Origin of the sequence: Pseudotabrizicola sp. (assembly GCF_030656345.1) — a bacterium.
GTDB lineage: Bacteria > Pseudomonadota > Alphaproteobacteria > Rhodobacterales > Rhodobacteraceae > Pseudotabrizicola.
The window spans coordinates 221,507-277,504 of record NZ_JAUSNR010000019.1; the positions used below are offsets into that span (position 1 = coordinate 221,507).

The 55,998-nt window shown below is 63.5% G+C and carries 52 protein-coding genes and 1 tRNA gene (2 of these 53 only partly in view); 26 read left to right on the forward strand and 27 right to left on the reverse strand.

What is annotated here, in order from left to right:
- Positions 1-582 carry the 3' portion of a D-cysteine desulfhydrase gene (locus tag Q7J44_RS11400; protein WP_304879934.1) on the forward strand. 420 nt of this gene lie to the left of the window's left edge, so 582 of the gene's 1,002 nt are visible here — the last part of the coding sequence; the start codon falls outside the window, past its left edge; it ends in the stop codon at positions 580-582.
- Entirely contained in the window at positions 579-1,241 is a 663-nt protein-coding gene (locus Q7J44_RS11405) for an aspartate/glutamate racemase family protein (RefSeq protein WP_304879936.1), read from the forward strand. Before Q7J44_RS11400 ends, Q7J44_RS11405 begins: the two co-directional genes overlap by 4 nt.
- 3 nt (positions 1,242-1,244) lie before the next feature.
- Here Q7J44_RS11405 and Q7J44_RS11410 read toward each other — a convergent pair whose 3' ends face one another.
- Together Q7J44_RS11410 and pip are read right to left on the reverse strand one after the other, a co-directional pair.
- Complete coding sequence (locus tag Q7J44_RS11410; RefSeq protein ID WP_304879938.1) at positions 1,245-2,222, reverse strand: LysR family transcriptional regulator; 978 nt, start codon at positions 2,220-2,222, stop codon at positions 1,245-1,247.
- Positions 2,222-3,190, reverse strand: a complete 969-nt coding sequence (gene pip / locus Q7J44_RS11415; protein ID WP_304879940.1) for a prolyl aminopeptidase — start codon at positions 3,188-3,190, stop codon at positions 2,222-2,224. Before pip ends, Q7J44_RS11410 begins: the two co-directional genes overlap by 1 nt.
- Positions 3,191-3,250: 60 nt before the next feature.
- Between pip and ubiG the strand changes: the two genes are divergently transcribed.
- The 3 genes from ubiG to Q7J44_RS11430 all read left to right on the forward strand — a co-directional run bounded on the left by ubiG (position 3,251) and on the right by Q7J44_RS11430 (position 7,140).
- Complete coding sequence (gene ubiG, locus Q7J44_RS11420) at positions 3,251-3,991, forward strand: bifunctional 2-polyprenyl-6-hydroxyphenol methylase/3-demethylubiquinol 3-O-methyltransferase UbiG (protein WP_304879943.1); 741 nt, start codon at positions 3,251-3,253, stop codon at positions 3,989-3,991.
- 99 nt (positions 3,992-4,090) lie between these two features.
- Complete coding sequence (locus Q7J44_RS11425) at positions 4,091-5,836, forward strand: type I secretion system permease/ATPase (protein ID WP_304879946.1); 1,746 nt, start codon at positions 4,091-4,093, stop codon at positions 5,834-5,836.
- Positions 5,833-7,140, forward strand: coding sequence for an HlyD family type I secretion periplasmic adaptor subunit (locus Q7J44_RS11430; RefSeq protein WP_304879948.1), 1,308 nt, complete (start codon positions 5,833-5,835; stop codon positions 7,138-7,140). Before Q7J44_RS11425 ends, Q7J44_RS11430 begins: the two co-directional genes overlap by 4 nt.
- Positions 7,141-7,143: 3 nt before the next feature.
- Here the strand turns inward: Q7J44_RS11430 and purU are convergent, their stop codons facing one another.
- The 5 genes from purU to Q7J44_RS11455 all read right to left on the reverse strand — a co-directional run bounded on the left by purU (position 7,144) and on the right by Q7J44_RS11455 (position 15,411).
- Positions 7,144-8,028, reverse strand: coding sequence for a formyltetrahydrofolate deformylase (gene purU, locus Q7J44_RS11435; protein WP_304879950.1), 885 nt, complete (start codon positions 8,026-8,028; stop codon positions 7,144-7,146).
- 143 nt (positions 8,029-8,171) lie between these two features.
- Positions 8,172-11,444 carry an efflux RND transporter permease subunit gene (locus Q7J44_RS11440; RefSeq protein ID WP_304879951.1) on the reverse strand — a complete coding sequence of 1,091 codons (3,273 nt, stop codon included), beginning with the start codon at positions 11,442-11,444 and terminating at the stop codon, positions 8,172-8,174.
- Between the two features lie 12 nt (positions 11,445-11,456).
- Positions 11,457-12,629, reverse strand: coding sequence for an efflux RND transporter periplasmic adaptor subunit (locus Q7J44_RS11445; protein ID WP_304879953.1), 1,173 nt, complete (start codon positions 12,627-12,629; stop codon positions 11,457-11,459).
- 4 nt (positions 12,630-12,633) lie between these two features.
- Positions 12,634-13,251, reverse strand: coding sequence for a TetR/AcrR family transcriptional regulator (locus Q7J44_RS11450; RefSeq protein WP_304879955.1), 618 nt, complete (start codon positions 13,249-13,251; stop codon positions 12,634-12,636).
- A gap of 126 nt (positions 13,252-13,377) precedes the next feature.
- Positions 13,378-15,411, reverse strand: a complete 2,034-nt coding sequence (locus Q7J44_RS11455; RefSeq protein WP_304879957.1) for an NADH:flavin oxidoreductase — start codon at positions 15,409-15,411, stop codon at positions 13,378-13,380.
- A 154-nt stretch (positions 15,412-15,565) separates the two neighbouring features.
- Between Q7J44_RS11455 and Q7J44_RS11460 the strand changes: the two genes are divergently transcribed.
- The 13 genes from Q7J44_RS11460 (at position 15,566) to Q7J44_RS11520 (ending at position 31,690) form a co-directional block, all read left to right on the forward strand.
- Entirely contained in the window at positions 15,566-16,393 is an 828-nt protein-coding gene (locus Q7J44_RS11460; protein ID WP_304879959.1) for a xanthine dehydrogenase family protein subunit M, read from the forward strand.
- Positions 16,390-19,059 carry a molybdopterin cofactor-binding domain-containing protein gene (locus tag Q7J44_RS11465; RefSeq protein WP_304879960.1) on the forward strand — a complete coding sequence of 890 codons (2,670 nt, stop codon included), beginning with the start codon at positions 16,390-16,392 and terminating at the stop codon, positions 19,057-19,059. Before Q7J44_RS11460 ends, Q7J44_RS11465 begins: the two co-directional genes overlap by 4 nt.
- A 99-nt stretch (positions 19,060-19,158) precedes the next feature.
- A complete protein-coding gene (locus tag Q7J44_RS11470; RefSeq protein ID WP_304879962.1) occupies positions 19,159-20,598 on the forward strand; it encodes a 6-hydroxynicotinate reductase in 1,440 nt (479 codons plus the stop codon).
- Complete coding sequence (locus Q7J44_RS11475; protein ID WP_304879964.1) at positions 20,595-21,431, forward strand: UPF0280 family protein; 837 nt, start codon at positions 20,595-20,597, stop codon at positions 21,429-21,431. Before Q7J44_RS11470 ends, Q7J44_RS11475 begins: the two co-directional genes overlap by 4 nt.
- Positions 21,424-22,005, forward strand: a complete 582-nt coding sequence (locus Q7J44_RS11480) for an amino acid synthesis family protein (protein WP_304879965.1) — start codon at positions 21,424-21,426, stop codon at positions 22,003-22,005. Before Q7J44_RS11475 ends, Q7J44_RS11480 begins: the two co-directional genes overlap by 8 nt.
- Positions 22,002-23,348, forward strand: a complete 1,347-nt coding sequence (locus Q7J44_RS11485) for a hypothetical protein (protein WP_304879967.1) — start codon at positions 22,002-22,004, stop codon at positions 23,346-23,348. Before Q7J44_RS11480 ends, Q7J44_RS11485 begins: the two co-directional genes overlap by 4 nt.
- An 88-nt stretch (positions 23,349-23,436) precedes the next feature.
- Positions 23,437-24,717 carry an ABC transporter substrate-binding protein gene (locus Q7J44_RS11490; RefSeq protein ID WP_304879969.1) on the forward strand — a complete coding sequence of 427 codons (1,281 nt, stop codon included), beginning with the start codon at positions 23,437-23,439 and terminating at the stop codon, positions 24,715-24,717.
- Between the two features lie 68 nt (positions 24,718-24,785).
- On the forward strand, positions 24,786-25,664 hold the full coding sequence (locus tag Q7J44_RS11495; protein ID WP_304879971.1) for a branched-chain amino acid ABC transporter permease: 879 nt from the start codon (positions 24,786-24,788) through the stop codon (positions 25,662-25,664).
- Positions 25,661-26,605: a branched-chain amino acid ABC transporter permease gene (locus tag Q7J44_RS11500; protein ID WP_304879973.1), complete on the forward strand. Its 945-nt coding sequence runs from the start codon at positions 25,661-25,663 to the stop codon at positions 26,603-26,605. The genes Q7J44_RS11495 and Q7J44_RS11500 overlap by 4 nt, the downstream gene beginning before the upstream one ends.
- The gene (locus Q7J44_RS11505) at positions 26,593-27,312 is read left to right on the forward strand and encodes an ABC transporter ATP-binding protein (protein ID WP_304879975.1); all 720 of its coding nucleotides are present in this window, start codon (positions 26,593-26,595) and stop codon (positions 27,310-27,312) included. The genes Q7J44_RS11500 and Q7J44_RS11505 overlap by 13 nt, the downstream gene beginning before the upstream one ends.
- On the forward strand, positions 27,299-27,994 hold the full coding sequence (locus Q7J44_RS11510) for an ABC transporter ATP-binding protein (RefSeq protein ID WP_304879977.1): 696 nt from the start codon (positions 27,299-27,301) through the stop codon (positions 27,992-27,994). Before Q7J44_RS11505 ends, Q7J44_RS11510 begins: the two co-directional genes overlap by 14 nt.
- The gene (locus Q7J44_RS11515) at positions 27,994-30,015 is read left to right on the forward strand and encodes a hydantoinase/oxoprolinase family protein (protein ID WP_370693000.1); all 2,022 of its coding nucleotides are present in this window, start codon (positions 27,994-27,996) and stop codon (positions 30,013-30,015) included. The genes Q7J44_RS11510 and Q7J44_RS11515 overlap by 1 nt, the downstream gene beginning before the upstream one ends.
- Positions 30,008-31,690 (forward strand): hydantoinase B/oxoprolinase family protein, encoded by a 1,683-nt coding sequence (locus tag Q7J44_RS11520; protein WP_304879981.1) that lies wholly within the window; start codon positions 30,008-30,010, stop codon positions 31,688-31,690. The genes Q7J44_RS11515 and Q7J44_RS11520 overlap by 8 nt, the downstream gene beginning before the upstream one ends.
- On the opposite strand, the gene nagA is transcribed toward Q7J44_RS11520, so the two are convergent.
- Positions 31,687-32,811, reverse strand: coding sequence for an N-acetylglucosamine-6-phosphate deacetylase (gene nagA / locus Q7J44_RS11525; RefSeq protein ID WP_304879982.1), 1,125 nt, complete (start codon positions 32,809-32,811; stop codon positions 31,687-31,689). The two genes, Q7J44_RS11520 and nagA, sit on opposite strands and share 4 nt — an antisense overlap.
- Complete coding sequence (locus Q7J44_RS11530; protein WP_304879984.1) at positions 32,811-33,836, reverse strand: SIS domain-containing protein; 1,026 nt, start codon at positions 33,834-33,836, stop codon at positions 32,811-32,813. Before Q7J44_RS11530 ends, nagA begins: the two co-directional genes overlap by 1 nt.
- Positions 33,837-34,019: 183 nt before the next feature.
- On the opposite strand from Q7J44_RS11530, the gene Q7J44_RS11535 reads away from it, so the two are divergent.
- Positions 34,020-34,095, forward strand: a tRNA-Thr gene (locus tag Q7J44_RS11535).
- 17 nt (positions 34,096-34,112) lie between these two features.
- Here Q7J44_RS11535 and Q7J44_RS11540 read toward each other — a convergent pair.
- The 6 genes from Q7J44_RS11540 to Q7J44_RS11565 all read right to left on the reverse strand — a co-directional run bounded on the left by Q7J44_RS11540 (position 34,113) and on the right by Q7J44_RS11565 (position 39,421).
- Positions 34,113-35,228, reverse strand: coding sequence for a tyrosine-type recombinase/integrase (locus Q7J44_RS11540; protein WP_304879986.1), 1,116 nt, complete (start codon positions 35,226-35,228; stop codon positions 34,113-34,115).
- Between the two features lie 157 nt (positions 35,229-35,385).
- Complete coding sequence (locus tag Q7J44_RS11545; protein WP_304879988.1) at positions 35,386-35,586, reverse strand: hypothetical protein; 201 nt, start codon at positions 35,584-35,586, stop codon at positions 35,386-35,388.
- Between the two features lie 225 nt (positions 35,587-35,811).
- Positions 35,812-37,950 carry a head maturation protease, ClpP-related gene (locus tag Q7J44_RS11550; protein ID WP_304879991.1) on the reverse strand — a complete coding sequence of 713 codons (2,139 nt, stop codon included), beginning with the start codon at positions 37,948-37,950 and terminating at the stop codon, positions 35,812-35,814.
- Positions 37,950-38,501, reverse strand: coding sequence for a hypothetical protein (locus Q7J44_RS11555; RefSeq protein ID WP_304879993.1), 552 nt, complete (start codon positions 38,499-38,501; stop codon positions 37,950-37,952). The genes Q7J44_RS11550 and Q7J44_RS11555 overlap by 1 nt, the downstream gene beginning before the upstream one ends.
- An 87-nt stretch (positions 38,502-38,588) precedes the next feature.
- A complete protein-coding gene (locus Q7J44_RS11560; protein ID WP_304879995.1) occupies positions 38,589-39,182 on the reverse strand; it encodes a hypothetical protein in 594 nt (197 codons plus the stop codon).
- A 77-nt stretch (positions 39,183-39,259) separates the two neighbouring features.
- The gene (locus Q7J44_RS11565) at positions 39,260-39,421 is read right to left on the reverse strand and encodes a DNA-binding protein (protein ID WP_304879996.1); all 162 of its coding nucleotides are present in this window, start codon (positions 39,419-39,421) and stop codon (positions 39,260-39,262) included.
- A gap of 101 nt (positions 39,422-39,522) precedes the next feature.
- On the opposite strand from Q7J44_RS11565, the gene Q7J44_RS11570 reads away from it, so the two are divergent.
- Positions 39,523-39,858: an Arc family DNA-binding protein gene (locus Q7J44_RS11570; RefSeq protein ID WP_304879999.1), complete on the forward strand. Its 336-nt coding sequence runs from the start codon at positions 39,523-39,525 to the stop codon at positions 39,856-39,858.
- On the opposite strand, the gene Q7J44_RS11575 is transcribed toward Q7J44_RS11570, so the two are convergent.
- The 6 genes from Q7J44_RS11575 to Q7J44_RS11605 all read right to left on the reverse strand — a co-directional run bounded on the left by Q7J44_RS11575 (position 39,855) and on the right by Q7J44_RS11605 (position 46,997).
- Complete coding sequence (locus Q7J44_RS11575) at positions 39,855-40,139, reverse strand: hypothetical protein (protein WP_304880001.1); 285 nt, start codon at positions 40,137-40,139, stop codon at positions 39,855-39,857. The genes Q7J44_RS11570 and Q7J44_RS11575 overlap by 4 nt on opposite strands.
- Before the next feature lie 76 nt (positions 40,140-40,215).
- Complete coding sequence (locus Q7J44_RS23310) at positions 40,216-41,904, reverse strand: phage tail tape measure protein (protein ID WP_370693001.1); 1,689 nt, start codon at positions 41,902-41,904, stop codon at positions 40,216-40,218.
- 691 nt (positions 41,905-42,595) lie between these two features.
- Positions 42,596-43,255 carry a helix-turn-helix domain-containing protein gene (locus tag Q7J44_RS11590; RefSeq protein ID WP_304880003.1) on the reverse strand — a complete coding sequence of 220 codons (660 nt, stop codon included), beginning with the start codon at positions 43,253-43,255 and terminating at the stop codon, positions 42,596-42,598.
- A gap of 189 nt (positions 43,256-43,444) precedes the next feature.
- Positions 43,445-44,914, reverse strand: a complete 1,470-nt coding sequence (locus Q7J44_RS11595; protein WP_304880005.1) for a heme biosynthesis protein HemY — start codon at positions 44,912-44,914, stop codon at positions 43,445-43,447.
- Positions 44,915-44,923: 9 nt separating this feature from the next.
- Entirely contained in the window at positions 44,924-46,180 is a 1,257-nt protein-coding gene (locus Q7J44_RS11600; RefSeq protein WP_304880007.1) for a hypothetical protein, read from the reverse strand.
- An 82-nt stretch (positions 46,181-46,262) separates the two neighbouring features.
- Complete coding sequence (locus Q7J44_RS11605; RefSeq protein ID WP_304880009.1) at positions 46,263-46,997, reverse strand: uroporphyrinogen-III synthase; 735 nt, start codon at positions 46,995-46,997, stop codon at positions 46,263-46,265.
- A gap of 45 nt (positions 46,998-47,042) precedes the next feature.
- On the opposite strand from Q7J44_RS11605, the gene tsaD reads away from it, so the two are divergent.
- From tsaD to Q7J44_RS11625, 4 genes are read left to right on the forward strand one after another with little or no spacing between them, the layout of a single operon-like run.
- The gene (tsaD, locus tag Q7J44_RS11610) at positions 47,043-48,134 is read left to right on the forward strand and encodes a tRNA (adenosine(37)-N6)-threonylcarbamoyltransferase complex transferase subunit TsaD (protein WP_304880010.1); all 1,092 of its coding nucleotides are present in this window, start codon (positions 47,043-47,045) and stop codon (positions 48,132-48,134) included.
- A complete protein-coding gene (locus Q7J44_RS11615) occupies positions 48,131-49,105 on the forward strand; it encodes an NAD(P)H-dependent glycerol-3-phosphate dehydrogenase (RefSeq protein ID WP_304880012.1) in 975 nt (324 codons plus the stop codon). Before tsaD ends, Q7J44_RS11615 begins: the two co-directional genes overlap by 4 nt.
- Before the next feature lie 3 nt (positions 49,106-49,108).
- Positions 49,109-49,381 carry a YciI family protein gene (locus tag Q7J44_RS11620; protein ID WP_304880015.1) on the forward strand — a complete coding sequence of 91 codons (273 nt, stop codon included), beginning with the start codon at positions 49,109-49,111 and terminating at the stop codon, positions 49,379-49,381.
- The gene (locus Q7J44_RS11625; RefSeq protein ID WP_304880017.1) at positions 49,378-49,800 is read left to right on the forward strand and encodes an EVE domain-containing protein; all 423 of its coding nucleotides are present in this window, start codon (positions 49,378-49,380) and stop codon (positions 49,798-49,800) included. The genes Q7J44_RS11620 and Q7J44_RS11625 overlap by 4 nt, the downstream gene beginning before the upstream one ends.
- A gap of 263 nt (positions 49,801-50,063) precedes the next feature.
- Here Q7J44_RS11625 and Q7J44_RS11630 read toward each other — a convergent pair whose 3' ends face one another.
- The 3 genes from Q7J44_RS11630 to Q7J44_RS11640 all read right to left on the reverse strand — a co-directional run bounded on the left by Q7J44_RS11630 (position 50,064) and on the right by Q7J44_RS11640 (position 52,495).
- Positions 50,064-50,405 (reverse strand): DUF2853 family protein, encoded by a 342-nt coding sequence (locus tag Q7J44_RS11630; RefSeq protein ID WP_304880019.1) that lies wholly within the window; start codon positions 50,403-50,405, stop codon positions 50,064-50,066.
- Positions 50,406-50,590: 185 nt separating this feature from the next.
- Complete coding sequence (gene ahcY, locus Q7J44_RS11635) at positions 50,591-51,976, reverse strand: adenosylhomocysteinase (protein ID WP_304880021.1); 1,386 nt, start codon at positions 51,974-51,976, stop codon at positions 50,591-50,593.
- 96 nt (positions 51,977-52,072) lie between these two features.
- Positions 52,073-52,495 (reverse strand): hypothetical protein, encoded by a 423-nt coding sequence (locus Q7J44_RS11640; protein ID WP_304880023.1) that lies wholly within the window; start codon positions 52,493-52,495, stop codon positions 52,073-52,075.
- A 141-nt stretch (positions 52,496-52,636) separates the two neighbouring features.
- On the opposite strand from Q7J44_RS11640, the gene Q7J44_RS11645 reads away from it, so the two are divergent.
- A complete protein-coding gene (locus Q7J44_RS11645; RefSeq protein WP_304880025.1) occupies positions 52,637-53,233 on the forward strand; it encodes an HD family hydrolase in 597 nt (198 codons plus the stop codon).
- A gap of 43 nt (positions 53,234-53,276) precedes the next feature.
- On the opposite strand, the gene Q7J44_RS11650 is transcribed toward Q7J44_RS11645, so the two are convergent.
- The 3 genes from Q7J44_RS11650 to Q7J44_RS11660 form a co-directional block, all read right to left on the reverse strand.
- Positions 53,277-53,591 carry an H-NS histone family protein gene (locus tag Q7J44_RS11650; RefSeq protein WP_304880027.1) on the reverse strand — a complete coding sequence of 105 codons (315 nt, stop codon included), beginning with the start codon at positions 53,589-53,591 and terminating at the stop codon, positions 53,277-53,279.
- 75 nt (positions 53,592-53,666) lie between these two features.
- On the reverse strand, positions 53,667-54,221 hold the full coding sequence (locus Q7J44_RS11655) for an ActR/PrrA/RegA family redox response regulator transcription factor (RefSeq protein ID WP_304880029.1): 555 nt from the start codon (positions 54,219-54,221) through the stop codon (positions 53,667-53,669).
- A gap of 65 nt (positions 54,222-54,286) precedes the next feature.
- Positions 54,287-54,925 carry an SCO family protein gene (locus Q7J44_RS11660; protein WP_304880030.1) on the reverse strand — a complete coding sequence of 213 codons (639 nt, stop codon included), beginning with the start codon at positions 54,923-54,925 and terminating at the stop codon, positions 54,287-54,289.
- 92 nt (positions 54,926-55,017) lie between these two features.
- Here Q7J44_RS11660 and regB point away from each other — a divergent pair, with 92 nt between their 5' ends.
- Positions 55,018-55,998, forward strand: partial view of a sensor histidine kinase RegB gene (regB, locus tag Q7J44_RS11665; RefSeq protein WP_304880032.1) — the 5' portion only. Its footprint extends 408 nt past the window's final position; 981 of the gene's 1,389 nt are visible here — the first part of the coding sequence; it begins with the start codon at positions 55,018-55,020; its stop codon lies beyond the right edge, outside the window.

Consider the following 55,998-nt stretch of genomic DNA (forward strand, 5'->3'; position numbering starts at 1 on the left):
ACAGAGACGTTTCGGGCGAAGGGGCGGCGGCCCTATGCCATTCTGGGCGGCGGGTCGAATGCGACCGGGGCGCTGGGCTATGTCAACTGCGCGCTGGAACTGCTGGGGCAGATGGTCGACCGTGGGATCAGCTTTGACCATATGGTCACCGCCACCGGATCGTCGGGCACCCATGCCGGGCTGATCGTGGGCCTCAAGGCGCTGAACGCGCAGCTGCCGCTGCTGGGCATCGGCGTGCGCGCAGCCAAGGATGTGCAAGAGGCGAACGTGTTCCGGCTGGCGCAGGCTGTCGAGGAAAAGCTGGGCACGCAAGGCGTGGTCAGCCGTGACGATGTGGTCGCCAATTGCGACTACATCGGGCAGGGCTACGGCATCCCCGCCGACAGCACGCTGGAGGCCATAGACATCTTTGCCCGGCAAGAGGCGATTTTGCTCGATCCGGTCTATTCCGGCAAGGGTGCTGCCGGGCTGATCGATCTGATCCGCAAAGGGCATTTCAAGAAGGGCGAGCGGGTGGTGTTTCTGCACACCGGCGGGGCGATCGGCCTGACCGGCTATACCCACGTATTGCCGCACGCATGAAGACGGTTGGCATTCTTGGCGGGATGGGGCCAGAGGCGACGATTCTGCTGATGCAGAGACTGTTGCGCGCGATGCCTGCGCGCGATGATGCCTGTCACATCCCCCTGATCGTGCATCAGAACCCCGCCGTGCCCAGCCGCATCGCGCGGCTGATCCACGGGGTGGGCGATGACCCCGGCCCGGTGCTGGCCGTCATGGCGCGGGATCTGCACGCAGCGGGCGCGCAGGCACTGGCGATGCCCTGCAACACCGCGCATGCCTATGCATCGCAGATCATTGCGGCAACGCCGCTGCCGTTTCTGGACATGCGGCAGGCCACGGTGTCTGCCCTGCCGCGCGGTCGGGTCGGCATATTGGCCTCTCCCGCCCTGCGGCTGACGGGGGTGTTTGACGAAGTGTTCGAAAGCGCCGGGATAGAGCCTGTCTGGCCGCAGGACGACGCCCCGGCTCTTGCGCTGATCCAGCGGGTCAAGTCGGGGAACAGCGGACCGCTGGCGGTGGCAGAGATGGCACGCCTGGCAAAAGAGATGGCGCGCAACTGTGACCACTTGCTCATCGCCTGCACTGAATTGTCCTTGCTGACGAACGCGATCAGGCAGCCCTTTACCGACAGCCTGGACTGTCTGGTGACAGAAATTCTGCGGTTTTCGCAGAATTAGAGCCTATTCTTCCTCCGCCACCTCTATCGCCCCCGCCAGCGCTGGCGCAATCGCGTCAAAGCGCGGCACCAGACGGCTGCGGATCAGCGCGCGGCAGTCGCGGGCCAGCTCTTCGGGCAAATGGCCCAGCTCATCCACCCGCGCGATCAGGTGCACCCGGCGCACATCCCCGGCAAAGGGCAGCGGCATCACCTCCAGATCCGGCAAAAACCGCTCCGCATCCATCAGGTTCAGCGGCGTGGTGATGGTCCAGCCGCCGGTCTGCACCACCATGGCCAGCACCGACCGCGTCGCCTCCAGCGCGAATCGACGGTCCGGGGTCATCCGCACCCGTGCCAGGTGGCGGGCGATGCGCTGGCCAATGGGCAGGCTTTCGGAATATTGCACAAAGGGCAGCCGGTCAAGCGCCGCGCGCACATCGCCGCGCACCGACCCTTTCCCCGCCACCAGCACAAACGGCTCGCGCAAAATCGGCAGCACGCGAAACGCGGATGTGTCTGGCGGCACCATGGCCGACACCCCGATATCCGCCTCGCGCGCAATCAGCCGGTCGATCACATGGTCGGACCGGCCCGAGAACGCATGCACAAAGCAACGCGACATCCGCGATTGCAGAGCAGACACCAGCACCGGCGTCAGCGAGGCATCCAGATCGTCGATGATCGCAAGGTTCAGCTGCGGCAGGCTGGCCAGACTGATCTCGGCCAGATCGGCCTGCGCCTCGGACAGTGCCGCCAGCAGCTTGTGGGCGTGGCGGCGCAGCACCTGCCCCGCCGGGGTCAGCGTCACCGGCTTGGCCTTGCGGTCAAACAGCCGCGCGCCCACCGCCGCCTCCAGCGCGGTGATGTGCTGGCTGACCCCGGAAGGCGAGCCGCCGATCCGCGTGGCGGCACCGATGACCGACCCCGCCTCCTCCAGTGCCACAAACACCCGCAAGCCCCGCAGGGTAAGTTCGGTAGAAGGCTTGGCATCGTCGCTCATCAGGGGCGCAGGCTGTCCATCACGCGGACCAGACCGGCAGAGATGCCGGGCTCAGACAGCGCATGACCGGCCAGCGGGATCATGTTCAGATGGCAATCATCCCAGCCTTCGGCCAGTTTCCAGGCCGAGGTCGGCGGGCAGATCATGTCATAGCGGCCTTGAATGATATGGGCGGGCAGATGCGTGATCCGGCGCTTTTCGCGCAAAATCCAGCCGTCTTCCTCCAGAAAGCCGCTGGCGTGGAAATAGTGGTTTTCCAGCCGCGAAAAGGCGCGCGCATATTCGCCCGGACTTTCGCCGACCGGGCCGTCATGATGGACTGAGGCCAAGGCATTTTCCCAGTTCGCCCAGACCCGGCCAAAGCGGGTTTCCTCCATCAGATTGCCCGAGAACAGGCGGCGGTGATAGGCGGCGATCAGGTTGTGCCGTTCATCCGGCGGGATCGGGGCGATGAAGCGCGCCCACAGCTCCGGAAAAAACGCCCCCGCGCCGCCGCCGTAAAACCAGTCCAGTTCGGCCTGCGTCATCAGAAACACCCCGCGCAGCACCAGATGCAGGGCGCGGTCCGGGTGGCTGATGGCATAGATCAGCGCAAGCGTGGCCCCCCAGCTGCCACCGAACAGGATAAAGGCGTTGATGCCCAACGCCTTGCGGATCGTTTCGATGTCGCGCACCAGATGCCATGTGGTGTTGTCCGACACGCTGGCATGTGGGCGCGACCGCCCGCAGCCGCGCTGATCGAACAGCACAACACGGTACACATTCGGGTCGAAATACCGCCGCATCGCAGGCGAACAGCCACCCCCGGGCCCGCCATGCAGCACCAGAACCGGAATGCCATCCGGCCGCCCGCATTGTTCGACATAGATCTTGTGGCCATCGCCCATGTCGATCATCCGCTGGTCGAACGGGTCAACCGGCGGGTAAAGATATTCAACTGCGCGCTTTTGGCCTGATCTCTGATCCATCATCGCTCTATATAACGCCTAAGCGTCCTGCATCCAAAGGGCATTCGGAAAGGAAAACTGATGGAAAGTCAAACAACCGTCGATCCGGCAGAGGTGGCGAAGTTTGAGGCGATGGCCGCCGAATGGTGGGACCCGAACGGCAAGTTCAAGCCGCTGCACATGCTCAACCCGTGCCGGCTGGATTACATCACCAGCCAGATCGCGGCGGAATTTGACCGGGATCTGACAAAGCCCTTGCCATTCAAGGGTTTGCGCCTGCTCGATATCGGCTGCGGCGGTGGCTTGCTCGCCGAACCGATGGCGCGGCTGGGGGCCGATGTGGTGGGTGCTGATGCCGCCCCGCGCAACATTCCGGTGGCGCAGGTTCATGCGGCGCAATCGGGGCTGACCATCGACTACCGCCATACCACCGCCGAGGCGATGGCCGCCGCGGGCGAGCAGTTTGACGTGGTGCTGAACATGGAGGTGGTCGAACATGTATCGGACCTGTTGGCCTATCTGACCGCCTGCCGGCAACTGCTGGTGCCCGGCGGGCTGATGGTCTGTTCGACCCTGAACCGCAATGCGAAGTCCTTTCTGATGGCGATCATCGGGGCCGAGCATGTGATGCGCTGGCTGCCCAAAGGCACGCATGACTGGAAAAAGTTCATCACCCCGGATGAGCTGTATGATCTGATCCGCAAGGCCGGGCTGGACCCGGTGGACCGCAAGGGCATGGTGTTCAACCCGGTCACATGGTCATGGAGCCTGTCCTCGCGCGATCTGGGCGTGAACTACGTGACGACCAGCGTAAAACGCTAAGCGCATGCCTGTCGGGCATTAGGGCGATCTTCACACCTGCCGTGACAGCATCGCGGCAGGGGCAAGGGCCCCGGCCGGTTCAGACAGGACGTGCAAGACATGAGACCCGCGCCCGTCAGCGCTGACCTGTCCGCCGGTCAGCATGAGATTTCGCGGGTCGGCAGCCAGTCGCGCCCGTTGCTGGCGGCGGCAGTGCTGTTCAGCGTGTTCGTCAATCTGCTGATGCTGACCGGCCCGCTGTATATGTTGCAGGTCTACGACCGTGTTCTGGCAAGCCGGTCAGAGGCGACGCTGGTCGCTCTTTCGCTTCTGGTGCTGGTTCTGTTTCTGGCAATGGGGCTGCTGGACCATGCGCGCGCGCGTCTGCTGGCGCGGATCGGACTGCGTCTGCAGGCGCGGCTGGATGGCAGGGTGTTCACCGCCGCGCTGGCGCGGGCCAGTGTGGCCCCGGATGATCCGCTGGCCGCATCAGCACAGCGCGATCTGGAGGCGATGCAACGGTTCTGGACCTCTCCGCTTGCACCCGCAGTGATGGATCTGCCGTGGACGCCGCTGTTTCTGCTGGTGATCTTCGTGTTTCACCCCTTGCTGGGCTGGCTTGCGCTGGCCGGGGGCGCGGTTCTTGTGCTGCTGGCGCTGGGGAACCAGATTTCCGGCAAAGCCCCGGTGCTGCGCGCAACGGCGGCCACCGTCGCGGCAGAGCGGATGGCCGACCGGCTGAAGGCGGATGCCGAGGTGCTGCGCGCGCTGGGCATGGCGCAGACGGCGCAGCACCGCTGGTCTGCGGCGCGTGGCCATGCGCTGACCAGCGGCCTGCACAGTGCCGATCTGTCTGGCAGGTTCAGCAGTGCGACACGCGCGCTGCGCATGATGCTGCAATCGGCGATCCTTGGCCTTGGCGCGTGGCTGGTGCTGCACGATCAGCTGAGCGCGGGGGCGATGATCGCGGCGTCGATCATCATGGGCCGCGCGCTGGCCCCGGTGGAACAGGCGATTGGCCAATGGGCGACTCTCGCCCATGCGCGTGATGGCCGGGCGCGGTTGTTGCGCCTGCTGTCCTCTCAACCGCCCGAAGCCGCCCGCACCCCCCTGCCCCGGCCCCGCGCCCTGCTGGAGGTGAAGGGAGTGTCGCTGATGCTGCCCGGCAATCCGGCACCTGTGCTGCGCGACATCAGCTTCCGGCTGGAACCGGGGCAGGCATTGGGTATCATCGGGCCATCGGGGGCGGGCAAGTCGACGCTGGGGCGCGCCATCGTCGGGGCGGTGCGACAGGTGGCGGGCCAGATCCGGCTGGATGGCGCGGAACTGGCACAGTACGGCCCGGATGTGCTGGGCCGCAACTTTGGCTATCTTCCGCAGGCCGTGTCACTGTTCGATGCAACCGTGGCCGAGAATATCGCCCGGCTGGACCCGCAGCCCGATGCGGCAAAGGTGGTGGCCGCTGCCAAAGCGGCGGCGGCGCATGAGATGATTCTGAAGCTGGCAAAGGGCTATGATACGCCGCTATCCTCCATCGGCGGGCCGCTGTCGGGTGGCCAGATCCAGCGCATCGGGCTGGCGCGGGCGCTCTATGGTGATCCGGTGCTGCTGGTGCTGGATGAACCGAATTCCAACCTCGACAACGACGGGTCGGTGGCGCTGAATGCAGCGATCCGCCAGATCAAGGGGCTGGGCGGTGCGGTGATCGTGATTGCCCATCGCCCGGCGGCGATTCAGGAATGCGATCTGCTGCTGATGCTGGAGGACGGCCAGCGCCGCGCCTTTGGCCCGCGCGATGACGTGCTGCGCGGCATGGTCAGGAACCATACGGAACTGGTCCGCGGAAGCGGTTCGGGTGTGTCATGACCGGGCAGGATCTGCCCCCCGGGCTTGGTGCGAAGGGGCCGTTTTGGCTTGGCGCGCTGACGCTGCTGGTCCTGATCGGCGGCGTCGGTCTGTGGTCGGTTACGGCACAGATCTCCGGTGCCATCGTCGCCTCTGGCCGGATAGAGGTGGAACTGAACCGCCAGATCGTGCAGCACCCTGACGGCGGTGTCGTGGCGCAGATTCTGGTCACCGAAGGGGCCAGCGTTGTGGCGGGCGATATTCTGCTGCGACTGGACGGGGCGCTGGTCAGGTCAGAGCTGACGATCATCGAAAGCCAGCTGTCTGACGTGCAGGCCCGCCGCGCACGGCTGGAGGCAGAGCGTGAGGATGCGCCGCAGATGGTCATCACCGGGGCGCACTTGCTGCGCGCATCCGAAAACCCCGACGCGGCAGACCAGATTGACGGCCAGCGGCGGCTGTTTGCGGCGCGTGGCGAAACGCTTGCCGGCACGGTTGAACAGCTGAACAGGCGCATCGCACAAACCCTGTCGCAGATTGCGGGCATTGATGCGCAGGTGCGCGCATTGTCAGATCAGCGTGACCTAATCGCGCAGGAACTGGCGGATCAGCAGGCCCTGCTGGCCAAGGGTCTGGCGCAGGCCCCGCGTGTGCTGGCCCTGCAACGCGAGGCGGCGCGGCTGGCCGGTCAGGTCGGCGAACTGGCCGCATCGCGCGCGCAGGCCGAAGGCCGGATCACCGAGATAGAGCTGCAAATTCTGGGCCTGTCGTCGCAACGGCGCGAAGATGCGGAAACGCAGCTGCGCGACATCGGCACGGTTGAACTGGAGCTGATTCAGCGCCAGCGCGCCCTGTCGGAACAGGTGGCGCGGCTGGAGATCCGCGCGCCGGTGTCCGGCACGGTGCTGGGCCTGCAGGTCACAACCCCGCGCGCGGTGCTGCGCCCGGCGGACCCGGTGGCTTATCTCATCCCGCAGGACCGCCCGCTGCTGATCGCAGCGCGGATCGCGCCGATCCATATTGATGAGGTCTATGCCGGCCAGCCAGCAAAGCTGATGTTCCCGGCGTTTTCCGCCCGCACCACGCCGGAGCTGCACGGCTTTGTCACATTGCTGTCAGCCGATGCCCTGACCGACCCGGCAACCAGCCTGCCCTATTACCGCGCCGAAATCTCGATCCCGCCCGCAGAGGTGGAGCGGCTGGGCCAGACCCTGCTACCGGGCATGCCGGTGGAGGCGTTTCTTCAGACCGGGGCGCGCACGCCCTTTGCCTATCTGGTCAAACCCTTCACCGACTATTTCAGCCATGCCTTTCGCGAAAGCTGACGGTCAGCCCATCCGTTCCGACGCATAGGAACCGGGCGAGGCGGGGAAGACAACGGTCTTGCTGCCATTGATGAACACCCGGCCATGCACATGGGCATGGATCGCGCGCGACAGCACCTGGCTTTCCACGTCGCGGCCCAAAGACACATAATCCTCATTCGATTGCGCATGGGTCACGCGGATGATGTCTTGTTCGATGATCGGGCCTTCGTCCAGGTCGCCGGTCACGTAATGCGAGGTGGCGCCGATCAGCTTCACACCCTTTTCAAACGCCTGCTTGTAAGGGTTGGCCCCTTTGAAGCTGGGCAGGAAAGAATGGTGGATGTTGATGATCCGGCCCGACATCTTGCGGCACATCTCATCCGACAGCACCTGCATGTAGCGCGCCAGCACGATCAGTTCCGCCCCGGTGTCTTCGACAATGCGCATCTGTTCGGCCTCGGCCTGCGCCTTGTTCTGCGGCGTGACCTTGATGCAGTAATAGGGAATATCCTGATTCACCACGACCTTCTGGTAATCCATGTGGTTCGAGATCACGGCGGCAATCTCGACCGGCAAGGCGCCGATGCGCGAGCGATACAGCAGGTCATTCAGACAGTGGCCAAAGCGGCTGACCATGATGATGACGCGCCGTTTCACCAGCTCGTCAAAGAACTCGGCCTGCATCCCGAACCGTTCGGCAATCGGGCCAAACCCGGCGCGCAGATCCTCCAGCCCGCGGCCCCCCTCGGACCGGAAGCTGACCCGCATGAAGAAATTGCCGGTGCCGGTATCGTCGAATTGCGAGCTGTCGGTGATGTTGCAGGACTGGTCGGCCAGAAAGGTCGAAATGGCCGCGACGATCCCACGGGTCGAGGGGCATTGGACGCGAAGCGCAAAGCTGGTCATCGGGTGGTCTTTCACAGGAGGTGTGGCCAAGGGGCATGCGGCGGATGATAGTCAGCCGCCCTTACACCCGAATGACCGGCTGCGAACAAGCATGATCCATTCGCGTCTTCCCACCGCACCATGGGCCGCCCCCGGACGCCGGATTACTCCGCCGCCGCCAGCGGCGGGGCCGGTCGCACCCCGGCAAGCGCATCCAGCCGGTCGCGCAGCACGCGCTGTTCGGCATCCAGCAGCGCGATGCGTTCGGCCAGCACTTCGGCGGGCGGTGCTTCGGCATCGACTTCCTTGGGCCCGACAAAGCGGCTGAACAACCGGGCCAGCACGCGGCTCAGGTCATCCATGATCAGGTAGAATGCAGGCACCACCACCAGCGACAGCACGGTGGATACGATGATGCCGCCGATCACCGCCGTCGCCATCGGCGCGCGGAACGACCCGCCCTCCCCCACGCCCAGCGCCGAAGGCAGCATGCCCGCCGACATGGCGATGGATGTCATGACAATCGGCCGCGCCCGTTTGTGCCCGGCTTCCATCACAGCGGCGAAACGTTCCATCCCCTGCGCGCGCATCTCGATGGCGAAATCGATCAGCAGGATGGCGTTCTTGGTCACGATCCCCATCAGCATCAGAATGCCGATCAGCACCGGCATCGACACGGCAGAGCTGGTCAGAATCAGCGCACCCGCCACGCCACCAATCGCCAGCGGCAGGGAAAACAGGATGGTGAACGGCTGGATCACCGATTTGAACAGCAGGATCAGCACGGTCAGCACCAGCATCAGACCCAGCAGCATGGCATTGCCAAAGCTGGCCACCATTTCATTCTGCACCTCGGCATCGCCCGCCTCTTGCACCCGCACGCCGGGGGGCAGTTCGACCGAGTCGACCACATCCTTGAACCGTGTGGTTGCGGTGCCCAGCGCAACACCAACAGGAAGGTTCGCACCAATGGTGGCGCGGCGTTCGCGGTTGAAGCGGTTGACGGTTGACGGGCCTTCGGCAATCTCCACATCGGCCACCGCCGCCAGCGGTACGGTCGCGCCTGTGGCTGTGGTCAGCTTCAGCGCCGAAATGCGGGCCAGATCTTCGCGCGCGGCATTGTTCAGCCGCACCCGGACGGGGACCAGCCGGTTGTCGATCGACAGTTTGGCCAGCGCCGCATCGACATCGCCGATGGTGGCGACCCGCACCACTTCGGCAATCTGCGCCGTGGTGATGCCCAGACGGGCGGCTTCGTCCATGCGCGGGGTGATCTGAATCTCGGGCCGGGGCAGCGCGCCTTCTGTCGCGACATTGGCCAGCAGCGGATCGCCCGACAGCGCGGTTTCAAGGCGGCTGACGGCAAGGGTCAGATCGGCCTCGTTCGACGACAGGACAGAGAAAGAGATGTCGCGCTGACCCCGGTCATTCAGCTTGAAGGCGCGCATGTCGGGCACAGATGCCAGTTGCCTGAACACCTCTTCCTCGATCACGTTCTGCGGAATGGTGCGGCCCTTGTTTTCAACCTCGGGCACCAGTCCGCCGATCACCGGAATGCTCCGCCCGATCTGCGACAGTTTCAGCAGCAGCGAATGATCCAGCCGGGTCAACAGAATGGTGACAGAGGCGCGGCGGATATCACGGTCGCCGGTGGGCGATGCCCCGCCAAGGATGAACACGTTGTCGATCCAGTCCACATCCTCAATGGCCGCATAGATCGCCTTGGTCGTGCGTTCTGTCTCATCCAGCGTGGTGCCGGGGGGCAGTTCGACCGACACCGCGATGCGGCTGACATCTTCGGGCGGCAGGAAAGATCCGGGGATCTGGATCATGAAATAGACCGATACCGCCAGCACCCCGATGGCCGACATCAAGGTGACATAGCGAAACCGCAACGAAGTGCGGATCAGCCGCAGATAGCCGGTCATGATCCAGCCGTCATTGTGGCTGTCGTCATGCCCGTCCTTGTCGCGCATGAGGTAAGCCGCCATCATCGGGGTGATCAGCCGCGCCACGATCAGCGAGAAGATCACCGCGATGGCCACCGTCATCCCGAATTGCCGGAAATACTGGCCGGGAATGCCGGGCATGAACGACACCGGCACAAAGACCGCCACGATGGTGAAGGTGGTGGCAATCACCGCCAGACCAATCTCATCCGCAGCCTCGATCGCGGCGCGGAACGGGGTTTTGCCCATGCGTATGTGGCGGGCGATGTTTTCTATCTCGACGATGGCATCATCGACAAGAATGCCGGTGGCGAGGGTCAGGGCAAGGAAAGACACCAGGTTCAGCGAGAACCCCAGCAGGTCCATGATGAAAAACGTCGGAATGGCGGAAAGCGGCAAGGCGACGGCGGCAATCAGCGTGGCGCGCCAGTTCTTCAGGAAGGCCAGCACCACAAGAATCGCCAGAATCGCGCCCTCGATCAGGGTGTGCAGCGCGGCTTCGTAGTTGCCGTAAGTGTAGAACACGGTTTCATCGACCAGTCCGATCCCGACTTCGGGGTTTGCCGCGCGGATCACATCAAGCTGCGCATTGACGGTTTCGGCCACCGACACCTCGGACGCGCCGCTGGCGCGGTAAACGGCAAAGCTGACCACGCGGTTTCCGTTCAGGCTGGAAAAGCTGCGCAGCTCTTCATAGCTGTCGATCACCTCGCCCAGATCGGCCAGCCGCACCTTGCGGCCCGATGGCAGCCCGATGGTGGTCTCGGCCAGACGCTCTACCGTTGCCGCATCGCCCAGCGTGCGGATTGCCTGCTCACCCGAGCCAAGTTCTGACCGGCCAGAGCCGAGGTTGGCATTGGTGGCGCGCAGCTGCTGGTTCACCGCCGCCGCGCTGATGCCAAAACTGTCCAGCCGCACCGGATCAAGCTCGACCCTGATTTCGCGGTCAGCCCCGCCAAAGCGCGACACGCGGCCAATGCCGGGGCGGCCCTGCAACCCGCGCGTCACGGTGTCGTCGACGAACCATGACAGCTCTTCCAGCGTCAGGTTGGGGGCTGTGACGGCAAAGGTCATGATCGCCTGACCTTCAACGTCGATCCGGCTGACAATCGGGGCCTCGATTGACGCGGGCAGATCGCCACGGATCTGGTCAATCGCGTCTTTGGTATCCTGCACCGCCTTTTCGGTCGGCACTTCCATGCGGAATTCAACCACGGTGGTTGATATGCCGTCATTCACGGTAGAGGTGACGTTCTTCACCCCGTTGATGCCCGCAACGGCATCTTCAAGTTCCTTGGTGACCTGACTTTCCATCTCTGCCGGGGCGGCACCGGGCTGCACCACGGTGATGCCGACCAGCGGCACGTCGATGTTGGGAAAGCGGGTGATCGGCAGGGTGTTGAAGCTGTTCCAGCCCAGCACCATCAGCAGGAAAAACGCAAGGATCGGGGCGATGGGGTTCTTGATGGACCAGGCGGAAAAGTTCATGGCGCGTCCCCGTCAGTTCGTCGCCGGGACCGGATTGATCCGGTCACCGTCACGCACAAAAGCCCCGGCCTTGGTTACCACCACATCGCCGTCGGCAAGCCCGGACAGGATTTCGACCCAGCCGCCATCGCGGATGCCAGTCTGCACCGCCACACGCTGCACTGACTCACCCGTCACCTTCATGACGGTCGCACCGTCGGGGCCAGACCCGACTGCGGTAACCGGCACCGCGATCACGTCATGTTCAGCCACCAGAATTTCCGCCTCGACATACATCCCGGCGCGCACGCCGCTTTCGTCATCGACCGCGATCCGGGCCCGGCCAAGGCGCGACTGGGCACCGATCACCGGCTCGACCAGACGCAGCGTGCCTTGCAGCGGCGTCTTTGGCCCCACCAGCCGCAGGTTTGCGGTCTGACCGGGGGCAAGCCGCATCACATCGGCCTCGGCTACATCGGCCAGCACTTCCAGCGCATTGTCGCGGATAAGGGTGAACATCGGTTCCCCCGCAGCCGAGGCGATGGACCCCACGCGGGCATTGCGGGCGGTGATTTCACCCGACACCGGGGCTGTCACCTCGGTCCGGCTGAGCTGCAGATCAATATTGGCCATCTGTGCCTCGACCAGCGCAATCTGGGCGCGGGCGGCTTCGAGTGACTGCACCGCCACGGTCACGCGGGCGGTGGCGGAGATGGCGTTCGACTGCGCGGTATCTGCCGCCGCCTGCGACGCGGTGCCTTGCTGCCGCAGGGCCGAGGTGCGTTCGGTCACCCGCTGCGCCTCTTCCGCTGTGCTGCGCGCCTCCAGCAACTGGGCTTCGGCCTGCGCAACCGTAGCGCGGGCCGAAGCGAGCGAGGCGTTGAACTGGCTTTTCTGCAATTCCAGCGTGGATTTGGACAGCACGGCCAGCACCTGCCCGGCCTGCACCACATCGCCGACATCAACCAGAAGCGCCTCTATCGGCTGGCCTTCGATCAAGGGCGCGACCTGCACGTTTTCAATCGCCGCAATCAGGCCCGAGGCGATGACACGGTCGCGCAACACGCGCTTGCCAACCGCCGACACGGTGATGGCAGGCGCAACCTGCGCCGTGGCGGGCTCGGACGCGGCGGCGGTTTCCGCCAGCACCGGAGAAAAGGGGAAAGCCGCCAGAAAAACGGGAAGAACATAAAGAAACGGGCGCATCAGGTCAGCCTTTCGCGGCAGCAGATGTGGCAATGTCATCAAGAGTGCGGTTGATGTTACGCAGCACCAGCCGCGTCAGATCAGCCGTCGTGGGATTGTCGACCGGCTGCATCCCGCAGGCCTTGACCATCATCACCAGCAGATGGGCATGTGCGGTCCAGCGGCTTTCAGCTTCGGCAACGGTCACTTTGGCGGCCTGGGCAAAGATCGTGATCAGATGTGTGACGATGCCCCGCTCCATCCGATAGGCGATCTCGCCAATCTCGGGCTTTCGCAGGGCGGCTGCCGTGATTTCGGCCCAGATCTTGCCGTCGCCCCCACACTCCGCCTCGGTTATCTTGCGTTCGATGGTTTCGCGCAAAGCCTGCATCGGGTCGGGGTTGATCAGGATGGCGGCAAAATCCTGCTCCATCTCGTCCATATCAAGGGCGATCAACGCTTCGACGATCGCTGCCTTGGAAGAAAAATAGCGGTAGAAATTGCCGACGCTCATTCCCGTCTTGCGCGCGATATCCTGCATGGATGCGCCGTCAAAGCCCTTTTCCGCAAAAGCGCGGCGGGCGCTTTCCAGAATTTCCGCCGTGCGCTGATCGGCGAGCGGTGTGTCGGTTAAAATTTCCATAAAATGCCCGAGAATGAACGTTCATTCATCAGGTGGCCAGAATTCCGGAAACGTCAAGTGGTACGGCACTGTTTTACGAAAAACAGGCCGCGCCAAGCATGTTCTGACGCGAAATGATGCGTCTGGTCAGATATCCTTGACCAGACGCAGCGCATCATAGATCGCGGCATGGGTGTTGCGCGACGCCACCGCATCCCCGATTCGGTACAGTACAAACCCTGCCGGGCCAGTGCCTGCGGGTTGCGGCTGGCCTGCGATCATGGCGTCGTAATCGACAAAACCAAGGTTGTGCGACTGTGGTTTCAGATCGAAATACAGATCATCAAGCGGCTGGGTGCCATGGTTCACTACGATCTGGTCAAACACCCGCTCCTTGGTCACATCCATGTAATCCGACCCGATCACCGCACGCAGCTGGTTGCCGTCGCGCTGCACCCCGCGCAGGCGATAGGTGACGGTGAATGTCACCGGCTTGTCCTGCAATGCCCGCATATAGGGCACCAGGTTCATGGCCATCACCTCGGGCGCAAAGCTGCGGTCGGGGGTCATCACCTCGACCGTGGCACCGGACTCGGCCAGCCGTTGCGCCGCCTGCAGGGCGGTATGGTCGCCCGCATCATCATACAGCAGCACATTCGCCCCGGGTTTCACATCGCCCGACAGAATATCCCAGGCGCTTACCGTCAGGTCGTTGCCAAAGCCAAGCACCGCCGTTTCCGGCATGCCCCCTGTCGCGATGATCACCACATCAGGCGACAGCGCCAACACATCCGACGCCTCGGCATAGGTGTTGAAGTGGAACGCGACCCCGCGCGCCGCGCATTGCGCCATGCGCCAGTCGATGATGCCGATCATCTCGGCCCGCCGTTTGGTCTGCGCCGTCAGCCGCACCTGACCGCCGGGCTGATCCGCCGCCTCCAGCACCGTGACCCGGTGGCCGCGTTCCGATGCCACCCGCGCCGCCTCCAGCCCTGCCGGACCTGCGCCGACGATGACCACATGTCTGGTGGCAGGGGCGGGCGACACCTCATGCGGCATGGTCTCTTCCCGCCCGGTTGCGGGGTTGTGGATGCACAGCGCCATGCCGCCCTGATAGATCCTGTCAAGGCAATAGGTGGCCCCGACGCAGGGACGGATATCCTCCTCCCGCCCCTCAACAATCTTGCGCACGATATGCGGGTCGGCCATATGCGCCCGGGTCATGCCGACCATATCCAGCTGGCCCGACTGCACGGCATAGCGCGCGGTCGCCACATCAGGGATGCGCGCGGCGTGAAAGGTGGGCAACCCCACCTCGGCCCGCACCCGGCCTGCGAAATCCAGATGCGGGGCTGATTTCATACCTTGGATCGGGATCACATCGGTCATCGCCGGGTCAGTGTGGATGCGCCCCTTGATGATGTTCAGGAAATCCACCAACCCAGAATCGCGGAACATCTTGCCGATGGCGATGCCATCATCGGCATCAATCCCGCCCGCCTCGGCCTCATCCGCCGTGTAGCGCACGCCCAGCAAAAACCGCTCTCCCACCCGTTTGCGGCAGGCGGCCAGCACCTCCATCGCAAACCGTGCCCGGTTTTCCAGAGAGCCGCCATAGGGTGCGGCAAGCGTATTGGTAAGGGGCGACATGAACTGGTCCATCAGATGGCCGTAGCATTCAAATTCCACGCCATCGAGGCCAGCGGCCTGCATCCGCTCGGCCGCATCGGCGTAATCGGTGATGATGCGGTCAATGTCCCAATCCTCGACCACCTTGGGAAAGGCGCGGTGCGACGGTTCGCGCGCAGGGCCTGCCGCCACCACCGGCAGCCAGTCGCCCTTGTCCCACCTTGTGCGGCGGCCAAGGTGGGTCAGCTGGATCATCACCGCCGCCCCGGCCTCATGGCAATCATCCGCCAGACGCTTCATCCACGGCACCACCTCATCCTTGTAGGCCAGGATGTTGTTGAACACCGGCGGGCTGTCCTTTGACACCGCCGCCGACCCGGCGGTCATGGTCAGCGCCACACCGGCACGCGCGCGTTCCAGATGATACAGCCGGTAGCGGTCTTTCGGCATCCCGTCTTCGGGATAGGCCGGTTCATGGCTGGTGGTCATGATCCGGTTGCGCAGGGTCAGGTGTTTCAGCTGATAGGGTTGCAGCAGCGGATCGTTGGTCATCGGGCACCTTCGTTGTTTTCCGACAGCCTAGGTTTGCGGCGCATTGCGTGCTGACAGAAAAGCGACCGCTGAATGTCTGTTCCTACCGCCCAAGCGGCGTTGACAGTGCGGGCCGGGCAATCGCACTCTGCCAAAGACCGACACGGGGGAAGACATGCGCAGCTATGCGCGGCCACAGACACTGGACGAGGCAATTGGCATGCTGGCGCAAGGCCAGCGCCGGATTTTGGCTGGCGGCACCGATCTTTACCCGGCAGCCGGGGTGCAGCTGGATGGGGACGTGCTGGACCTGACCGCGATTGCCGCGCTTGACGGCATCACGCCGGGGGCCGGGCTGCGCATCGGGGCCTGCACCACATGGACGGCGATTGCCGAGGCCGCGCTGCCCCCCGCCCTGCGCTGCCTGCAACAGGCGGCGCGGCAGGTCGGCGGGCGTCAGGTTCAGAACGCGGGCACCATCGGCGGCAACCTGTGCAACGCCTCTCCCGCCGCCGACGGGGTGCCGCCGCTGCTGGCGCTGAATGCGCTGGTGGAACTGGCGGGGCCGCAGGGCCTGCGGCAGCTGCCCTTGGCGCAGTTCCTGACCGGGCCACGCCAGACGTTGCGCGCGAAGGATGAAGTGCTGACGGCGGTGATCGTGCCCGAAGCGGCCCTGCATGGACATTCCAGCTTTGTAAAGCTGGGCGCGCGGGCCTATCTGGTGATCTCTATCGCCATGGTGGCGGCGCGGGTTCAGGTGGCAGATGGCCGCATCACCAGTGCTGCGATTGCGGTGGGGGCCTGCTCTGGCGTGGCGCAACGGTTGCCAGCGGTAGAGGCTGCGTTGATCGGTGCGCTCTTGGCCGACGCTGCCGCCAGAGTGCGCGCGGCAGATCTGGCCGCCGCCTTGTCGCCGATAGATGACGTGCGCGCCACCGCCACCTACCGTATGGTCGCCGCAACAGAACTGGTGCGCCGCGCCGTGACCGGGGCGCATGCATGATCGGCTTTACCCTGAACGGCCAGCCCGTCACCACACAGGCCGCGCCCACCGCAAGGCTGACCGAAGTGTTGCGCGATCATCTGGGCAGGGTGGGCACCAAGGTCGGCTGCGATGCCGGTGATTGCGGGGCCTGTACGGTTTTGCTGAACGGCGCGCAAGTCTGTGCCTGCATGGTGCCAGCGGCGCGCCTGTCCGGTGCGGACGTTGAGACGATTGAGTCGGATGCCAAAGATCTGGACCAGTTGCGCGACGCCTTTCTGCGCCATGGGGCCGCGCAATGCGGCATCTGCACGCCCGGAATGCTGATGGCAGCGGTCGATCTGCGCCGCCGCATAGCCGCGCCGACCGAGGCGCAGGTGCAGGATGCTTTGGGCGGCGTGCTGTGCCGCTGCACCGGCTATCGCAAGATCATCGCGGCGATCTGCGATACCGGCGTGGCAGAGCCTGCTATGGCCGATGGCGTGGGGGCCTCTGTCACCCGCCTTGACGGGCAGGCCAAGGTGCGCGGCGACCGTTTCGGCGCGGATGACTGGCCCGAAGGCGCGCTGACTGTGGTGGCGTTGCGCTCTCCCCACCCACATGCACGGTTCCGCTTCGGTGATCTGGCGGGCTTTGCCCGGCGGCCCGGTGTGGCCGCCATCTTCACCGCCGCCGATATCCCGGGCCGCAATGCCTTTGGCGTCATCCCCGCCTTCGCCGATCAGCCCGCCATCGCCCAAAGCCCGGCTCGGTTTCGCGGCGAATGCGTGGCGCTGGTGGCGTTTGAGGCCGGAACAGAGCCTGATCTGACAGGCTTTCCGGTCGACTGGGACCCGATGCCACCCCTGACCACCCCGGCAGAGGCCGAAGCGCCGGGTGCGGCACTGGTTCACCCGGACCGCGCCGCCAATCAACTGATCGAAGGCCGGGTGATCCGGGGCGATGCCGCCTCTGCCCTGTCGCAATCGGCCCATGTCGTGACCGGCACCATGCAGACCGGCTATATCGAACACGCCTATATCGAACCCGAGGCTGGCGCGGCATGGATGGACGGCGACACGCTGGTTATCCGCGCCTGCACGCAGGCCCCGGTGATGGACCGTGACGATACCGCGCTGGTGCTGGGCCTGCCGCCCAACCGGGTGCGGATCATCCCGTCGGCGGTCGGGGGCGGGTTTGGATCGAAGCTGGATGTCAGCCTGCAACCGCTGATCGGTCTGGTCACGCTGAAAACCGGGCGGCCCTGCCGCATGGTGTATTCGCGGCGCGACAGCATGACCTCGACCACAAAACGCCACCCGGCAGAGATGCAGGGCAGCATCGGTTGCGACGCGACGGGGCGGCTGACCGGACTGCAGTTTGAGGGGCGGTTCAACACCGGGGCCTATGCCAGCTGGGGGCCGACGGTGGCGAACCGGGTGCCGGTACATGTCACCGGGCCTTATCTGACGCCAAACGTCCATGTCCGGGCCCGCGCGATCCATACCCACGGCCCGGTCTCGGGTGCCTTTCGCGGCTTTGGCGTGCCGCAGGCGGCGCTGTGGCAGGAAACCCTGTTTGACCAGCTGGCCGAACAGGCAGGGCTGGACCGGCTGGAGTTCCGCATTCTGAACGCCCTGCGCGATGGCGACGCCACCGCGACGGGTCAGGTGCTGCAGGCCACCGGGATCAGGGCTTGCCTGACCGCGCTGCGCCCGCATTGGCAAAGGGCCATGTCAGAGACGCTTCCGGGCCGGGGCGTCGGGGTGGCATCGTGCTGGTACGGCTGCGGCAACACCTCGCTGCCCAACCCGTCCACCATCCGCATCGGCCTGTCACCTCAGGGCCGGGTGTTGCTGCATCAGGGCGCGACCGATATCGGTCAGGGGTCGAACACCGTGATCGCACAGATTGCGGCGCAGGCGCTTGGCCTGCCGCTGACGCAGTTCACCCTGATCGGCCCCGATACCGCGCTGACCCCCGATGCCGGCAAAACCTCGGCCAGCCGGCAGACCTTTGTCTCTGGCCGCGCCGCGAAAGCGGCGGCAGAGGCGCTGCGCCAGCAGATCCTGCGGCTGGCGAATGCCGGGGATGGCGCGCAACTGGTGCTGAACGGCGCCGGGCTGACCGTTACCGAAGGCAGCACCCGCCGACAGATAGACCTTGCCACTCTGCCCATCGACCGGCATGGCTATGTGCTGACAGCCGAAGAAACCTACGACCCGCCCACCTCTTCCCTCGACGAAAACGGTCAGGGCACGCCCTATGCGCTCTACGGCTACGGCGCGCAGATGGTGGAACTGCAGGTGGACCCCGCGCTTGGCACCCTGCGCCTGCTGAAAATCACCGCCGCGCATGACGTGGGCCGCGCGATCAACCCGCAGCTTGCCACCGGCCAGATCGAAGGCGGCATCGCCCAGGGCATTGGCCTTGCGCTGATGGAGGAATACCTGCCCGGCCGCACTGAAAACCTGCACGACTACCTGATCCCCACCATCGGCGATGTGCCCCCGATCGAGAGCCTGCTGATCGAAGTGCCAGACCCCGAAGGCCCCTACGGTGCCAAGGGCCTCGGCGAACATGTGCTGATCCCGACCGCCCCCGCCATCCTGAACGCCATCCGCCACGCCACGGGTGCGGCATTGACGCAAGTGCCTGCACTTCCGCACCGGCTTCTGGCTGCGCTGAAGGGAGCATCAGACCTATGATGCCCCTTGCCCTTCATCTTGGCCAAAATACTCCACGGGGGTACGGGGGTGTGAAACCCCCGGTGCGCCATCTCCCCCCGGCGCAGCGGATGCCATGACATGATACCGACTCCCACACCCGCCGAAAAAATCCGCTGCGATGCCTGCCCGGTGATGTGCTTCATCGCCCCGGGCCAGACCGGGGCCTGCGACCGCTATGCCAATGTCGAGGGCCGCATCCTGCGCACCGATCCGGTGGTGCTGCTGTCGCGCACCGTCGAGTCGGGCGGTCGCATCGTGCCATTCGCCACGCGCGACTGGGACGGCGAGCCGTTTCCGGTGGATACCTTCGTCACCGGCATCGGGTCGGGCACCACCTATCCTGACTACAAGCCCGCGCCCTTCATCGTATCCTCCACCGTCGCAGGGGCCGATATGGTCACTGTGGTGACAGAGGCGATCTTTTCCTATTGCGGCGTCAAGGTGAAGATCGACACCGACCGCCATCTGGGTGCCGAAGGCGCCATCGTCCGCGCGCAAGGCGAGCCGGTGGGGCATGTCACCACAACCGAATACGGCAGCCAGATGCTCAGCCTTGGCGGCGTGCATCATCTGACCGGGGGCAGCAAGGCCGAAGGTCGTGTGACCTGCGCCGCGCTGCTGGCGCTGTGCAACGGCGCTGCGGTGGATCTGACCATCGATGGCGGTTCTGCCGTAACGGTGCAGGCGGGCAAGCCGCCCATCGTCGATGGCACACCGGAACGGCGGATGCGGGTTGGCTGCGGGTCGGCGACCATCGGGATGTTTGCCAGCCAATGGGCCGGGCTGGTGGATGAGGTGGTGGTGGTCGATGACCACATCACCGGCGTGGTCAGCGAACATCAGGCGGGCAAGGTGCTGGGCTGGCAGCCCACGGGCATCCGGATCAAAGGGCACCGGTCGACCCCGGGCCGCTATTTCCGGGTGTCAGAACCGGGTCTGGGTTGGGGTGGCACGCAACTGACCGACCCGCTGGAGATTCTTGCCCCGTGGGAGGCGCGGCGCGGGGCAAGGCCGGGGCTGACGCTGCTGATGGTCTCCACCACCGGCGAAGAGTTCGGGTATTACGTGCTGGATCAGGCTCTGATCCCGCATAAACAGCCCCTGCCAGAGGCTCTGCGCGCGACGGTGGGCCTGATTGACGAAAACTGTGAGCCTTCGCTTTGCACCGTGCTGTTCATGGGCGGTGCCGGTGGCTCCCTGCGCGCCGGGGTCACGCAAAACCCGGTGCGGCTGACCCGGTCGGTGCAGGCGGGTCAGACCCGGCTGACCAGTGGCGGGGCGGAGTGCTATGTCTGGCCGGGGGGCGGCATCACCTTCATGGTGGATGTCACACGCCTCCCCGCCGGGGCCTTTGGCTATGTGCCCACCCCGGCGCTGGTTGCCCCCCTGGAATTCACTCTGCCCCGTGGTGCCTATCTGGCGATGGGCGGACATGAAAGCGCGATCCGAAATCTTGATGAGGCCCGGGCAGCAGGCGGCGAGTACCAGACGCAGGCGCATCTGCAGGCCCGGCCATGACCGGCGCAATGGTTGCCCGCCTGCCGGACGGACGGCTGCACCTGCAGCACGGGCCGATCGACATCATCGCGCAGGCTTGGGGAGACCGGGAGGCGGTGGCCGAAGGGGAGAGGCGCGCAACGGCAAAATTCGGCTCTGTATTGGCGGAATTGGCCCCGGAACTGCCAATTTTGCGGCAAGAGGGCGGGCAGCCTTCCGGCAGCATCGGTCAGGCGATGGCGCAGGCCACAGCCCCCTATGCCCCCCGCTTCATCACGCCGATGGCGGCAGTGGCCGGGGCGGTGGCCGACGCGATACTTGCCGCACTGGCGATGCCCGGCGTGACGCGCGCCTATGTCAACAACGGCGGCGACATTGCGCTGCATCTGATGCCGGGGCACAGCCTGAGCTGTGCGATTGCCGCGCGGCCCGGTTTTGCTGATCGCGTCACCGTTCGGGCCGAAGATGCGGTGCGCGGCATTGCCACCTCGGGCTGGCGCGGGCGCAGCTGGTCTTTGGGGATTGCCGATTCCGTGACCGTGCTGGGCCGGACGGCGGCCATGGCCGATGCGGCAGCCACAATGATCGCCAATGCGGTCGACCTGCCCGGCCATCCGGGTATCAGCCGCCGCCCGGCAGAGGCGTTGCACGCCGACAGCGATCTGGGGTTGCGGCAGGTGACGGTCGGGGTCGCAGGGCTGACCGCAACTGACATCACCCGCGCGCTTGCTGCCGGGATCACTGCGGCGCGGATGTTCCGCACGCGCGGGCTTATTGAAGCTGCCGCGCTTTTCCTGCACCCTGAGATGCGCACACTTGGCCCGATTGCCCTGAAGGAGCCTGCACTTGTCTGACTTTGCCATCCGCAAGATTACTGTCCAGATTGAAGACATCCTGCACGAGGGCGGCCCCATCGCCGAAACACCCGCCCAGCGCGGGGCAATCTATGCCATCTGCGCCAACCCCTTTGCCGGGCGCTATCAGGAAGACCTGATCCCGGCGATGGAGGCGCTGAAACCGCTGGCGCTGCTGCTGACCGACCGGCTGGTCGCGGCCATGGGCGGGCGCGATGGCATTGACGCCTATGGCAAGGGTGCCATTGTGGGGGAGAACGGCGAGAGTGAACATGGCGCAATCTGGCATGTGGCGGGTGGCTACGGGATGCGCGAACGCCTTGGCGAATGCCGGGCGATTGTGCCTTCGACGATGAAGGTAGGCCACATGGGCAGCACGCTGGATATTCCGCTGGGCCATCTGAACGCCGCCTATGTGCGGTCGCGTTTCGATGTGATCACCGTGGCCTGCGAAGACGGCCCGCGTGCGGGTGAGGTACTGTTTGCACTGGCCATGGCGCGCGGCGGGCGGGTGCATTCGCGCATGGGCGGGCTGGAACTGCATCAGGTCAAGGGCGAGGATGGGTTGAGATGAGGGCGCTTGCGGGGGCCCTCACGCTCCTGCCCGGCGCGGCGTTTGCCTGCGCCTTGCCGCCCTCGGTCATCCTGACGCTGCCGACCGGGCATTACATTGCCGGGGCGGCGGTGACCGTGGCCGTGACAGCCATCATGGGTGCGATGGCGCAGCGCCTGCCAAGGCTGGAGGCGGTGCCGGTGCTGGAACGGCGCGTGCTTGTGCCGGTTTCGGTGTCGTCCTACCTGTCATTCCTGTGCTTTGTTGGCCTCATCCTCATCGGCATCTTCGGTGCCCGCGACCCGATGCACAACCTGATGACGCTGGTGTTCTGGACCGGGGTCTGGATCGCGGTGCCGCTGGGGTCGATGCTGCTGGGCAATCTGTGGCGCCCCATCAATCCGTGGAGCGCGCCTGTGCGCATTGCCCGCACATTGCTGGGCCGGACCGGATCTGTCGGGCTGTCGCGGCTGGGGCACTGGCCTGCGGTGGTGTTTTATGCCGGGTTCGTCTGGTTTCAGCTGGTGTCGATGTCGCCCGATGATCCGCTGGTGCTGGCCAAGACGGCGCTGACCTATTGGCTGGTGATCTTTGCGCTTGCCGTCGCCGAGGGGGAGGACTGGTTGCAGCAGGGTGAGTTTCTGACCGTGCTGATGGGCTATCTGGCCAAAGTCGCCCCTTTCTGGCTGGACATTGAGGGCACCCGAGCCCGGCTGATGCGCGGCTGGCCGGGGGCGCAGGTGGTGCGGATGGCCCCGCTGTCCACCTCTGCCATGGCGTTCATCACGCTGGCGCTGTCGGCGCTGACCTTTGACGGGCTGATGGAGACCTTCTGGTGGCATTCCGTCATTGGCGAGAACCCGCTGGAACCGACGGGGCGTTCGGCGGTGATGGGGGTCAACACGCTGGGGCTGCTCTCGGTCTGGGCGGTCACCATTGCCGCGCTTTGGGCGGTGATCCGGCTGGGCCGGGCAATTGGCGGCGCGCGTTTTGCCACCGGGCCGGTGATGCTGTCGTTTCTGGCCATCGCAGCGGGCTATCACGCGGCGCATTATCTGGTGACCCTGCTGACCGCCGGGCAATACACGCTGGCCGCGCTGAACGACCCGTGGTTTCGCGGTGATGCTTATCTGGGCCTGCCGCCGTTTTATGTCTCATTCGGCTTTCTGACCGATCAGACGATCATGCCCATGATTTACGCCGCGCAGTTTGCCGCCATCCTGGGCGCGCATCTGCTGGCGGTGCTGCTGTCGCTGCGGCTGGTGGGCAATATGCGGGCGATGGCGCATTTTCCGATGACGGTGCTGATGGTCGGATATACCGTGCTGGGGCTGTGGTTGCTGTCCACCGCGCGGACAGGCTGAGAAAATCGTGGACAAATGCGGCGTCCCGGCAAAAGGTTGAACCCAGAGGCCCCCGCAGAGGTGCCCCGCAACAGTGGAGATGTTTGACATGACACAAAAACTTATCGGGGTGGCACCATCGCGGCGCTCTGTGCTGAAGGGCGCGGGGGCCGGGCTGCTGGCAGCTGGCTTTGCCGCACCCGTCTGGGCACAGGCAGCACCCGTCAAGCTGGGGTTCCAGCTGCACCGCACCGGCATCGGCGCCGCCTATGGCCGCTGGTATGAACGCACGGCGCAGGCCGCGCTGAAGGTGGTGAATGACGCTGGCGGCATCAACGGCCGCCCGGTCGAGATTGTGTTTGAAGATGATGGCACCGACCCGAAACGCGGGGCCGAGGTGGTGGAAAAGCTGACCCGTCAGCACAATTGCGACCTGATCTTCGGGCCACTGTTTTCCCATGTCGTCATCGGATCGGCCCCCCGCGCAGGCGAGCTGAAGGTGCCTTACCTCGTTTGTTCCGAAGGCTTCCATGTGGCGGGCGGCATGCTGAACCGCTGGACCATGCAGCCCGGGATCACCGACGTGCGGGCGCAGGTCAGCTCTATGGCACCGTGGGTTCTGGCGAACCTTGGCAAAAAGGTCACCATGGTGTTCCCCGACTATGCCTTCGGTCACGACCACCGCGATTTCTTTACCGCTGCGGTAGAGGCCGGGGGTGGCGAAGTGATCGCCAAAATCGCCGTGCCGCCAACCGAGACCAGCTTTACCCGCTATCTGCCGCAGATCCCGCGCGAGACCGAGGTGCTGTATCACGTCATGGTCGGCCCGGCGGTTCTGACCTTTGTGAAAGAGCTGGGCGAGTTCTATGGCACCGGGGCCAAGCCGCAGATCTTTGGCTTCATCGACTCGCTGGAGGCGGTCGACATCGCCTCACCGGGGCTGGAGTTTCTGGAGGGTACCCATTTCTGGGAAGGTCATTGCCGGACGCAGCAGGCCGATGCATCAGAACATGAGGTGGCATATCGCGCCGCCGTGGGCGTCGATACCAATGGTGCCTCGGTCTCAGACGCCAAGGACGTGTCGACCTATGCGCATATGTTTTCCGTCTGGGAGACGCTGCACATCATCAAGGCCGGGATGGAGGCATCGGGCTATCAAAGCACCGCCGACCGGCAGAAGTTTGTCGAGGCGGTCGAGGCGATGACCGATATGCCGGAAAGCCTGGCGCATGTGCAGGGCGACAAGGTGTTCAACGGCAAGACCCATCAGGTGTTCGGCCATCAGTTCATCAGCAAGGTCGAAGGCGGCAAGCTGGTGAAGGTGCACACCACCAGCATCGAAGACAGCATGTACCCAGACGCGGTTGACTACACCACGCAGAGCTTCTGAGTGCGACCATTGCCTGACATGCCAGGACTGAATGCGCAGCCCGCCCCCTCCAAAGGGGGCGCGCCGGTTTGAGCTTCGGTCCGTTCCTTCTACTGGCCGTGCTGGAGGGCACCGTGATGGCGGCGGTGCTGGCGCTGACCGCCGTGGGTCTGTCGCTGGTGTTCGGCGTGATGCGCGTGGTCAATGTGGCGCATGGCGAGTTTTACATGCTGGGCGCGGTTCTGGCGTGGTTTGTAACCTATTACCTGCCGTTTCCGCCCGCGATTGCCTGGCTGGCGGCGCTGATCATTGCGCCCTTGATCGTGGCGGTGATTGCGGCGCTGACCGATACGCTGGTGCTGAAACGGCTGAACTACGACCCCGAGGCCACGATCGTGGCCACGATCGGGCTGCTGTACATGCTGCAGCAGACAGCGCTGACGTTCTACGGCCCCGATGCCCGCCCGGTGGTCGCGCCGTTCCAGTGGCGAATCCAGCTGCCGTGGTTCGGCTATTCCGGCTACAAGATGTTTGTGGTGCTGGCGGCGGTGGTCATTCTGGTGGCGGTCTGGCTGTTCATGACCCGCACCCGGGCCGGGCTGGTGATGCGCGCCACGCAGGTGGACCGGGAAACTGCGCAGGCCTTTGGCATCAACGTGGACAGGGTCTATGCCGGCACTTTCGCGCTCGGCGGGGCGCTTGCGGCGGCGGCGGCTGTGCTGATCGTGCCGATCCAGCAAGCGCATTACCTGATGGGGCATGATCCGCTGCTGCTGTCGTTCATCGTGGTGATCATCGGCGGGCTAGGGTCCATCCGGGGGACGCTGGTGGCGGCGCTGGTGATCGGGTTGTCAGACGGGATCATCAGCATGTTCTTTTCGCCCACACTTGCCAAGATCATCGCCACACTATTGGTCGCACTGGTGCTTGTATTCCGCCCGCAGGGCCTGTTCGGAGCGAAGGAATGACCGGGGGGGCAAAGGCATGGACCTTGCATCTGCTGGTACTGCTGGCAGTCTTCGCAGCGCAATTCGTGCTGCCCTCCTATCACGAAACCAATCTGGCGCGGATCATGGTGCTGGCGGTGTTCGCCATGGGTTACAACATTGCCTTTGGCTACACCGGGCTTTTGTCCCTCGGCCATGCGCTGTTCTTTGCTGCCGGGATGTATGGCATGGGGCTGCCGGTCTGGCATCTGGAATGGCTGTCGATGCCTGCGCTGATTGCGGGGCTGCTGGCAGGCGGGGCGTTGGCCGGTGCGGTCGGGCTGCTGGCGCTGCGCACGGCAGGGGTCAGTTTCATGATCGTCACGTTGATGTTTGCGCAGGCCGGGTATCTGGCCCTGCTGTATCTGAACACATGGACCGGCGGGGACGAAGGCTTTGTGGTGGCGCGCACAGGCCGGGTGCTGTTCGGCTTTGATCTGAGCACCGACACGCCCCGGTTTACGGCGGCCTTTGTGCTGTTCGCGGCGGCGTTGCTGGCCTGCCTGTGGCTGGTGCGGTCACCCTTTGGCCGGGTGATGGTGGCGATGCGCGAAAATGAGGAACGCAGCCGGATGCTGGGCTTTGATCCGTTCCGGGTCAAACTGATCGCGCTGGTGCTGTCGGGGCTTTACGCCGGGGCGGCAGGGGCGGCTTACGGGATGCTGTTCGGCTATGTCGGGGCCACATTTGCCACCATTCAGTATTCCATCCTGCCGATGCTTTATGTGCTTCTGGGCGGCGCGGGCACGGTTCTGGGGCCGTTTCTGGGGGCGCTGCTGATGTTCTATCTGATCGACATCACCAGCAATTACACCGACGCCTATCTGTTTGTTGTCGGCGCAGCTTTGGTTGGGCTGGTTCTGTTCGCACCCAAGGGCATTCTGGGCACCTTGCGCGAAAGGGTGTGGCGATGGTTGCCGTGATCAAGGCCACGGGGCTGACCCGGCACTTCGGCGGATTGCGCGCGGTGGATGGCGTGGATTTCACGCTGGAACAAGGCGAGATTCACGGGCTGATCGGGCCGAACGGCGCAGGCAAGACCACCTTTGTCAGCCTGCTGTCGGGACGGATTCCGGTGCAATCCGGCGCGATCACCCTGAACGGCGAAGACATCACACGCCTGCCGGCGCATCTGCGGGTGCGCAAGGGCGTGGCCTATACGTTCCAGATCACCTCGGTCTATCCGCGCCTGTCGGTGTTCGACAATGTGGCACTGGCAGCCCAAAGCCAGGGGACGGCGGATGTGGCGGCAGAGGTGGCGCAGGCGCTTTCACGGGTCGGGATGACCGGGCTGGACCAGTCCTTGGCGGGCACGCTGTCTTATGGCCATCAGCGGCTGCTGGAGGTGGCGATGGGGCTGGCCCTGCGCCCGCTGGTGCTGATCTTGGATGAACCGACCCAAGGCTTGGCATCGGGTGAGATTGACGGGTTCAAGGCGCTGATCCGGTCCCTTGTGCCGCAGACCACCATTCTGCTGATCGAGCATAACATGGATGTGGTGATGGATCTTGCCGACCGGATCACAGTGCTGAACTTCGGTCAGGTGCTGGCCGTGGGCACGCCGAACGCTATCCGTGCCAACACGGCGGTGCAGGATGCCTATCTGGGGGGCGATCATGCTGCGGGTTGAAGGCATCACCGCTGGCTATGGCCCGGTCACCATTCTGCGTGAGTTGTCTTTTCACGCACAGGCCGGGCAGGTGACCTGCATCATGGGGCGCAACGGCGCGGGAAAATCGACCCTGCTAAAGGCGATCATGGGTCTGGTTCCGGTGCAATCGGGGCAGATCACGCTGAATGGTGTGCCGGTCCACCGCCTGCCCGCGCATAAGGTGCCCGGCCACGGCATCGCCTATGTGCCGCAGGGGCGGCGGTTGTTCGGGCCGCTGACCGTGGCCGAGAATATCGAGGTTGGCCTGCTGACCCGCAACAAGGGGCCAAAAACGCGCGACTTCGTGCTGGGCCTGTTTCCGCGCCTGCGCGAACGGCTGGATCAGGTGGCCAGCACGCTTTCGGGGGGCGAACAGCAGATGCTGGCCATCGCGCGGGCGCTGTGTCTGGAACCGTCGGTCCTGCTGCTGGACGAACCCAGCGAAGGCTTGCAGCCTTCGATGATCGCGCTGATCCGTGATACCGTGTTGCGCTTGCGCGATACGGGGCTGGCGACTGTGCTGGTGGAACAACGGGTGGATACCGTGCTGCGCATGGCGGACCGGGTGGCCTTTATGGCGCATGGCAGGGTGGAAGCCGATGTCGCGCGTGAGGGCCTGACAGCGGAATCGACCCTGTTCCGGCAGTTTGTGGGGGTATGATGGCGGGTCTGGTCGCGGGCATTGACGTTGGCGGCACCTTCACCGATCTGGTGATCGTTGATCCTGCAACCGGGGCGGTCCGGCTGGCCAAGGTGCCCACAACGCTGCCCAATCAGGCCCCCGGTGTTCTGAGCGCGCTGGAGGAGGCGGGGGCGGATCTGGCCGATATCGACCTGATCGTGCATGGCACCACCACCACCACAAATGCCGTGCTGGAACGCACCTTGGCCAAGACCGGGTTGATCACCACGATGGGGTTCCGCGATGTGCTGGAACTGGGGCGGCGCACCCGGCCGCATGCCTATGGCATGCACGGGCAGTTCGTGCCGATCATCGCGCGCGATCTGCGGTTCGAAGTGCCGGAGCGGATGGATGCGCGGGGGGACATCCTGACGCCGCTGGACGAAGCCGCCGTGCGCAGAGCGGCTCTGCGCCTGCGGGATGTGGGCTGTGAAAGCGTGGTGATCCATTTCCTGCACGCCTATGCCAACCCGGCGCATGAACGCCGCGCGGCGCAGATCGTGGCCGAGATCTGGCCGAACGATCACATCACCATGGGCCATGCCCTGCTGTCGGAAAGCCGCGAGTATGAGCGGGGGGTGACGGCGGCGGTCAACGCCAGCGTGCAGCCGCTGCTGGAGCGCTATGTCAGCCGTCTGGCCGATCAGCTGGCGGCGCGGGGGTATGCGCATGATCTGCTGGTGATGAACGGCAATGGCGGCATGGTTTCGGCGCGGTCGGTGTCGAAAGAGGCGGTGAAAACCGTGATGTCCGGCCCGGCATCGGGCGTGATGGCGGCGGTGGCCACCGGGCGGCGGGCGGGGATGACCAACCTTTTGACCTATGATATGGGCGGCACTTCTACCGATGTGGCAATGATCCGCGACGGCCGCGCCCCGGTCTCGAACGAGATCGAGGTGGAATATGCCATGCCGATCCATGTGCCGATGGTCGATGTGCGCACGGTGGGCGCCGGTGGCGGGTCTATCGCGCGACTGGATGCCGCCGGAATGCTGCGGGTGGGGCCGGAAAGCGCCGGGTCCAGTCCCGGTCCGGTGTGCTATGGCCGGGGCGGCACACGGGTGACGATTTCCGACGCCAACCTGCTGCTGGGCCGCCTGCCCGCCGCGCGCTTCGGGCAAGCGGCAGAGGCGGCACGGGCGGCGATGGCGGATCAGATCGCCACGCCTTTGGGTCTGTCGGTTGAGGAAGCTGCCGAGGCGGTGGTGCGGATTGCCAACATCCATATGGCCGGGGCGATCCGGATGGTGTCCATCTCGATGGGGGCCGATCCGCGGGATTTCGCGCTGTTCGCCTTTGGTGGGGCCGGGCCGCTGCATGCGGTGGCGCTGGCGCGCGAACTGGCGGTGCCGCAGGTGCTGATCCCGGCGCGGCCGGGGATTACAAATGCGCTGGGCTGCGTGGTGGCCGATCTGCGGCAAGATTTTGTGCGCACGCTGAACCGGCCACTCGACAGCGTTGAAATCGACACTGTGCAAAGGATTCTGGCCGAGCAAGACGCCGAAGGGCGGCGTCTGATCGGGGCAGAGAAAATCCGCCTTGCCTCGGTGCGCACCGAGTTTTCGGCGGATATGCAATTTGTCGGCCAGACACATCTGCTGCGTGTGGCCTTGCCCGACGGCACACCGTCGCGTGACGATCTGCAACGGCTGTTTGAAGCCGCCTATCACCAACGCTTCCGCGTCACCTTGCCGACGATCCGGGCCAATCTGGTCAACCTGAACGTCTCTGTCATCGGTGAGCGGCCAGAAATGGATCTGTCGGCCCTGATCGACCGGGCGGGTCGCAAGGCCGAAGCTGCACCCAAAGAGTCGCGCAAAGTATGGTTCGGCAGCTGGGTGGACACCCCGGTGTACTGGCGCGACCACCTGCCGCTGGATCTGCACCTGACCGGCCCGGCGATCATTGAACAGATGGATACGACAATCGTGATAGACCCGGGCTGCCACGTCACCTCGGACCCTGATGGCAACCTTATCGTGCAGGTGCCCCATGCCTGATCCCGTCACCCTCGCCGTTATTCAGGCCGGTCTGCAGCAGGTCTGCGACGAGATGGACCTGACCTTCAGCCGCGCCGCCTTTTCGCCGGTGATTGCGGAAGCCGACGACAGGTCAGACGGGATTTACAGCGCGACAGATGGCAGCCTGATCGCCCAGGGCTCCAAAGGGCTGCCGGTGTTTGTGGGCGTGATGCAGTTTTCCACCCGGACGATTGTGGAACGCATCCGCAGCGGCCTGACCGCAGCACCGGAACCGGGCGACATCTACATGGTGAACGACCCCTATCTGGGCGGCACCCATCTGATGGATGTGCGCTTTGCCATGCCGGTCTGGCGCGATGGCGCAATTTATTGCTGGCTGTCCAATACCGGGCACTGGCCCGATACCGGCGGTATGGTCCCCGGCGGGTTCAGCGCCAGCGCAATCAGCGCCGAGCAGGAGGGGCTGCGCATTCCCCCGGTGAAACTGTTCAAAAAGGGCGCGTTAGACACGGAAATCTGGCAGATCATCTGCTCCAACATCCGGGTGTCGGATCAACGCATCGGCGATGTGCAGGCGCAGGCCAGTGCCCTGCTGATCGGGGCGGAACGGTTGGCAGTGCTGCTCGACCGTTACGGTGATGCCGCGGTAACGGAGGCAATCGCCGAAATGCGGGTCCGCGCGGCACAGCAGATGCGGGCGATGATCGGGCTGATTGCCGATGGCAGCTACAGCGCGACGGCAATCGTCGATTCCGATGGGGTGGTGAATGAACCGCTGAAAATCGCCGTTACAGTGTCTAAAAACGCCGACGGGCTGACCTTTGATTTCTCGCAAAGCTCGCCCCCCTGCATGGGGCCGATGAATTCCGTCCGGGCGACCACGCTGTCTTCGGTCTATCTGGCGATGCGCCATATTTTCCCCGATGTGCCGATCAGTGCGGGCGCGTTCGAGCCGCTGACCGTTACCGGCATCGAAGGCACCTTCCTTGATGCCCAATACCCGCGCCCGGTGTCGGGCTGCGCAGCAGAGGTCAGCCAGCGCATTGCCGAGGCTGTCTTTGCAGCACTTGTTCAGGCGATTCCGGACCGGGTGACGGCAGCCCCTGCCGGAACCAGCGGGAATTTTGGGCTGGGCGGCCATGATCCTGACTCTGGGCAGGACTATGTGATGTACCAGATTTCCGGCGGCGGTTATGGCGGCAACGCGGGTCACGACGGGCTGTCGAACGGCTGTTCGACCATCGGCATCTCGAAAGCCCCGCCGGTGGAGATCATGGAGCAGAAGTTCCCGGTGCTGTACCGCCACTACGCCCTGCACGAAGGCAGCGGCGGGGCGGGCACCCATCGCGGCGGCTTCGGTCTGGATTACGAGATTGAGCTGTTGCGCGGTCAGGCCCGGGCGAGCTTTGTGATGGACCATGGCCGCACCGGGCCTTTGGGCGCGCAAGGCGGGCAGGATGGCGGGGTGAACCGGGTTGAGGTGATGCGCGGGGGTGAGACATTTGTGCCGCCACACCTGTCGAAAGCGCAGGATATTGTGCTGGCCCCCGGCGACAGGGTGCGCGTGCGCACCCCCGGCGGCGGCGGCTTTGGCGACCCGCTGCTGCGTGACCCGGCCTTGATCGCGGAAGATATCCAGCTGGGCCGCTATACAGCGGCGCAGGCCCACGCACTGTGGAACTGGCCGGGTTAGAGCCGCTTTTGCCCGCCCTGCCAGACGGCGCTGACCTGATAGGCATCGGTCAGATGCACCAGATCGGCCCGCGCGCCCGCCTTCAGATGGCCCAGATCATCGCGCCCGATCAGTTGCGCCGGAATGCTGCTGGCCATCGCAAGCGCCCGCTCAACCGGCACGCCGACCGTGTTGACCATCACCGCAATGGCCTGCGGCAGGGTCAGATCCGCCCCGGCCAGCGTGCCATCTTCCAGCGTCAGCCGCCCGTCACGGCGGATGATCGTCCGGCCCCCCAGAGTGAACGTCTGCTGCTCGCTGCCCGCAGCGGCCATGCAGTCTGACACCAGAAAAAGCCCCTTCGGCCGCGCTGCAACAGCGATGCGCAGCGCCGCCGGTGCCACGTGAATTGCATCAGCAATCACGCCTGCCGCGATATCATGCGTCAGCACCGCGCCCACCAGCCCCGGTTCACGGTGGCCAAGCGGGCCCATCGCGTTGAACAAATGCGTGGCGCAGCGCGCACCCGCCGCGATGGCGGCCTCGGCTTGCGCAAACGTACACTCTGTGTGGCCCAGACTGACGATCACCCCGGCAGCGGCCAGTGCCGTGATCTGATCCGCGCGCACCGCGGACGGGGCCAGCGTGACCATCAGCGCCGGCAGGCGCCGGGCCGCGTCGATCAGCACCGCCAGATCCTCCTCCCCCATGGGCCGGATCAGCGCCGGATCATGCGCGCCTTTGCGGCGCACATCCAGATGCGGCCCTTCCAGATGCAGGCCCAGAAAGCCGGGCGTACTGATGCTGGCAACCGCGGCCGCAATCACCCGGGCGGTGGCCTGCGGCGTGGAGGTGATCAGGGTCGGCAACAGCCCGGTGGTGCCCAGCTTCGCATGGGTTTCGCAGATCACGCGCAGCGTGCCGGCATCGGTCTGGTCATCGACCATCAGCCCGTTGCCGCCATTGACCTGCAGATCGATCAGCCCGGGGGCCAGTATCCCGCCCGTCAGCCTGATCACCGCCGCACCCTGTGGCACGGTGGCGGACAGGCCGGTCACCATCTGCCCGTCGGTCAGCAGCACGGCATCGCGGTGCAGCGCCGTGCCATCAAACACCGTTGCGCCGATGAATGCTGTGGTCATCAGACGGTTTCCGTCACCTTGCGCAGATGCGGCGGCGTGTCGGGGTCAAAGCCACGTCGCCGCGCCAGACCTTCGACAAAACTGTAAAAGGCGGTTGCCAGCACAAGGGGCGCGACCAGCGGGTGCAGGTCCGGCACCGATGGCAGCAGCGTGGCACCCTGCGACGGCTGCCCGGTCAAAAACACATCGGCCCCCTGACGCGCCAGACGTTCCGCCGTGGTCACCACATGGGGCAAGGCTGCATCCTGCACGCCAAGCGCCAGAACCGGAAACTGGGCCTGCACAATCGCGGCGGGGCCATGCAGCACTTCGGCCGCGGAATAGGATTCCGCGTGCAGGCCGCAGGTTTCCTTGAGCTTCAGGGCGCATTCATTCGCGATGGCAAAGGCAGGCCCGCGCCCCAGCACATAGACCGAATTCGCCCGCGCAAGCCGGGCCGCCAAGGGCGACCAGTCAAGCGCAAGCGCTTTTTCCAGCGCGTGGGGCAGCGTGTCCAGCGCCCGCAGCAAAGCCGCATCCTGCTGCCATTCGGCCAGCAGCGACAGGCCCGCCAGAACCGAGGTGACAAAGGTCTTGGTCGCCGCAACGCTGTGTTCGACCCCGGCCTGCAGATCAAGGCAATGGTTCGCCGCAAGACCCATCGGGCTGTTCGCCGAATTGGTGATCGCAACCGACAAGGCCCCGCCGGTCCGGGCGGCCTGCATCATCTCAACGATATCCGGGCTTTGGCCGGATTGCGAAATGCCGATGCAGACCGCGCCTTTCAGCCGCAACGGGCGACCGTAGACCGATGCGACGGATGGCCCGACCGAGGCCACCGGCACCCCCGCCAGCAGCTCGACCGCGTATTTCAGATAGGTCGCCGCATGGTCGGACGACCCCCGCGCAACCGTGATCAGCAGGCCCGGATCAAGGCTGCGCATCGCCGCCGCCGCATCGCGGACGGCTGGCCCGGTCTGGTCAAGAAACCGTGCGGCAGCCGCAGGAATTTCGGCAACTTCGCGGGCCATCTTGCTCTGCGTCATGGTCTGTTCCTTTCGTCATTCCGCCGTCCGGCACCGCCATGTTGGCATCCGCTGGCCTGCTCGTTGCACAAGATCCCCGAGAGCTTGCCAAAGCGCAATCCACCATCGTCCCGCACCCCAGACAGCCCCGCGCGTTTAAGTCTTGCAGGAACAGCAGCGACCGTTTAAGGGACGTGTCGCGTAGCCCCAATAGCTCAGCTGGTAGAGCACATCATTCGTAATGATGGGGTCGGCGGTTCGAGTCCGTCTTGGGGCACCACCCGGCTATAAAGATCGTTATTTGTCAAGTTCTTGTCGCCTTCTGTTTCCCTTTTCGGGGCTACCTGTATCCAAATTTGCACCCGGTTCGTTCTCGGCCACGCCCATGACAGCGCCCTTGCGGTCAAATTCGCGCTGATAGTGCTGCGCCAATTTCAGCGATTGATGGCCAGTCCAGGCGGCGCTTTGACTGGAGGTGCCGCCTCCCTCGATGATCGACGCCGCACGGGTTTTTCGCAGCCCATGGGCAGTGGCGTCGATTCCTGCCTCGGTGCAGGCCTTCAACATCATCGTGACGGCACCCTTGGCAGACCGTGGCCTGCCGCCCTGCGCCGGCACAAAGCACAGGTGGCCTGCAAAGCCCGCTATTGCGGCCAGCATGGCCTGTCGATCAGCTTCCCGCGCATACGATGGCAGGGCGCAGCTCCACGGCACATAGGCGCGGTCGCTGGTCTTTTGTTGGCTGAAGATAAGGACCCCGTCGCCATCGACCATTTGCGGGCCCAGCAGCACAGCGTCGCTGATTCGTGCGCCGGTCCAGTGCAGCAGCTCCATCATCGCGCGCGGACTTGACCCGATAGGCCAGCGGGTGCGGAATTTGGCAATGTCTTCGTCTGTCCAGCGCCGGTGCCCGATCTTACCCTTGGCCTTCACCGCCTTGGGCATGCGCACTTTCAGCGCCGGGTTCTCGAGAATCAGCCCGCGCTCCTTGCACCAGGTGCCCCATGCGCGCCACGCCTTCAGGCGGTCGCCCGGGCTGGGGGCCTCGGCCACATCCTTGGTGATATGCGGGTCACGGATGGCGCGGGCGCTGACGTGGCCCTTTGCGGCGCAGATCGCGTCGAACTGACGGGCCACCTTAGCGCGGTAGACGGGCGTCCAGCTGGCAAACATGGCACTTCCGCGCATGGCGCTCCAGGTGCTGGCCAATGTGCCTTGCTTTGGCTTTTCAGCAGGCTTGCCGTCGCGCGCCGCCTCGGCCCACGCGGCGATGAAGTCAGGGTGATCGTGGGGCAAGTCAGGCAGGGCCACCAGCTTGCTCTTGCCGCCCTTGCGGGTGCGATAGAATGCGCGGCCGTCGCGCGGCTGCACCCATAGCCCCTTCATCCTGATAACCCGAACGCTTTGTCGCATTCATCCGTCTCCCTTTCGGCCGAACCAAGCGGCAAGGGTGATAGATCCGGGGAGATTCGGTAAGTCGTGCCATCGGGGGCCTGAATGGTCACAGCGACACCCGCCTTAACCGCCACCTGGGCGGCGCGATGCAGCTCTGCGGCGGTGACACGGCGCGTCATCCCTGCAGCCTCTCGGATAGGGGCCTTTGGCACGCTTGGCGCAGCTCATCGACGTGCCATCTTTCGATATGCGAGTCCAGCCAGTGCCCTCGAGGCAGAATGCCGCCTTGGATCAGGCGGTCAAATTCGTGAAAGGTCAGCTCCAGCAGCTTTGCAGCGGTGCTGCGCGTGACCATGAAAGGCTGCAAATCTGCCATCGCACATCCTCGAAGAAATAAGCGTCCGGTCATTGCGACGGTGCCGCAACGCTGTTCCGGCAGGAACGGGGTCAGGGGACCGGAAGGGCGGCTCAAATCGCCCTTCCGGCCTCTTGTGGGTTGGCTGCCTCTGGCAAGAGCGCCAACCTACGGCGGGTGTTTTAAGCCACCGCCCGCTGGGCCATAGGGGACAAAGAGCGCGAACCCCTATTCCGTCGCTGGGGCTTATGCCCCGGCGTTCTTGAAGCCGCCCCGGAAGTCGATTGCTCCGCAGCCAAAATCCAGCTCGACAGACCACGCCATGCCCTGTTGGCCGAACGGCTCATCCATGCGCATCCGGGGGCCTTCCTCGCCCTCGAGGAAGCCGTAGACAAAGCAGGGGGCCGCGCTGGGGTCGGCAAAAACATACCAGGCATTGCCGGTGATCTTCGCCGTGACCACTACTTGCAGCTTGCCCGCAAAGGGATTGACCTTGCCCGATTCGTTGGCGGTGATATCGGCCACAAGCTGCAGGGCCTCGAGCTCCTTATCCGGCCCGACCAGCAGGATTGCAGGCGTCAGCTCGAGGTCTTCGCCATCAAGCGATTTGCGCTTGCGCAGTGGAGCCCATGCCGCCCCCAGAGACGTCAGTGACAGCGCTGCTGCCGTGCCGGCCTTGCTCAGATCCGTGGTATTGAAAACCTGACGGCCGGTCTGCAACAGGGTAGGGCCATCGCCCCCCGCCCCGGACAGCATCATCTCGTAAAAGATCTTGTCCTCGAATGCCGCAACCGCACGGCCCCGTTCGGACAAGATACGGTCAACCACGCCCAGATCGTCATCAATCAACATCTGGCGGGAAAGGCGGAACTGCTTGGCATAGGCCAGAAGCAAGAGCGATTCCTTGCTCTCCGAAATCGTTCCAGCCTTGATCTCGCCTGTTTCAGATACCCGCTCGAGCATCGGAAAATCACCAACACCCACAACCGAATGGGGGCGGAAGTCGCGGAATGGTCGCTCATCGGCAATCAAGCGGTAGCTCGAGGGGGCTGCGTCATAAGAATTGCGCAGCGACTTGTTCAACGCGTTTTCAAAAACCGCCGGGAAGTCGGAAGTGCTGTGCGACCCCAAGCCCATTTCAATCACGCGCTGCCGATCGCCCGCGGTGCGCAGGCTCCCGCGGTGCCCGATATGGGTCGCCACCATTTCGGGAAAGCTCATGCCCATGTATTGCTGCGCCGGCCCGCTGACTTGCTTTGCGCCGGTCATGCGTGCGACCAGTGCGCTGGTCATCCCGATCCGCATCGTGGTGCCCTGATCCTGCCCGCCAAACCGGTTCCACGGCGTATTGTTCCGGATATGACGCGTCAAGGGCTGCTCTTGTGCCTCGCGAGCAACGACCACTTCCACGGCCTTTTGCAGCGCGGCATTCAGCAAAAGCCCCTTCGCTTTTGCCTGTGCAGGGGTGTCCTCTTGCTCATCATCTTCCGGGTCTTGCTCACCGAATAGCTGCGTTGCGATTTCCAGCACGATGTCAGCAAGGTCATCGGCTTTGCCGGTAGCATCGACCAGATCCTTGATCCGCTGAAACAAGGTCGCCTGCGTGCCAGGGTGCACTCCTTCCACCATCAGGGGGAAGAATGCCGTCAGCATTTCCGCGTTTGCGGCCTTGTTCCCCTTACCCCGGATAGACGCCAGCACCTTCGCCTGCAGCTGCGCAGACGGGGCCTTCCGGCCATTGTGATCCAACATGTCGAAACTCCTGTCTGTTTCATCAGGCGAAGCGGTCGCCCAACCGTTATTGCGCGCCAGCGCCACCAAGCGCTGGGGGGCATTGTGCAAGAGGCTCAGATCAAAGGCGGACGGCTCTGCGGCTTGTTCGTCATCAAGGTCATCACAGAAGCCTGCGGCCAGTGCTGCCGCGCCGTCGAAGTAGGTTTCGGCCCGCATGATCTCGCGCGCGGCCTCGAACGTGATTCCGGCCCGCTTGGCGTAGATCACGGCATAGGCATTGGCACAGAGGGCAAGACTATCCGCTGTGCGACGGTGTTCATCCTCAGTGCCGCGCCCCTCGACGTAATCCGTTGCCGGGTCATGGATCATCAGAATCGAGCCATCAAGCATCGTGATCCGGTCGCCTGCCATAGCAATCAGGCTTGCCGCCGATGCAGCTAATCCGTCGATGATAACGTGTTTTTCGCCGTTATGGCTGCGCAACAGATTGTAGATTGTCTGACCGTATGTTGCGAAACCACCTCCCGAATTGATCCGAACGGTTATCGGCCCCGGCATGCCCGCCAAGTTATCCCGCACGGTCGAAGGCGTGAAAAATTCCTCGCCGAAACAGGACTCCCCGACCGAACCATAGAGGTAGAGAGTGTTCATCACCGCTCCCCGCGTCCAATGCTGACATTGTAGGCGGCCCGCGTTTCGATTTGCGGAATGTCAGCGGCTTCAGGTAGCCCCATTTCATGGGCACGGGCAGCAACGAGGCGCGCGGCAGCCGAAGCGTTTGCAGCGATAACGCGCATGAGACGGGATTTGTCGCCATACTCTTTCGCAGTCGCTTCAGCGTCGACCGCAAGTTCGATCATTGTCCCAGCGACAAAGAAAGTATGAAACGCGTCGTTGCCTTCGCCAAGGTCGGGATCATGGATCAGCGCCGCCCCAACCCAGAGATCAGCAGCACCCGGGTTTTGGTTGAGGGGATGGACCATCAGCTTATCGGTGCCACTCGCGACAATCTCGGAGGCCTGATCCATGGACACACCGCCCTGTGTCATCAGGTCGAGGAAAAGCCGCAGGTCATAGGCATTTTCCAAAGTGTAGTTCGCGGGTGGCACAGGGGCGGGAAATGGGAGCTTGTCGCGAAAGACATAGTGATCGAACCTGCGAGGATCGACATCGACACAGAACGCTATCGCGGCTCGCTTCATTTTCAATTCTCCTTTTACAACGTTTGGTATATTGCATGGCGCGACCCTGGTGCACTGTCAAGAATTTTTACAATATGGATTGTAAGATTACGCCAGCTCCCGCGCTGCATCCAACGCCGCCTCAAGCGCACTGGCCTTTGCCAACGTGGCTTCTATAACGGAAACAACGGGTTGCCCCTTCGGGCCGATCAGGCAGACCATTTTGTCAAGCGCCTGCGCCAGCCCGACCAGGACCACCGCTTCCCGGTAGCACTCGTTCAGCTCGTCGTCCAAAACCCGGGGGCTGTTCATATCCCAACTCGCCTCGCCGCGCGTCAGGTTCATGCAGGCGGTGTCGAAGTCTTGCGGCACCACCGTGAAATTTACGCTCAGCACGATGAACAGCTCGGCAAGATCAACCGCCGTAATCTGGGGGCGCTTTTCAATCTCGGCCTCAAGCCGGTCAAATTCCTTGCACAGCCGTTTATACTCGGCTGAGTCCTCGTCTTGCACAGCGTTGAGCTGCGAATGGCAAAGCTGCCACTCCCGAAACAAGCGTGATGGTCCCGAAGGATGTGGCGCAGGCGAATGGGCCCTTGGCAAACCTGCGTCACTCACTGTTGCGCGGCGGGGGCCTTTAGTTGGCTTGCGAGCGCCCAAAGCAGCATCGTTCACCGAGTCGGTGTTATGGATCTTGTTCATTAGATGATACCTTAATCAGACATGGCTACGCCGTTCCCCGGCGCGGGGTTATTCCGATTTGGCTGGTCTTTTTAGGTTTAGGCTTTGGCGGTTTGGGGCAGGGCGCGCCGGTCGATTTCGGCTAGGATGATCCGCACCACTTCGCTGTTCATCGAAGCGCCGGTCTTGGCGGTTTCAGCCTCGAGCCATGCTTTGACGTTCGTGGGCAAGCGCAATTGGAGGGGCTTTCGATCGGTCATTCTATCACCTATGTGGCACCGTGCCCGCCATGTGTGGCACCGTGCCTGCATTTCGTCAAGCGCGAAGTTGTGGCACCGTGCCTCAAAATTCAGGAATCGCCATGGCAGCCCCAACAGCCCGAGACAGTGAAAAGTTTGTTTTGCGACTTCCGGACGGAATGCGTGATCGGATCAAGGCAGTTGCGGATCGAAACAACCGTTCAATGAATGCGGAAATCGTTGCCGGTCTTGAATATCTCTATCCTGCATCGGGGCCTGACCTGACCGCGTTTGCGGCCTTCATCCGAAGTGTAGCGCCGCACCTGATCACACCCGCCTATGCAGATCACTTAGCCTTCACGCTTAGCGAACGTGCGACGGAAATTATTGCCGAAGAATACAAAGCCGATAAGCGAATGAAGGTCGAAGAAAACGAAATCAAGCCTGCGAAGTCCTAAGCCTCGCCCTGCGCTGGCATCTCGCTCAGCCCGTTGCTGTCGATCGACCGCGCCGCCCGCTCCACCAGATCCGCGTTCTGCCGCAGGTATCGCGCCGCCGTCTCTGGCCCAAGGGCCACCACAACCCGCTCCAGGACGGTGCGGAACATCACATCCACCACAGTCAGGTAGTCAATGCCGTGATCGCGGGCCATCCTGACGGTCAGCTCCAGTGTTTGGACCTCCACCAGGTGGGGGCCGACAAGCGCCGTAGCGCCTTTCTCAGGGGTCTCTGCGGTCATCGGCTACGTCTCCCGGTCAAAAATCGGCGCAAGGCCATCCAGCGGCCCGATGCGGGCCGCTGCGTATGTTTGGGCGCTATCCGCGCCGCACCTTCTGAGGGCGCGCGCCAAATCGGCCCATAGAGCCATCGTGCCGCCCCTTGGCCAGCTGATCACCCACGACGACGCGCACCATCTCTTCGCCGTTGGGGCCGCGCTCACGCTCTTCCCGGACCGGCTGGCCCGAATTGTTGATCACGTTCACCACGGTCCCTGCACCCCCGCCGCCGCCACCGGCAGCCCGAACCCCCAGCTTGCCGCCGATCCGGGTCAGCGGCATGATCGCCTCTGGTCCTGCCTCGCCCATCAGGCCGGTGCCGCCGCGCATTGGGAACATGGTTGGGCTGCTGACCACGCCACCAGCGGCAAAGGGGATCACCCGGCCACCACCGAATGCGTTGCCGTTGGCATTGGCCAAAAGCGGGATAAACCCCTCGGCGCCGAACGTGCCAGGTAACAGCCGCGACAGCAGGCGGAAGCTGGATTCCTGCAGCGCCATGGACAGCAGCTTTTTGCCCAGACCCTCGATCACCTCCCCGGCCTTGCCGCCGCCCTCGACGATCGAATCAAACAGCGCCGTCATGCTGCCCTTGATCTGTCCCGCCACGCCCTGGGCAAACTTGTTGGCGCTCTCAAACTCTGACCGCAGGGTGGCGGCCTTGCGGTTGTAGGTCTCCTGGTCGATTGCCCCCTGCGCCATCAGCTCATTGAGCTTGGCCATCTGCGCCGCATAGCGCTCAGCTGCGGTGCGGGTTTCGTCAAAGATCTTCTTGCCCTCTTCCACGGCCTTGTTGACCGCGCTGCCACCGCCGCCGCCCCCTTTACCCCCGCCCGTCGCATTGGGCTTGCCAGGGTCGCCGGTCGTGATGTCCTTGAACGTGGTCGCCATCGCCTCTTCGGTTTTCGAAATGGCAAGCCCCGTCAAAGTCGCCTCCGCACGAAGGCGGCGCATGTCCAGAAGTCGCTCCTTGTTTTGCCTCATCGCTTCGTCAAGCACCTGCTGCGCCTGTCCATCCGGACGGCGCACACCTGCCAGTCTGTAAGCGGCCTCTGCCGCCGCATCGCCCGTGTAACCGCTGGGGCCGCTGCCGACCTCTTCGGCCACGCCAAGCGCCTTCTGATAGTCTTTACGAAATTTCCCCTCGTTCTCCCTCAGCTCTGCCGCCTGTGTCCGCCCGCGCGTCTTAAGCAGCTCTAGTTCGAGCGCCAGCAGCTGCTTGCGCGCGTCAAACTCCGCCTGCGAATTTGCGATGACCAGGCGGGCCGCCTCGGACGATGCGCCGCCCTGCGAATTTATGGTATCGACATAGGTGCGCTGCACCGCCTCGAGCGCAGACACAGCGCCATTGACGGCACCGATGGACCCTTCGGCCTGCTTCATGCCTGCCGCCATCTCAGCGGCCCCCTTACCCCCCGAGAACAGCAACGGCACCAGCGTGGCCATGCCCGCCGCGATAATGCCCACGGGTCCGCCAAAGGCTGCCCCGGCCATCGCTGCGCGGCCCAGGCCCGAGACCAGCGTGGCGGTCGCAGGCGCGCCGCCTGCTACCGCTCCGAACATCATCGCGGCTTCCCGTCCCACCTGCTGGAAGACGGGCGACAGGTTGCGCCCGCCCGCCGCAATCATCTGCATGGATCTGGCACCATCGCTACCGGCGGTGCGCAGCTCGCTGCGGAACTGGCTGCCGCCTACCACGGCCAGCCGAACAGAAACTTGGTCGCTCATTTTGTTGCAATCCTTTCAGAAGTTGCACGGCTGTAATGATTGTTGCAGTGTTGCACCCTTTGAAAAACCTGCAACAGTGAAGCAAACACGCTTTGCAGCACCGTATACAGATCGCCCCGGAAGGACCCGGAAAGGGGGGCACCTCGACCAGATGGCGCTTGGCCCAGGCCAGACCCGGGCAATCTGGGCAATAAGGGCAGCTGCGTCCCGGCTGCAGTCCCTATATTTTGTGCCAGTGTGGGCTTTACATCTATATATTGATTTTCTGATGATCTGGCAGGGAGGATAGGGAGGATGAATGCCAGATCAGGGAGGATCTTTTTCGAAAAGGCTGTTTCCACAACCTGTTGTTTCACAACAACAAACAACCCTTTCAGGGAGGATAGGGAGCATAGGGAGGATATTTTACAACTAACGCGTAAGAAGCTCTTTACCCCATGATCGCTGTCAGGCTGGCAGACTGCCACACTTCTGCGCGCGCGCGCGCCCGTGCATAGGTTGAAAAGATCCTCCCTATGCTCCCTATCCTCCCTGAGCCGCCGTAAGGCTTGGAAAGCATTGGCACAATTTCCCCCGCACCCCCGTGCAACATCCTCCCTGATCGAGGGTCTATCCTCCCTATCCTCCCTGCTTTCACCGAAAAACGGGTGAAGGGCGGGGGCAAGGCGGTGATCCTTGGCCGATCGGCGCGTCATACCTGCACCCCGACGCCGGCCAGCTCGCTCTGGCTCACCAGTCCAAGCCTGATCATTTCTCTGCCCATGGTTGGTTTGATGGCGCTGGGCGGGATAAATTTTCCCTTCCTTATTTTCTCAGCCCAAAACCTCGCCATGCCGTCGCCTTCGTCAGGCTCGCGCGCACCAGGTTCTCTTACAGGTTCTCTTACAGGTTTGTGTCCGGCGGGCCGGACACGGGATTCGGCCAAAATCGGACACGGGATTGCCCCTAAATCGGACACGGGATTGCTCGGCTTTCCGTGTCCGGTTTCCGGACACGGCTCATCTGAATTCAGAGGCATTTCCGCCTGATCCGAACCTTTAGCATCCTTCGATTTCAGAGCCTCAAAACCGTCCTCGAATGCGAACATGTATCGGGTCGGCTTCTGCTGCCGCGTCTTGGGGTCGATCTGCCGAACACGTCGGATCAAGCCTGCGGCCTCAAGGGCGGCAAGATGGACGTTCAACTGCGACCGCGACACTTCACAATCTGCGGTCAGCCGCCCCTGCGATGGAAAGCAGCCCAGGTCAGGGTTGTGACGGTCGGCAAGGTGGAACAGCACCAGCTTTGCACCAGCGGTCAGACCCATGCCAAGCCCGGCCCCAATGGCCCATGATGTGGCTTTGTGGCTCATGCCGCCACCCGCTCGCGCTTCCAATCGCGTGTAAGCCCTTGATACTTGGTAAGCCGGTTCGCCTCCACTTTTGTGGAGTTATCCAGCAATTTCAGGCGTTGCGGGGCTCCGTCTTGGGGCACCACGCGCATCCTCCGTTTCGTTTATTTGGCAGGTCACCACCTGCGGCGGGCAAGCTGCCCGCGCCGGTCAGTCCGGGCGGGGCTGGGTTGGGATCACCTCGGCGTCTTCTGCTGTCGATGCTTCAGGCGGCGGCTCTACAGGCTCTGGCTCGATGGGTGCGGGCTGGCCGACAATCAGCGGCAGCAGTTCGGTGCCCGTGGCGCTTGGGCCCGTCGTTTCGGGTGGTTCGCGCCAGCTGAGCGTGTCGAACCCGCCGCAATTGTCGCAGATCGGGTGCCAGGTTGCGTGGATGGCCTGACACTTGTCGCAGCACCATTGCGGGCCGCGCGGGGCGGTCAGGGCGCGGGTCAGCCAGCCACGGACGACGGAATCATCCTCACCCTCGCCTCGCGCAATGGCGGCCATGATGGCCAGCGACCTTTGCGTCGGATGGGTGGTGACGATGTCGCCAAGGTCGCGCCGGGCGGCAGGGAAATCTTCGGCGGACACGTGAAGCTCGGCCAACAAAAGCCGGGTCTGCTCATGGTCACGCTGAACATCGGTCAGCGCCCGGAACCGCTTGATCCGTTCGACCGGCGTTTCGGTCGGCTCAATCTCGGCAAAGGCGGCGGCCAGATCGGGGTGCGGATGCACCGACCACGCTTTTTTGAGCACACGGGTGGCACCCTTGCGGTCGCCCTTTGCCACCAGCCCGCGTGCCGCCATGGCGGCGGCGGGAATCAGGTCGGGGGACAGGCGGTTTGCTTCGATCGCGGCTTCGCGCGCCTCGATGCTGGCGGTGTCGTCGATCACGGTCTTCGCCTCTTGCAGGGCCAGAACGGCGTCGCGGCGGCGGTAGACATCGCGCGGCAATTCGCCGGCCTTCAGCTTGGCACCCAGCGTCAGGCGCGCACCCTTCCAGTCGGCGCTTTCGGCCTGCAGTTTCAGCAGGATATCCTGCGTTTCGGCATGGCGCGGCTTCATCGCAAAGGCCTTTTCGGCCAGCTTCAGCGCCATATCGGTATCACCCTCGGCCAGCTTCTGCTTCATCAGGCCCCGGACGCCGACAAAGCGGGTCTTGTCGTCGGACAGCAGCCGTTTGTAGGCATCGGAAGCGCGCTTGGTATCGCCCGAGGCTTCGGCCGATTGCGCCATCAGCAGAGTGGTCAGTTCCGGTTTGGCCAGATAGCGTTCGGCCCGCTGCGCCCGCGCCATGGCAACCCGGCCTTCGCCAGAAGCAAGGGCAAGAAAGCCTTCGGTCAGCGCCTGATAGCCCTTACGTTCCCGGTTGCGGTCGAAATAGCGCGAGATGGCGGTTTCGTCGCCGGACAAAAAGCGCAGGACGGCCACCAGAAAGCTGACAATCTTGAACACCACCCAAAGGGCAATGATCAGCACCAGCGTCAGGATGACCGACTGCAACGGCCCAAGGGTAAATTCCCAGCCCGCAACGGCGACCCGGATGCCGCCGCCGGTTTCCAGAAGCACACCTGCGCCAAAGGTCAGCGCCGCAATGAAACAGACAAACAGAACGACTTTCAGCAATGTCCAAAGCATCTGCTTATCCTATTCTTGCAAGGCGGCTGACAGCGACGCAACCGCTTCGAGCGCATCCAGACGCTGCTGCGCCAGTGCAGACCATTCCGCCATTTCGGCAAGCCCTTCCGGCGGCAGACCCTGCAATTCGCCAAGCGCCCGGGCAAGGTCGCCCGCGCCCACAGCGGCTTCGGCGCGGGACAGAACGGCATCGGGATCGGTGCCTTCGCGCGGGGTCAGCGAGCGTACCCCGGTTGTGGCCTGAAACAGGCTGCCAAGGCGTTCGGTCCACCCGTCGCCCATATCAGCGCGACGCGATGCGTCGAGTGCAGCACGGGCGGCAGGTGGAAAGCCATCCTCCAGCAGTTTGCGCGATGGCACGCCGGTTTCTGCAAGGCTGGTCAGGCTTTGCGGAACCTCAATGCCGGACAGATCTGCCAGGGCCCCGGAAAACGGCACGCCGCTTTCCACTGCTGCCTGCACGCGGCTGAGCGCTGCTGCGGTCACTGCGCGACCGGCTGTCGCCTCTGCCTCGGCGCGCAGGGCTGCCGCTTGGGCTTCTGCCTCGGCCAGACGCTCTTCGGTCTGGGCGGTCAACGCCTCCAGCTCTGCGGTCGAGCGGGCACCGGAGGCTTCAATCTCGGCGACCTGCGCACGCAGGGACTCGACCAAAGCCACCACCTCCTCTGCGGCACCTTCGCCCGACAGAGCTGCCGGGCGCGACTCGATGGCGGCAATGCGGCTTTCCAGCGTGGTCAGCGCGTCTGTCAGCGAAGACAGGTCCGGCTCTGGCGCAGCCTGTTCCGGCCGCGATTCCAGCGCGGCAATCCGGTCGGCATGGGTTGCGTCAGGGGCCGGCGCGGATTCAAGCACCTCCACCCGGCCCGCCAGCGCCTGCACATCGGCCTGCGTCGCCACGGGAGCGTCCGGGGTGCCCATGCCGGGAAAAGGCACAAAGATCGCCAGCGCATAACCGGCGGCGGCGGCAACCACCCCGCCCAAAGCGGTGCCCAGAAACCCGCTGCCGCCAGATTTTTCCGATGGCGCTGATGCGGATGGCGGCAATGGGGCCACGGCATCTGGCTCCGCAGGGCCCTGCAATTGCGGCACCACAGGTTCCTGATCCGGGGCGGTGCTTTCAGCGCGCTGCGGTTCTTCCATGGTCACAGGGTCCACAGCCTCCGCCACCGGCGACTCTACGATCTCTGCATCCGCCGGTTCGACAGGCTCTGCCGGTTTTACCAGATCCGCTTCTTCCGCTGGGTTTGAAGGAGGGCGTTTGGCCATTCTGACATTCCTGACTTTAACATTGAGAGAGCGTCGCCGGTGGACCCTTGGGTGCAATCCTAATCCTGCACCACTCCGGGCATCAAGCGGTGAAGATAAAACGATCCAGCGCCAAGAACAGTTCCGCCAGCGTGGGTGCTGCGGCGATGGCAAGATGACCGGCCTGGCAATCGGTGAAGGTTTCGGCCACTGCGGCGCTGAATGCAATGATGCGCAGCCGGGAAAGCACGGTTTCGTCCGGGATTTCCGATTGCAGGGCAGCGCGGAACAGCGTCGCAGTGCGGGGCGAAAACAGCGGCACAATCACTGGCCCGCCCGCAGACAGGACACGGACCGCGTCTTGCGACAGGGCGACCGGCTGCTGCACGTAGACAACCGCGTCATGGGCGCGCAGACCTGCGCCGGCCAGCCGCGCCACCAGATCGCCGCGCGTGTCCTGCCCCCGCAGGTGCAGGAACGGCGCGTGTTCCGGCTGGGTCCGCACCAGGTGAAACAGATCGCCGGCATCGCCTTTGGCGGAAATTGCCTGAAACCCCAGGTCTGTGGCCACTTCGGCGGTCCTGTCGCCCACGCAAAACGCTTGGGCTGGCAGCCCCGCAAGCGCCGCCGCCGCCCGTGCGCCGGTTTCAGATGTCAGCACAACCGACCGGAAGGACATGCCGCGCAGATCAGGCGTCAGGAAACTTGGCTCCAGCAGCGGCGTCAGCACCGGGTCAACCCGGTTGCCGTATCTGTCCCGCAGCGCAGAGGCGAAGCGGCTGGCCTGCGGCTCGGGTCGGGTGATCAACACTGGCAGGGCGCGGGATTGCGAGAGCATGCTTAGGGTGTTACCTGCTGATATGCCCTGGCGCAACGGCGGACCATGCACAAAAGCCTGACCTTCCTTGGAATCGAATCAAGCTGCGATGACTCGGCCGCCGCGATCGTGCGCTGCGGGGAAAGTACCGGGATTCTGTCTTCGGTGGTGGAGGGGCAGGTCAACCTGCATGCCGCGTTTGGTGGCGTGGTGCCCGAAATCGCCGCGCGGGCGCATGTCGAACGGCTCGATTTCTGTGTCGAACGCGCGATGGCCGAGGCGGGGGTCAGCTTTGCAGATCTTGACGGGATTGCGGTCACGGCTGGCCCCGGGCTGATCGGCGGGGTGTTGTCGGGCGTGATGCTGGCAAAGGGGTTATCAGCTGGCACAGGGTTGCCGCTGGTCGGGGTCAACCATCTGGCCGGCCATGCGCTGACGCCGCGCCTGACCGACGGTCTGGCCTTTCCCTATCTGATGCTGCTGGTGTCGGGTGGTCATTGCCAGTTCCTGATTGTGGGCGGGCCAGAGTCGTTTCGCCGCATCGGCGGCACCATCGACGACGCGCCGGGAGAGGCATTTGACAAGATCGCCAAACTGCTGGGCCTGCCGCAACCGGGCGGTCCGGCGGTGGAGGGACAGGCAGCAAAGGGCAATCCGGCGCGCTTTGTGATGCCGCGCCCGCTGCTGGACAGGCCGGGATGCGACATGTCTTTTTCGGGGCTGAAAACCGCCGTGCTGCGGGCACGCGACGGGGTGATCGCGCAAAAGGGCGGGTTAACGCTGGCCGACCGGCAGGACCTGTGCGCCGGTTTTCAGACCGCGATGACGGCGGTGTTGCACGAAAAGACCCGCCGCGCGCTGGAAGTCTATCTGGCCACAGGCCCGGCGGTTCCAGCCTTTGCCATTGCCGGTGGTGTCGCCGCAAATCAGCCCATTCGTGCCGCGTTAGAGACGCTTTGTGATGCAAAGGCGGTGCGGTTTCTCGCCCCGCCGTTGCGGCTGTGCACCGACAACGCGGCGATGATCGCCTTTGCGGGGATCGAACGGTTCCGGCTGGGCCACCGCGATGACATGACCCTGACCGCCCGACCGCGCTGGCCACTGGACCCGACCGCGCCGGCGATGATCGGCTCGGGCAAGAAGGGGGCCAAGGCATGACCGCACTCATTGGTCTTGCGGGTGCCGGTGCCTTTGGTGCGGCGCTGGCCATTGCGCTGGCAAAGCAGGGGCAAAACGTGCGGCTTTGGGCGCGGGACGCGACTGTTGTTGAAACGATGGCCCAAACCCGGCAAGTGCATCGCCTGCCGGGTGCCGCGCTACCCAAAACAGTGTCTGTGACAGCGGATATCGCCGATCTGGCGGACTGCCCGTCCGTGTTGCTGGCCGTACCGATGCAGCAGCTTTCCCGCTTTCTGACCCTGCACGGCAAGATGCTGGATGGCCGCGCGCTGGTTGCCTGCTGCAAGGGCATGGATCTGGCCACGCAAAAGGGCCCGACTGCCCTGATCGCCGATGCCTGTCCGCATGCCACGCCGATGATCCTGACAGGCCCCAGTTTTGCTACCGATATCGCAAAGGGCCTTGCCACCGCCCTGACCTTGGCCAGCACCGACGACGCGGCCAGCCAGCATATGCAGGGCGTGCTGTCCGGCCCCATTCTGCGGATCTATCGCAATTCGGATGTTGTCGGTGCCGAACTGGGTGGTGCGTTAAAGAATGTGATCGCGATTGCCGCCGGAATCGTCATGGGTGCTGGCCTGGGCGAAAGCGCCCGGGCCGCCCTGATGGCGCGCGGCTTTGCCGAAATGGTGCGCTTTTCGGTCCGGCTGGGCGCGCGGCCAGACACCCTGATGGGGCTGTCTGGTCTGGGTGATCTGGTGCTGACCTGTACCTCGGCCCAGTCGCGCAACTATTCCCATGGGCTGGCCCTCGGGCGCGGTGACCGCACCGATCCTGCGGTCACGGTCGAAGGCGTGGCCACATCGCAGGCCGTTCTGCGCCAGACGCTGGCCCTTGGCCTGTCGGATGATATGCCCGTCACCACCATGGTGGCAGAGGTGACAGCCGGAACCATAACCATTCCCCGTGCCATTCAGGCCCTGATGTCCCGCCCGCTGAAAGAGGAGTAACCCATGCGCGTCGCCCTGATCTGCATCGACAAGCCCGACCATCTGCAAACCCGCACCGACAATCGCGCGGCCCATCTGGAGCATATCACCGCCAGCGGCATTGTTGAAATGGCCGGTCCGTTTCTGGATGCCGAAGGCCGCATGACCGGCAGTCTGGTGATCCTGAGCGTCGACACCATGGATCAGGCGCAAGCCTGGGCAGAGGCGGACCCCTATGCACGCGCCGGGCTGTTCCAGAGCGTGTCGATCCGCGAATGGAAAAAGGTGATCGGATGAATTTCTGGCTGTTCAAGTCAGAGCCTGATGCCTGGAGCTGGGATCAGCAGGTCGCCCGCGGCGAGGCGGGTGAGGAATGGGGCGGGGTCAGAAATTATCAGGCCCGCAACAACATGCGCGCGATGAAGGTGGGTGACCGCGGGTTTTTCTATCACTCCAATATCGGCAAAGAGATTGTCGGCATTGTCGAGGTGATCCGGACAAGCGCGCCGGACAGCACCACCGATGACCCGCGATGGGATTGCGTGGTGATAAAGGCGGTTCAGTCCGTGAAGCGGCCGGTTTCGCTGGACGATTGCAAGGCCGCCCCCGGGTTGGAAAACATGGCGCTGGTCAAAAGCACCCGCCTGTCGGTGCAGCCGGTGACCGAGAAGGAATGGGCAATCGTCTGCGACATGGCACAGACGAAACCCGACTGACACCGGCAGCGCGTCTTATCGCGGGATGAGACTATGAAAACGGAGGGTCCAATGCATCAAAGGACCCTCCATCCACCCCACGTGTCCCCTAGCACCACACGTGTTCCGAAAAAGGGTCCGAGGCATCCTGCCTGTCACCTTTGACGCTAGGCGATTTCGGGGCAATTGCGCAAGCGCAGTACGTGTAAAACTGTCCGGGCTTAGGAATTTTTTCAGATTGTCTTTTGCGAATCATCTGTTGCCCAGACAAGAGACCGGCCAGTCTATTTGTAGGCGGCTTCTTTGCCGAAATGCTTGACCAGCATATAATAGACAACGGCGCGGTATTTGCTGCGGTTTGATCTGCCATAGGTATCAATCACGGCATTGAGCGCTTCCATCAGCTTTGGCCCATCCTCAAGTCCAAGCTTTTTCATCAGGAAGTTCTTCCTGATGGTTTCAAGCTCTGCCGGGTCCGTGCCCGCGACGGTCGAGGCATCCTCGCTGTAAATCGCCGGACCACAGCCAATTGTGACTTTGGTCAGCAATGCCATATCCGGCGTCATGTTGCATTTTGTGGAAAGTTCTTCCGCATATTTCGCGATCAATTCGTCACGTTTGCTCATGCTTTTTGTCCCTGTCGGTCCTGGTTCCACCCTGCCAGAGCGTAGCTCCGCGCTGGCAGGGCAAACTTTAGCCAGAAAAGGCGTTTTCGACCAAGGGAAAAGTCACAGCGACCGGCATGCGGCGCCGGGCGCGGAATTTGCAGCGGATGCCGCCCCAATGGGGCGGCATGCTGTGTCGGCTTGGTTCAGTAGCGGTAGTGATCAGACTTGAACGGGCCATCAACCGAAACGCCGATATAATCCGCCTGATCGCGGCGCAGTTCTGTCAATTTCACGCCGATTTTTTTCAGATGCAGGCGCGCCACTTTTTCGTCCAGCGCCTTGGGCAGAATATAGACGCCGGGTTTGTAATCTTCCCCCTTGGTCCACAATTCAATCTGCGCCAGCACCTGATTGGTGAAAGAGGCCGACATCACAAAAGACGGGTGGCCGGTGGCATTGCCAAGGTTCAGCAGGCGACCTTCGGACAGCAGAATGATGCGATTGCCATTCGGCATTTCGATCATGTCGACCTGTTCCTTGATATTGGTCCATTTGTGGTTTTTCAGGGCGGCGACCTGAATTTCATTGTCGAAATGGCCAATATTGCCGACAATCGCCATATCCTTCATCTCACGGATATGTTCGATGCGGATCACGTCCTTGTTGCCGGTGGTGGTGATGAAGATATCGGCGCTTGCCACCACATCTTCCAGCAGCACCACCTCAAACCCGTCCATCGCGGCCTGCAGCGCGCAGATCGGGTCTACTTCCGTGACCTTGACGCGCGCACCGGCCCCCTGAAGCGACGCGGCCGAACCTTTGCCCACATCGCCGTAACCGCAGACGACCGCGACCTTGCCGGCCATCATCGTGTCGGTCGCGCGGCGGATGCCATCGACCAGCGATTCCTTGCAGCCGTATTTGTTGTCGAACTTCGACTTGGTAACAGAGTCGTTGACGTTGATCGCCGGGAAGGGCAGCGCGCCCTTTTTATGCAGATCATACAAGCGGTGAACGCCGGTGGTGGTTTCCTCGGACACGCCCTTGATCGCCGCCTTGGTCTTGGTGAACCAGCCGGGGCTTTCTTTCATGCGCTTGTGGATCTGCGCCTTGATCACCTCTTCCTCCTCCGAGGCGGGGACGGCCAGAATCTCCTCACCCGCTTCGGCGCGGGCCCCGAGCAGCACGTACAGCGTGGCATCGCCGCCATCGTCGAGGATCATGTTCGCGCCTTCGGGGAACATGAAGGACCGGTCCAGATAATCCCAATGTTCGGTCAGGGTCTGGCCCTTGATGGCGAACACCGGCGTGCCGCCTGCGGCAATCGCGGCGGCGGCGTGATCCTGCGTCGAAAAGATGTTGCACGACGCCCAGCGCACATCCGCGCCCAGCGCGGTCAGGGTTTCGATCAGAACGGCGGTCTGGATCGTCATATGCAGCGATCCGACGATGCGTGCACCTTTCAGCGGCTGGCTGGCCCCGAACTCTTCGCGGCAGGCCACCAGACCAGGCATCTCGGTTTCTGCGATGGTCAGCTCTTTGCGCCCGAATTCGGCAAGTGAGATGTCCTTTACGATGTAGTCAACCATGTTCAAAAACTCCTGTCATTTGAACGTGGCCTTATCATCGAAGCCTTGCTGAAACAACGCGGCAAAACAGACAATGCTGCGGATGCGCGCCCCGGATCAGCTCAGCGGATGGTCCTGCACCACGTCTTGCGCGGTCATGCCCTCGGTCCAGCCGAAACCCGAGGACAGGATGCAGGCCAGCCCGGCGTTTTCGACATGAAGAACAGTCCAAGTGCCCATCAGATCAGAGGTCCAGACTTCGATGGTCACATCCTGATCCTGCGCCCATGACGCCTCTAGCGTTTCAGCGAAATCATGCGAAAGATCCTCGGTGATCTGCTCACGGGCGTCGCACAGCGGGTCTTGCAGCGTTTCGGGAAGCGACGCGGCGAAATCCTGTACGGAGAGATTTGACGCGGAAGCAAAGCCGGTGACCGCCGGGGCGGGGTCGGCCTGAAAATTCGCCTCAACGCGCTCTATCGCACCGGAATACCCAAGCGCAACGGCGGACAGGGCCAGAAATGGGAGCGGATTGAACATGTGTCTCTTCCGTTTTCCTTTAAACAATCACAAACAAAACGGCGCCGGTCCGGAAAAGTTCCGCAAACGGGCTTTGAATGAATTTGATCCGGCACCGATGCTGCGTTACCAACCGGGTGAAATTGTCTCTGGAGACTAACTTTGGCGAAGCCCAAACGCGCGTGGCAAAGAATGCTGTCCGGCCGGCGGCTGGATCTTCTGGACCCTACCCCGGTGGATATCGAAATTGAGGATATTGCCCACGGACTGGCCTTTGTGGCCCGGTGGAACGGCCAGACCCATGGCGACTGGCCCTATTCGGTTGCCGAGCATTCACTTTTGGTTGAGACGATCCTTTGCCGCCAGCAACCGGGCGTTTTGCCAAAGTGGAAGCTTGCGGCTTTGCTGCATGATGCGCCGGAATATGTGATCGGGGATATGATTTCGCCGGTCAAATCCGCTGTCGGCCCAGAATATGGCGCGCTGGATGAACGGCTGACCGCAGCCATTCATCTGCGATTCGGTCTGCCGGCGATTTTGCCCGCAGCGGTGAAGGCGCAGATCAAATCCGCTGACCGCATTTCTGCCTGGATGGAGGCTGTGTTGATCGCGGGGTTTTCAGAACCGGAAGCCAACAAGCTTTTTGGCAGGCCCGATGCCGCACTTATCGCGGGCCTTACGGTGCAGCCGCGCTCCCCGGCGATGGTGCGTGGCGATTTCATCAAACGCCACGCGGACCTGATCGCCGAGCTTGGGTGACGGATCAGAAAAAAAATGCCATCCCGAGGATGGCATTTGCAGATCAGATTGCCAGATCGTCCGGCTTTTTGCCCGCTTTCAGCGCCGCTTCAAACCAGCGCGGCTTGCGCCCGCGACCCGACCATGTGTCAGACGCATCGGCCGGATTTGCGTATTTGGCGACAGCAGGCGACCGTTTGCGCGTTGGGGTCAGGCCCGTAAGTTCGGCCAGTGAAAAACCCATGGCGCGCGCCCTTTCGTCCAGCTCTGCCAAAGCCTCTTTCTTCTTGCGGTCTTCATAACCGTTAATCGCTTTTGCAACCTGAGCCTGAAGTTCCTTCAGCTCTTTAAGCGACATTCCATTCAGATCAATGTCCATCATTGGTACCCTTACATGAATTCTTCATTCTCTGATTAGTCGCAAACCAATCGCTCTTCAAGCAAGGTGGCAAGATTATTTCGGTCCGCGCTTAGCAAGGATCCGCTGAAGTGTCCTGCGATGCATCGACAGACGGCGCGCGGTTTCAGACACGTTGCGATCACACATTTCGTAAACGCGCTGAATATGTTCCCACCGCACCCGGTCTGCAGACATTGGGTTTTCGGGTGGCGCAGGCATCGATTCACCTTTGCACAGAAGCGCATTGGTCACATCATTGGCATCGGCAGGCTTTGACAAATAATCGGTCGCGCCAATTTTCACCGCAGCAACCGCCGTTGCGATTGCGCCATATCCCGTCAGCACCACAATACGGCAATCGGGCCGCCTTTCGCGCAGCGCCTCGACAACATCCAGCCCGTTGCCGTCTTCCAGCCGCAGATCCACCACGGCATAGGCCGGGGGGCGCGACTGGGCGATGGCCTTTCCGGCCGCGACGCTTTCCGCCGTTTCGGGAATGAACCCCCGACGCTCCATCGCGCGGGCAAGGCGTTTGACAAACGGCTCATCGTCATCGACCAGAAGCAGAGTACGATCCGGACCCAGATCTGCGGTGATGTCCTCAGCCATTTGTTTCTCCCTGCTCTTTCTGTCTTTATGCTTGGAAAGATAGCCTGTCTGGCCCCGCCGTCAATTTATCTGCTCGCCTGCGACACAGGCGCATTTGAGACAAAGCAGGCCACCCGGTCCGCCATTTGAACCGCCGTATCTTCGCGACGGAAGAAATCGACAAAACCGACGCCCGGCAAGGTCAGGTAGGTAAAGGTGGAGTGGTCCACCAGATAGTAGTCCGGGTCGCCGCCATCCTGCTTGCGGTAAAACGTTTTATAGGCCTGTGACGCCGCCCTGACCTGATCGGCCGATCCGGTCAGCCCGATCATGTTCGGGTGAAGGTAGTCGGTAAATTCCGCCAGAACCTCGGGCGTGTCACGTTCGGGATCGATCGAGATGAAAACCGGCGTTACGTCGAACCCCTGTTCTTCCAGAATATCCACGGCTTCGGCATTGCGGGCGGCGTCAATCGGGCAGACGTCCGGGCAGAACGTATAGCCAAAGTAGATCAGCGACGGCTTGGCCAGCACATCGGCATCTGTCACCGTCGCCCCGGTTTCATCGACAAGCGTGAAGGGACCGCCAATATCGCCGCCACCGATCTGACCGCCCCGGCATTGCGCAAAGGCATCGTCACCGTTCTGAAGAAAGATATACAGGGCGGTTCCGCCCAAAAGCCCCGCAACGGCGGCCGCAGCGATGGCCGCATACATCTTTGTCATTTCCAGCACCCCACCTGCGCAATCACCGCATTGATCCTTGCCCTTTGCGGGCCTAACACTTGCGTTCCTAATGTCTTTGAACAAGGGATGCCATGCTTTCCCAAGGTGCCGGCCCGTTTTCCCGCGATACGCGCAGCGACTGGGTCCGGTTGCGCACCCTTATTTTACTGCGCTGGATGGCGATTGTCGGACAACTTGCCGCAATCACCGTGGCCGACCGCTACTACAACATGCAGCTGCCGCTGGGGCTTTGCTATCTTGCGGTGGGCGCGTCGGTTACGGCCAATCTGGTGTCTGCCTTCGTCTTCCCCGAAAGCAAGCGCCTGTCAGAAACCGAGGCGATGCTGACGCTTCTGTTTGATTTGTCGCAGCTTTCCTTCCTTTTGTATCTGACCGGCGGGCTGGCGAACCCGTTTGCCCTGCTGATCCTTGCGCCGGTCACGATTTCAGCCTCGGCGCTGGAACTACGCACGACGCTGTTTCTGGGCAGCCTGTCGATCATTTTCATCACCCTGATCGCCTTTGTCCACGTGCCGCTGCTGTATGCCGACGGGTCGGCACTGACGGTTCCGGTGTTGTTCGGATTTGGGTTCTGGCTGTCGATCGTGATCGGGATTCTGTTTCTGGGCCTGTATTCGCGCCGGGTGGCGACAGAGATCCGGTCGATGTCAGATGCCCTGCTTGCCACCCAGATGGCCCTGGCACGGGAACAGAAGCTGACCGACCTTGGCGGCGTGGTGGCCGCTGCCGCACATGAGCTTGGCACACCGCTGGCCACCATAAAGCTGGTGTCTGCCGAGATGATCGACGCACTGGAGGATCAGCCAGAGCTGCAGGACGATGCGCGCCTGATCCGCGATCAGGCCAACCGCTGCCGCGACATCCTGCATTCGATGGGTCGCGCCGGGAAAGACGATCTGCACATGCGCACGGTGCCGCTGTCGATGCTGGTGAGCGAGGCGGCAGAGCCGCATCAGCACCGCGGCAAGCGACTGGATCTGACCTTTCGGCCGGGCGAGGGGGCGGCGGAGCGGCAGCCGAACGTCCGGCGCCGGCCCGAGGTTATTCACGGT

Excerpts from the sequence above, each read along its gene's own strand:
- Q7J44_RS11485 (WP_304879967.1), top strand. The coding sequence starts at position 22,002 with ATGAGGGCGCTTGCGGGGGCCCTCACGCTCCTGCCCGGCGCGGCGTTT.
- Q7J44_RS11425 (WP_304879946.1), top strand. The coding sequence starts at position 4,091 with ATGAGACCCGCGCCCGTCAGCGCTGACCTGTCCGCCGGTCAGCATGAG.
- Q7J44_RS11605 (WP_304880009.1), bottom strand. The coding sequence starts at position 46,997 with ATGCTCTCGCAATCCCGCGCCCTGCCAGTGTTGATCACCCGACCCGAG.
- purU (WP_304879950.1), bottom strand. The coding sequence starts at position 8,028 with ATGACCAGCTTTGCGCTTCGCGTCCAATGCCCCTCGACCCGTGGGATC.
- Q7J44_RS11550 (WP_304879991.1), bottom strand. The coding sequence starts at position 37,950 with ATGAACACTCTCTACCTCTATGGTTCGGTCGGGGAGTCCTGTTTCGGC.
- Q7J44_RS11520 (WP_304879981.1), top strand. The coding sequence starts at position 30,008 with ATGCCTGATCCCGTCACCCTCGCCGTTATTCAGGCCGGTCTGCAGCAG.
- Q7J44_RS11540 (WP_304879986.1), bottom strand. The coding sequence starts at position 35,228 with ATGCGACAAAGCGTTCGGGTTATCAGGATGAAGGGGCTATGGGTGCAG.
- tsaD (WP_304880010.1), top strand. The coding sequence starts at position 47,043 with ATGCACAAAAGCCTGACCTTCCTTGGAATCGAATCAAGCTGCGATGAC.
- Q7J44_RS11575 (WP_304880001.1), bottom strand. The coding sequence starts at position 40,139 with ATGACCGCAGAGACCCCTGAGAAAGGCGCTACGGCGCTTGTCGGCCCC.
- Q7J44_RS11510 (WP_304879977.1), top strand. The coding sequence starts at position 27,299 with ATGCTGCGGGTTGAAGGCATCACCGCTGGCTATGGCCCGGTCACCATT.
- Q7J44_RS11560 (WP_304879995.1), bottom strand. The coding sequence starts at position 39,182 with ATGAACAAGATCCATAACACCGACTCGGTGAACGATGCTGCTTTGGGC.
- Q7J44_RS11590 (WP_304880003.1), bottom strand. The coding sequence starts at position 43,255 with ATGAGCCACAAAGCCACATCATGGGCCATTGGGGCCGGGCTTGGCATG.
- Q7J44_RS11655 (WP_304880029.1), bottom strand. The coding sequence starts at position 54,221 with ATGGCTGAGGACATCACCGCAGATCTGGGTCCGGATCGTACTCTGCTT.
- Q7J44_RS11530 (WP_304879984.1), bottom strand. The coding sequence starts at position 33,836 with ATGACGCAGAGCAAGATGGCCCGCGAAGTTGCCGAAATTCCTGCGGCT.
- Q7J44_RS11465 (WP_304879960.1), top strand. The coding sequence starts at position 16,390 with ATGATCGGCTTTACCCTGAACGGCCAGCCCGTCACCACACAGGCCGCG.
- Q7J44_RS11405 (WP_304879936.1), top strand. The coding sequence starts at position 579 with ATGAAGACGGTTGGCATTCTTGGCGGGATGGGGCCAGAGGCGACGATT.
- Q7J44_RS11660 (WP_304880030.1), bottom strand. The coding sequence starts at position 54,925 with ATGACAAAGATGTATGCGGCCATCGCTGCGGCCGCCGTTGCGGGGCTT.
- Q7J44_RS11620 (WP_304880015.1), top strand. The coding sequence starts at position 49,109 with ATGCGCGTCGCCCTGATCTGCATCGACAAGCCCGACCATCTGCAAACC.
- Q7J44_RS11545 (WP_304879988.1), bottom strand. The coding sequence starts at position 35,586 with ATGGCAGATTTGCAGCCTTTCATGGTCACGCGCAGCACCGCTGCAAAG.
- Q7J44_RS11640 (WP_304880023.1), bottom strand. The coding sequence starts at position 52,495 with ATGTTCAATCCGCTCCCATTTCTGGCCCTGTCCGCCGTTGCGCTTGGG.
- Q7J44_RS11515 (WP_370693000.1), top strand. The coding sequence starts at position 27,994 with ATGGCGGGTCTGGTCGCGGGCATTGACGTTGGCGGCACCTTCACCGAT.
- Q7J44_RS11455 (WP_304879957.1), bottom strand. The coding sequence starts at position 15,411 with ATGACCAACGATCCGCTGCTGCAACCCTATCAGCTGAAACACCTGACC.
- nagA (WP_304879982.1), bottom strand. The coding sequence starts at position 32,811 with ATGACCACAGCATTCATCGGCGCAACGGTGTTTGATGGCACGGCGCTG.
- Q7J44_RS11500 (WP_304879973.1), top strand. The coding sequence starts at position 25,661 with ATGACCGGGGGGGCAAAGGCATGGACCTTGCATCTGCTGGTACTGCTG.
- Q7J44_RS11490 (WP_304879969.1), top strand. The coding sequence starts at position 23,437 with ATGACACAAAAACTTATCGGGGTGGCACCATCGCGGCGCTCTGTGCTG.
- Q7J44_RS11555 (WP_304879993.1), bottom strand. The coding sequence starts at position 38,501 with ATGAAGCGAGCCGCGATAGCGTTCTGTGTCGATGTCGATCCTCGCAGG.
- Q7J44_RS11430 (WP_304879948.1), top strand. The coding sequence starts at position 5,833 with ATGACCGGGCAGGATCTGCCCCCCGGGCTTGGTGCGAAGGGGCCGTTT.
- Q7J44_RS11630 (WP_304880019.1), bottom strand. The coding sequence starts at position 50,405 with ATGAGCAAACGTGACGAATTGATCGCGAAATATGCGGAAGAACTTTCC.
- Q7J44_RS11470 (WP_304879962.1), top strand. The coding sequence starts at position 19,159 with ATGATACCGACTCCCACACCCGCCGAAAAAATCCGCTGCGATGCCTGC.
- Q7J44_RS11440 (WP_304879951.1), bottom strand. The coding sequence starts at position 11,444 with ATGAACTTTTCCGCCTGGTCCATCAAGAACCCCATCGCCCCGATCCTT.
- Q7J44_RS11505 (WP_304879975.1), top strand. The coding sequence starts at position 26,593 with ATGGTTGCCGTGATCAAGGCCACGGGGCTGACCCGGCACTTCGGCGGA.
- Q7J44_RS11565 (WP_304879996.1), bottom strand. The coding sequence starts at position 39,421 with ATGACCGATCGAAAGCCCCTCCAATTGCGCTTGCCCACGAACGTCAAA.
- Q7J44_RS11625 (WP_304880017.1), top strand. The coding sequence starts at position 49,378 with ATGAATTTCTGGCTGTTCAAGTCAGAGCCTGATGCCTGGAGCTGGGAT.
- Q7J44_RS11475 (WP_304879964.1), top strand. The coding sequence starts at position 20,595 with ATGACCGGCGCAATGGTTGCCCGCCTGCCGGACGGACGGCTGCACCTG.
- ubiG (WP_304879943.1), top strand. The coding sequence starts at position 3,251 with ATGGAAAGTCAAACAACCGTCGATCCGGCAGAGGTGGCGAAGTTTGAG.
- Q7J44_RS11445 (WP_304879953.1), bottom strand. The coding sequence starts at position 12,629 with ATGCGCCCGTTTCTTTATGTTCTTCCCGTTTTTCTGGCGGCTTTCCCC.
- Q7J44_RS11600 (WP_304880007.1), bottom strand. The coding sequence starts at position 46,180 with ATGGCCAAACGCCCTCCTTCAAACCCAGCGGAAGAAGCGGATCTGGTA.
- Q7J44_RS11595 (WP_304880005.1), bottom strand. The coding sequence starts at position 44,914 with ATGCTTTGGACATTGCTGAAAGTCGTTCTGTTTGTCTGTTTCATTGCG.
- pip (WP_304879940.1), bottom strand. The coding sequence starts at position 3,190 with ATGGATCAGAGATCAGGCCAAAAGCGCGCAGTTGAATATCTTTACCCG.
- Q7J44_RS11460 (WP_304879959.1), top strand. The coding sequence starts at position 15,566 with ATGCGCAGCTATGCGCGGCCACAGACACTGGACGAGGCAATTGGCATG.
- ahcY (WP_304880021.1), bottom strand. The coding sequence starts at position 51,976 with ATGGTTGACTACATCGTAAAGGACATCTCACTTGCCGAATTCGGGCGC.
- Q7J44_RS11450 (WP_304879955.1), bottom strand. The coding sequence starts at position 13,251 with ATGGAAATTTTAACCGACACACCGCTCGCCGATCAGCGCACGGCGGAA.
- Q7J44_RS23310 (WP_370693001.1), bottom strand. The coding sequence starts at position 41,904 with ATGAGCGACCAAGTTTCTGTTCGGCTGGCCGTGGTAGGCGGCAGCCAG.
- Q7J44_RS11570 (WP_304879999.1), top strand. The coding sequence starts at position 39,523 with ATGGCAGCCCCAACAGCCCGAGACAGTGAAAAGTTTGTTTTGCGACTT.
- Q7J44_RS11615 (WP_304880012.1), top strand. The coding sequence starts at position 48,131 with ATGACCGCACTCATTGGTCTTGCGGGTGCCGGTGCCTTTGGTGCGGCG.
- Q7J44_RS11410 (WP_304879938.1), bottom strand. The coding sequence starts at position 2,222 with ATGAGCGACGATGCCAAGCCTTCTACCGAACTTACCCTGCGGGGCTTG.
- Q7J44_RS11650 (WP_304880027.1), bottom strand. The coding sequence starts at position 53,591 with ATGGACATTGATCTGAATGGAATGTCGCTTAAAGAGCTGAAGGAACTT.